Genomic DNA, 55719 nt, shown 5'->3' with positions numbered 1-55719 from the left:
CCGTCCCGGCATCGGCGCCGGTGCCGGCGTCCACGTCCGTGCCCGCGTCGTGGCCCGCGTCGGTGGTGGGGGTGCCGGAGTCAGGCGTGACTTCATCGGGGTCGTCGGAACACGCGGACAGACCCAGGGCGAGGACGGCGGCGAGGACGAAACGGGACATGGTGACTCGAAGGAGGGGAGGCGACGCCTCTGTTCAGGGCCAGTATATCGGGTATAGTTTTCCAGCCTTGAAAGGAAATTCTTTCATGACTGGACGCGTGAACCTGATGGCGCCGGAAGTCCGGGCCAATCCCTACCCCGTCTACGCGGAGCTGCGGCGCAACGCACCCGTGTGTCAGGTGGAACCCGGTGGGCTCTGGGCCATCACGCGCTTCGAGGACGTGGCCGCCGCCTTCAAGAACCCGCAGGTCTTCTCCTCCGCCGGGGTGCGCACCACCACCGCGCCGCCGTGGCTGGGCCACAACCCCTTCTCCGAGTCGATGATCGTCATGGACCCGCCGCGCCACATGCGGCTGCGCGCGCTGGTGAGCCGCGCGTGGACGCCCACGGCGGTGAACCGGCTGGAGCCGCGCATCCGCGGCTTCGCGCAGTCCCTGGCGGAGCGCCTGTCCCCGGAGCGCGAGGTGGACTTCGTGGACGCCTTCGCCATGCCGCTGCCCGCGAGCGTGATTGGCGAGCTGTTCGCCTTGGACCCCACGATGACGGCCCGCTACAAGCGCTGGTCGGTGGACCTGTCCAGCGTGTCCGGCACCACGGAGCAGGACACCCACCGGCACGCGTCCATCCGCGCCACGGTGCGCGAGATGGAGGACTACCTGTCCGACGTCGTCGCCGAGCGCCGCCGCCACCCCCAGGACGACATGGTGTCCGACCTGGTGAGGTCCCGCGTGGACGGCGAGGCGCTCACCGACGCGGAGGTGATGAGCTTCCTGTTCCTGCTGGTGGTGGCGGGGCTGGAGACCACCGTGCAGCTCGTCAGCCACTGCGTGCGCCTCTTGATGGAGCAGCCGCACCTGGTGGCCCGCCTGCGCGAGCAGCCGTCCCAGGTGGGCCGCTTCGTGGAGGAGGTGCTGCGCTACGAGCCCTCCGTGCATGGGCTCGTGCGCGTCACCACGAGGGAGACGGAGGTGGCGGGCGTGGTGATCCCGGAGGGCGCGCGCGTGGCGCTGATGATCGGCTCCGCGTGCCGCGACGGCGAGCGCTTCAAGGACCCGGACACCTTCGACATGGACCGTGAGGGCGTGAACAACATGCCCTTCGGCCACGGCATCCACTTCTGCCTGGGCGCGCCGCTGGCCCGCCTGGAGGCGCGCGTGGGGCTGGAGGTGCTCTTGTCCCGCTTCACGCGCTTCACGCCCACGGGCCCGGTGAAGTGGAACACCTCCCTCACCGTGCGCGGCCCGCTGAGCCTGCCCCTCATCCCGCACGCCTGAGACGCGCGCGTCACGCCTCGATGTCGAACGCGAGCGACACGCGCTCGTCCGGGGCCACGTGCAGCAGGCCCTCGCCGGTGGCCAGCGCCCCGGCGGCGGCCGTCCACGGCTCCACGCAGACGAAGTCCTTCCCCTGCAACGTCCACACGACGAGCAGGCGGAACTCCTCGCTCCACGACAGCTTCACGGGAGACAGCCCCGGCCCACGCTCCAGCACCGTGCCCGGCGCCGAGTGGTCGCGCAGGTGCATGTCCACCTCCTGCGCCGTGAGGTCCAGGCCGGTGAAGGGCACCTCGTGCTTCGCGAGGTTGTCCCACGCGTGCGTGGCGTCCGTCTCCACGCGCGCCTTCGCCTTGTTTCCTTGTGGCACGCGGAAGTACGGGTGGTAGCCCAGGTGCAGCGGCATGGGCCGCGTGTCCAGGTTCGCCACGTCGAAGTCCACCGTCAGCCGCCGGCCCGTGAGCGAGAACACCAACTGCGCGTCGAAGGCCCACGGGAACTGGCGCAGCGTCTCCTCCGACGAGGAGAGCCTCAGCACCAGCATCGATTCGTCCGCCTGGCGCACCGTCCACGGCAGCTTCCGGGCGAAGCCGTGCTGCGGCAGTGTGTACGCCTTGCGGTCCGCCGGATATGTGTCCCCGGGCAGGGGGCCGGCGATGGGGAAGAGCACGGGGATGCCGCCGCGCACGTTCTTCGTGAGGTCGGCGACGGTGCTCTCATCCAGATAGAGCACGTCCTCGCCGTCCACCACCATGCGCGTGACGAGCGCGCCGCGCGTGGGAATGATCTCCACGCGGCAGCCGCCGTCCTCCAACGCGTAGGTCTCCAGCCCCGCGATGCCCTGGAACGGTTCGCTCATGGGACTAGAGGGCCCCTTCCTTCGGGTCGCTGTCCATGAACGGGTAGGGGACCTTCACCGGCGGCGCGAAGTTCTCCTTGATGGTGCGCGGGCTGGACCAGCGGAACAGGTTGATCATCGACCCGGACTTGTCGTTGGTGCCGGACGCGCGGCTGCCGCCGAAGGGCTGCTGGCCCACCACCGCGCCCGTGGGCTTGTCGTTGATGTAGAAGTTGCCCGCCGCGTTGCGCAGGCCGCCCATCATCTGCTCGATGGCCTTGCGATCGCGCGCGAAGATGGCGCCGGTGAGCGCGTAGCTCGCGGACTGGTCGCACTCCTTCAGCGCCTCCTCCAACTTTGCGTCCGGGTAGACGTACACACCCACCAGCGGCGCGAAGATCTCCTCCGTCATGATGCGGTGGCGCGGGCTGTCGCACTGCACCAGCGTGGGCTGCACGAACCAGCCCTCGCGCTTGTCCGTGCCGCCGCCCGCGACGATGGTCGCGTCGCTGCCGGACTTCGCCAGCTCGATGTAGCCGGACACCTTCTTGAACGAGCGCTCGTCGATGACGGCGCCCATGAAGTTGCGGAAGTCCGCCACGTCGCCCATCTTGATCTCACCGATGAGCGCCTGGAGGCGCGACTTCAGCCTGGGCCACAGGGACTCCGGCACGTAGACGCGGCTGGCCGCGCTGCACTTCTGGCCCTGGTACTCGTAGCCGCCGCGCACGATGGCGACCGCGAGCGCCTCCAGGTCGTCCGCCGCGGACGGGTGCGCGAAGATGAAGTCCTTGCCGCCCGTCTCACCCACCAGCCGCGGGTACTGCTTGTAGCGGCCGATGTTCTCTCCCACCGTCTTCCACAGGTTGTTGAACGTGGGCGTGGAGCCGGTGAAGTGGATGCCGCCCAGGTGGGGGCTCGCCAGCACCGGGTTGCCCACCGTGGGGCCGTCGCCGGGCAGCATGTTGATGACGCCGTCGGGCAGGCCCGCCTCGCGCATCAGCTCCAGGCTGTACCACGCGCTCAGGGCCTGCGTAGAGGAAGGCTTCCACAGCACCACGTTGCCCATCAGCGCGGGCGACAGGCAGAGGTTCAGGGCGATGGAGGTGAAGTTGAACGGCGCGATGGCGAAGACGAACCCGTCCAGGGGCCGGTAGTCCGTCATGTTCCACGTCTGCGCGGAGTTCTCCGGCTGGATGGAGAGGATCTGCTGCGCGAAGTGGACGTTGTAGCGGAGGAAGTCGATGAGCTCGCACGACGCGTCGATCTCCGCCTGGTGCGCCGTCTTCGACTGGCCCAGCATGGAGGACGCGTTGAGCAGCGGGCGGTAGCGCGTGGCGAGCAGCTCCGCGGCGCGCAGGAAGATGGCCGCGCGCGCGTGGAAGGGCATCCGCGCCCAGTCCTCCTTCACGCTCATGGCGTTCTGGATGGCCTGCTCCACGTGGCCCGCGTCGGCCTCGTGCAGGGTGGCCAGCACGTGCTGGTGTCGGTGCGGCATGCGCACGGTGTCCGTCTTGGCGGACTTCACGTGCTTGCCCCCGATGACCACGGGGATGTCGATGCGCTCCCCGCTCATGCGCTTGAGCGTGGACTGGAGCTCCGCGCGCTCCGGGGTGCCGGGGGCGTAGGAGAGGACGGGCTCGTTCTTGGGAGCCGGGACGCGGGGGAAGGCGTTGAGCACGCGAGGACCTCGGGACGAGAGAAGGGGAAATTCGGGCAAGGTATAGCCCTCCCCGTGGCCCAGGTCAGTGACAGAAGCGCGCCGCGTCCTCGCCGTGACACCCGGCCCCGCGGGCACCCGGCCCGGCGCTCGCCCGCGGCCTAGGCGGTGGCGCCCCTCGCGCGCTGCAGCACGGCGTGCAGCTGCGCGATGAGGTACGGCGGCTTCACCGGCTTGACCAGGTACGCGTCCGGCTGCGGCTGCCCGGGCTCCTGCTCCGAGCGCGGCGGATAGCCGCTGACGAACACCACGGGCAGGTGCGCCAGGGAGGGCTCCGCGCGCACGCGGCGGCACAGCTCGTAGCCGTCGATGCCCTCCATGTTCACGTCCGACAGGAGCACGTCCGGCGGCTGCGCCAGCGCGTGCGCGAGCCCCGTCTCCCCATCCGCCGCCACCGTGCAGTCGAACTCACCCGACAAGAGCAGCCGCAGCGTCTCGCGCATGGTCCAGGAGTTCTCCACGATGAGGACCTTGGGCTTCACGGTGCATCGACTCCCGGGGAGGCAACCACGGACGGCTGAGGGGAACGGCGGGGCACAGCATCCCCCCGCCGTGCGCACCGGGCAAGAGGTCCCCCTGCACCCGTGAGAATCCACGAGAGCCTCCACCTCACGGGTTTGTCGCGAACGCGCCCTACCGCTCGGGTGGCGGGTTCACGAGCCCCCTCCGGGAAACCTCGGAGTCCGGCTCCTCGTCGCCTCGCGCCTCGCGCGCTGGCACCTCCGGGTCCAGCCACTCCGAGCCGCGCTCCACCTCCGCCTCCCAGCGCGTCTCCTCCAGCGGGCCGGGGTTCTCGTCCCCCCGCGCCGCGGCGCGGGAGCGCTCGCGGGCCCGCTCGGCGGCGCCCCGATCCAGCGCGTCCTCCACCTGTCCCCGGTCGCGCGGCTGGAAGTTCTTGGAGTCCTTGTCCGAAGCCATGGTGTCACCTCCGACGGGAAGGTGGGATGCACCTGCACGCCAGGGCAATGACGGCGCGCGCCAGGGCTGCCTGCCCGGCCGTGCGGGGACGTCGTGGGCGCGGGTTGGGAAGGCGGCCCAGCAGGCATCCGGGCCGGGGTGTGGCGCTTCTTCCAGCGGGGCGGTGAAACAGGGAACAGGAGTAGAGCGTGCACCTGCTCGGATGTCCCGGAGGCAGTGTCACTGAAACGTGCTATTCCTGGCGATGTCTGGATTCTGGAATCGGGATCCGGTCCTTCAAGCAGCCAGCCCCCTTGGCGTGTGAGCGACGACGAAAAAACAGCGGTGTTGGATGAGCGCACCCGCCCCCCGAGCACGTGGGGGGAGCGGATGCGTACGCCCATCACGTTGCCGGGCTCGGGCATCGGGGAGCGGCGCTCGCTGATCCCCGGCGTCATCGTCACCGGGCGCTACCGCGTGGAGTCGCTGCTGGGGGAAGGCGGCATGGGCCGCATCTGGCTGGCGGACGACCTGCAGGAGCGCCGGCGCGTGGCGCTCAAGGAGATGCACGTCCCCGCGGAGCTGTCCGCGGCGAAGGTGGAGGAGCTGGTGCTGCTGTTCCGGCACGAGTTCTTCGCCATGAAGAAGCTCCAGCACCCGTCCACGCTCAAGGTCTTCGACTGGGGCATGACGGAGGCCGGCAACCGCTTCATCACCATGGAGGTGGTGGGCGGCAAGGACCTGAGCACGCTGGTGCGGGACGCGCCGCTGGACACGCGCACGCTGTATCGCGTGCTGATCCAGATGGCGCAGGTGCTGGCGTTCATCCACTCGCGCCTGTACGTGCACTGCGACATCAAGGCCAGCAACGTGCGCATCACCGAGTCCGGCGCGGTGAAGCTGATGGACTTCGGCGTGATGCACCAGCTGGGCACGCCCAGCCCCGGCAAGCTGAAGGGCACGCTGGAGTACCTGGCGCCGGAGTGGCAGCGGGGCGCGAGCATCGACGGGCGCGCGGACCTGTACTCGCTGGGCGTGATGGCCTGGTACCTGGCCACCCGCAAGCTGCCCTTCAAGCGCAACAGCCCCGCGGTGCTGCTGGCGGACCACCTGACGCGCCCGCCGCCGCGCCCGTCCACGCTGTGCCCGGTGGATCCGCAGCTGGAGGAGATCATCCTCCTCTTGATGGCCAAGGACCCGCGCGAGCGCTTCCAGGACGCGGGCGAGCTGCTGGAGGCGCTCTGCCACGCCAGCGGCGAGCCCGTCCCCGAGGAGCCGCTGTCCGCGCGCGCCAGCTACCTGCACGTGCCGGAGGTGGTGGGGCGCGAGGCGGAGCTGGAAGGGCTGATGAACGGCCTGGCGGAGGCGGACTGGGGCCAGTCGCGCGCGGTGCTGGTGGGCGGCCCCGCGGGCGTGGGCAAGACGCGGCTGCTCCAGGAGTTCGAGCTCCAGGCGAAGCTCGCCGAGCTGCCCTTCGGCCGGGGCCAGTGCCGCGCGGAGGGGCTGGCCCCGCTGGCGCCCGTGGCGCAGGCCCTGCGCTGCCTGGTGCCGCACACGCCGTCGGAGCTGATGGAGCGGGTGAAGGCCCCGCTCGCGCGCCTGCTGTCGCCGGAGCCGCTCGACGGCGACCTGCACGAACAGCTTCCGGGCGAAGGCTCCGAGGAGAAGGCCGCCTTCTTCCAGGCGCTGTCGGAGTGGACGCACACGCTCGGCGGGCGGCAGTCCTTCGTGGTGTGCCTCGAGGACCTCCAATGGGCGGACAGCGCGTCGCTGGAGGCGCTCAACGTCGTCATCCGCGCGCTGCACGGCACGCGCGGCATGGTGGTGGGCACGTTCCGCTCGCAGGAGCTGTCGCGCCTGAGCCTCGCGTTCCAGACGGTGGACGAGAAGCTCACCTCGCGCGTGGACCTGGAGCCGCTGTCCGCCGAGCACGTGGCCACGCTGGTGGAGCTGGTGCTGCCGGGGCTGGACGTGCCGAAGGGCTTCGTGCGGCACCTGCACGAGACCACCGGCGGCAACGCCTTCTTCGCCACGGAGTGCCTGCGCATGCTGGTGGAGGCGGGCGCGCTCAAGCGCGTGGGCGGGCGCTGGGAGGCGGAGGCGGGGCTGGGCACGCGGCGGCTCCCGGCGAGCATCCAGGAAGCGGTGCTGATGCGCCTGTCCAACGCGCCGCCGGAGCAGGTGGCGCTCCTGCGCAAGCTGGCGCCCGCGGGCCGGCTGCTGGACCTGCCGCTGCTGCGCGCGCTGTCCGGCCTGCCGGAGGCGGAGCTGTTCGCCGTGCTGGACGGCATCGTGGAGCGGCAGTTCCTCCAGGACGTGGAGGGCCGCTACGTCTTCACGCACGACACCGTGCACCAGGCCGTCTACGACAGCACGCCGGAGGCGGAGCGCCGCCTGTACCACGGCCAGGTGGCGCGGGTGCTCCAGGCGCTGCCCTCGGGGCGCTCGGGCGTGGTGCGCGCGGTGGGCTGGCACTTCGCGCGCTCGGACGCGCCCGCGGAGGCCATCCAGCCGCTCCTGGAGGCGGGCCACGCGGCCATCGAGGCGGAGGCGCTGCTGGAGGCCACGCTGCTCCTGAAGGAGGCGGCGGCCCTCCTGGAGTCCGCGCCGGACTACCCGGGGCGCTCGGAGCAGCTCCTGCGCACGTGGGTGTCGCTGGTGGAGGTGGGCTACTCCAGCGACCCGCCGACGTCGGTGGCGTACGCGGAGCGGCTCTTCGCGCACTGGGCGGCCACGGTGGACGTGGAGGCCGGACGGCGCGAGGCGCTCTCCCGGCTCCAGTCCGCGCGCGTGGCCACGCCCGCGGAGCGCGAGGAGCTGCTCATCCCGCTCTTCCGCGAGGTGGCGGCGTGCGCGCGGATGACGCCGGTGGACGTCTTCTGGAAGCGCTCGGAGCTGCAGATCCTCCAGGGCATGGCGCTGGCCATCCTGGGGCGCACGGACGAGCTGGAGGCGCTCATCGCGCGCGTGGCCGCCGAGCACCCGGAGGACTCGCCGTACCGGGCGGGGCTGTCCGTGGCGCGCTCGACGCTGTGCGCGTACACCGGCCACTGGGCGGGCGGGGTGTCCGAGCAGCGCAAGCAGGTGCAGCGGCTGCGCGAGTTCCGCGACGCGGTGGGGCGCCCGCCCCGGCGGCTGGCGTGGGCGCTGGGCATGGGGGGCTACCTGCTCAACGCGAACCTGGCCCTGCGCGGCGAGCCGCTGGACGAGGCGCTGCTCCAGGACGGGCTCGCGCTGGCGGAGGCGCAGGGCTTCACCGACGTGCGCGCCTACCACCTCTTCGCGCAGGTGGCGCGCGCGGCCTTCACCGGCGACGGCGCCGCGTTCGCGTCCGCGCTCGCGCAGAAGCTGGAGCTGGTCCGGCGGCTGGGCAGCCCCCGGCTGATGGAGCGCAACCTGGCCCTCTTCACGCCGCCGTACTACCTGGAGCGCGGCGAGCACGAGCTCGTCGCCGCGGTGGTGTCGCGCGGCGAGGCCCTGTCGCGCGTGCTGCCCGAGGACCGCTGGCTGCGCGCGCACGTCCAGGTGTACCAGGCGTGCCGCGACGTGCTCTTCGAGGACGCGGCCGCCGCGCGCGAGTCGCTGCCCCGCGCCTTGGAGGCCGCGCGGCGGGGCGGCCTGCGCATGGAGACGCTGGTGCGCGTGTACCAGTCGCGCTTCGAGCGGGAGCAGGGCCGGCTGCCCGCCGCGCTCGCCGCCGCCGAGGCCGCGCTGGAGCGCGCGCTGGACCCGCGCTTCGCCAACCCCTGGGATGAAATCCTGGCCCGCCGCGCCCTGGCGCCGCTGGTGTCCCAGGAGGAGGGGGACGCGCACCTGCGCCACGCGCGCCTGCTGGCGGAGTCCACCGGCAACGTGCTCCAGATGGGCCTCGTCTACCTCCAGCACGCGGAGCGGCGCGGCGACCCGGAAGAGGCCCTGCGGGAGCTGGAGATCGCCGAGCGCGCCTTCGCCAACGCCCGGGCCACGCACCTCCAGCAGCTGGCCCAGTCGCTGCGCGGCCCGCTGGCGCGCCAGAGCGAGGACGTGAAGCAGAGCGCCTGACGGCCGGGTCGTGCATAGGATGGGGCCATGGCCTCCTCCCCCCTGCGCTTCTGCCTGGACTACCTGTCCCCGTACGCCTACCTCGCCTGGCTCCGCATGCCCGCCATCGCGCAGCGACACGGCCGTGTCGTGGAGCCCGTGCCGGTGCTGCTCGCGGGGCTGCTCAACGCCGTGGGCTCCGTGGGCCCGGCGGAGATCCCCGCCAAGCGCGTCTATCTCTTCAAGCAGACGTTCCGCATCGCGCACGAGCAGGGCGCGCCCTTCGCCCTGCCGCCCTCGCACCCCTTCAACCCGCTGTGGGCCCTGCGCGTGACGGCCGCCGTGGACGACGTGGCGGAGCGCACGCGGCTCACCACCGCGCTCTACTCGGCCGCGTGGGGCCAGGGCCGGGGCATCGAGACGCCGGAGCAGGTGGGCGCGGTGCTGACGGAGGCCGGCTTCGACGCGCGGGCGCTGCTGGAGCGCTCGCAGCTGCCGGAGGTGAAGGACCGCGTGCGCAGGAACACGGAGGACGCGCTGGCCCACGGCGCCTTCGGCGTGCCGTCCGTGCTGGTGGACGACGAGATGTTCTGGGGCGTGGACTCGCTGGGCCACCTGGAGCGCTACCTGGAGGGCCGCGACCCGCTCACCCCCGCGGACCTGGCGCGCTGGAGGGACCTGCCGGCCACCGCCACCCGGCGCCCGGATGGAAAGCCGCGCCCGTGAGCGTGCTCGGGCAACTGGGGGTGGCCGTCGCGGGGCTGGTGCTCGCGGGCGTGCTCCTGTTCCTCAACCTCTGGCGCGCGGTCCTCTACCTCTTCCCCCACACCGTCCGGGTGGAGCCGGAGGCCCCCGCGGACCAGATGGGCCTGCCGGACGGCTTGGGCCCCCTGGCGGGCCAGCTCCAGGCGCTGGGCTTCGCGCCGCTGGGCAGCCACGAGGAGAAGCCCCTCCTCCAGAAGGCCACCCGCTCCTACGACTGGGCGCACGCGGGCGAGCGCGTCTTCGCCACCCTCTACGAGGGGGCCGACCTGCTGCCCCGGCTCTACCTGCTCACCCCCCTGGCCTCCGGGGGCTTCGTCGTCACCGCCAGCTACCGGCGCCCCGCGCTGGACCTGCCCGGCTACCGCTCGGGCTCGCTGGAGGACGCCGCACCGGAGCGCCTGTTGCGCGCGCATGTGCGACGGCTCGAGGGGTTGGAGCGGGCGGGCCCGGAGGGCTTCACCTGGGAGGGGCGGGTCCAGGCGGCCAGGGCCTGGTACGAGGGGCTGGGGCGCAAGGAAATCCGCCGGCAGAACCTCCAGGGCCTGTTGTGGACGGCCATCGCGCTTGCCATGGTCGCCAGCGCCTTCCTGGGCCAGCGCGCGGGCTGACGGCCCCCTGGACGCTTTTTCCACGTCACGTCATGCGTGCACCGCGAGCCCTGGAAGAGTAGGGAGACGAGCACCATGAAGAGCGTGTCCAAGAACGAGGAAATCTACTTCCTGTCCGGCAAGCGCACCCCGTTCGGTACCTACGGCGGCAGCCTCAAGGACCTGAGCGCCACCGACCTGGCCGTGGAGTCCGCGAAGGCGGCCCTGGCCCAGGCGGGCGTCTCCCCGGAGCTCATCGAGCACGTGGTGTACGGCAACGTCGTCCAGACGAGCGCGGACGCCATCTACCTGCCGCGCCACGTGGGGCTGCGCACGGGCGTGCCGGTGCCGGTGCCCGCGCTGGGCGTCAACCGGCTGTGCGGCTCCGGCTTCCAGGCCTTCGTCACGGCCGCGGAGATGATGCTCACGGGCGGCGCGGAGGCGGTGCTGGCGGGCGGCACGGAGTCCATGAGCCAGGCGCCCCACGTCATCCGCGGCGCGCGCTGGGGCCTCCCGCTGGGCAAGGGGAGCCTGGAGGACATGCTCTGGACGGCCCTCACGGACAGCTACACGGGCAACGCCATGGCGCTCACCGCGGAGCAGCTGGCGGTGGACTACGGCCTCGGCCAGGACGACGTGGACCAGTACGCGGTGCTCACCCAGAAGCGCTTCGCCGCGGCGCAGGAGGCGGGCCGGCTGGCGGAGGAGATCGCGCCGGTGACGCTCAAGGGCAGGAAGGGCGACACGGTGGTGGCCCGGGACGAGCACAACCGCCCGGAGACCACGGTGGAGGGCCTGCGCAAGCTGCCCAAGGTGTTCAAGAAGGACGGCGTGGTGCACGCGGGCGCGGCCAGCGGCATCTGCGACGGCGCGGGCTCCATGGTGATGGCCACCCGCGGCTTCGTGGAGAAGCACGGCCTGAAGCCCATGGCGCGGCTCGTCAACTGGGGCGTCGCCGGCTGCGACCCGCGCATCATGGGCATCGGACCGGCGCCGGCCATCCGCAACCTGCTCAAGCGCGCGGACGCGAAGCTCACGGACGTGGACCTCTTCGAGGTCAACGAGGCCTTCGCGCCCCAGTACCTGGCGGTGGAGAAGGAGCTGGGCCTGCCACGCGACGCCACCAACGTCAACGGCGGCGCCATCGCCGTGGGCCACCCGCTGGGGGCCTCCGGGGCGCGCATCACCATGACGCTGGCGTACGAGCTGAAGCGCCGGGGCGCCCGCTATGGTATCGGGTCCGCCTGCATCGGCGGCGGCCAGGGCATCGCCGTGCTGATCGAGGCGCTCTAGGCGCGCGGGCGACGGGGCAGACGACTTCCGGACGGGACGTGAGATGAGCAACGAGGTGGACGCGAAGACGGCCCGCGAGCGGGCCAAGGCCATCGCCGAGCAGCGCCGCGCCGAGCGCCGCAACCGCAAGCGCCGCTGCGTGGTGTGCGGCGTGGAGGAGAGCGACAAGACGCCCCTGACGGCCCACCCGGAGGGCATTGGTCCCGCCTGCAAGGACGAGGTCAACTGCCAGACCCGGCGCGCCGCCGCCGGTCGCTGAGGCACCCGGCCGTGCGCCCACTCCGCCCGCCGCACTGTCGGCGGGTGGACGGTGGGCGGGGGCCCCTGCTGCTTCCCCGCGAAGGCCCGGCGGGGGCCGGACGCGCCTCCGGGGCCGGATTGTCGGGCCCGTTTCTTGATGGCGCTCCCGACTCGGGGTAAACATTTGTAATCTCTGGTGACACGAGGGTTGGAATGGGCGTTATCAGCTTCACGGGAGTCAAGGTGTTCTCCACCACGCTCGCGCGCGATCGCGAGAACATGGGTGAGAACATCACCAAGTGGCTGAAGGAGAACTCCTCCGTGGAGGTCGTGGACAAGATCGTCACGCAGTCCTCGGACAAGGAGTTTCACTGTCTGACCATCACGCTGTTCTACCGCCACAAGGCCTGACGGCCTCCCGGCCGGACTGAGGAAGGCGTGGGATGCGAGGGCGCTTCTCCCGGGTGACACCGGGTGGGGCGCCCTTCATCGTTTCTGGATTTGGGGTTGCGGACCGGGCGCTGTTCCACCACCTTTGGGCCTCTATGCGACCGATGCGGGGCTACAACCGAGGCGGCGGCGGTTTCGGCGACATGTTCCCGAGCCTGGATTCGATGGCCGCCAAGCTGGCGATCGCGTTCGTGGGCATCTCCGCCCTGTTCCTGGCGACGTCACGGGGGCAGGGCGCGCTGCTGCTGCTCAACCCGGCGGACGTCATCCTGCGCTTCCGCGTCTGGGAGCTGTTCACCTACGGCTTCGTGGCCACCGGGCCGCTGGGCATCCTCTTCGGCGGCCTCATCATCTGGTCCATCGGCGGCTTCCTGGAGTCCACCTGGGGCGGCAAGCGGCTGCTGCTGGTGGCGCTGGGCATCCCGGTGGTGGCGGGCCTCATCACCACGCTGCTGGCGCTGGTGATGCCCATGAGCGTCTACGCGGGCGGCACCGTGATGACGGCGGTGCTGTGGGTGGCCTACGGGCTCGTCATCGGCAAGGGGCAGACGAACTTCTGGGGCATCCCGCTGACGGGCAACTGGTTCGCGGCCATTGGCGCGGGCTTCACCGTGCTGAACATGCTGACCGCGGGCTCCTGGCGCGCGGTGGCGCCGGAGATCCTGGGCCTGCTGCTCGTCTTCGCCTACGTGCGCGGCGCGAGCCCCAGGCGGCTGATGCTCCAGTTGCAGCACTGGCGCCTGCAGCGGCAGCTGCGCGACCGCTCCAAGCACCTGCGCGTGGTGGACCGCAACCGCCCGTCGGATCGCGACCAGTACCTCAACTGAGCAGGAGGGCCCCGAGGCCGCCCGTCAGTGCGCGGCCTCCGGGTGGCCGTACTGCTTGAGCTTCCGGTAGAGCGTGGCCACCCCGATGTCCAGCTGCTCCGCGGTGCGCGAGCGGTTGCCGCCGTTCTGCGCCAGCACCGCGAGGATGTACTCCTTCTCCATGTCCTCCAGCCGGCGCGGGTTGCCGGTGGGCGTCAGGCTGGGCGGCGCGGCGCGCACCTCCTCGGGCAGGTCATCGCGCTCCACGCGCGGGCCGTCGCACAGCACCACCGCGCGCTCGATGGCGTTGCCCAGCTCGCGCACGTTGCCCGGCCAGGGGTAGCGCAGGAGCTGATCCGCCGCGTCCGGGGACAGGCCGCTCACGCGCGGGCCCAGCCGTTCGCCGGCCTCCGCCAGCAGCAGGCGCGCGAGGGGGAGGAGGTCCTCGCGGCGCTCACGCAGGGGCGGGATGCGCAGCTCGATGACGCGCAGCCGGTAGAAGAGGTCCTGGCGGAAGCGGCCCAGGCGGACCTCCTCGGACAGCTCGCGGTTGGTGGCGGCCACCACGCGCACGTCCACCTTGCGGCTGGTGTTCTCGCCCACGCGGCGCACCTCGCGCTCCTGGAGGACGCGCAGGAGCTTCGCCTGCATGGCGGGGGGCACCTCGCCCACTTCGTCCAGGAAGAGGGTGCCGCCGTGCGCCGCCTCGAAGAGGCCGGGCCGGTCGTGCGTGGCGCCGGTGAAGGCGCCCCGGGCGTGGCCGAACAGCTCGCTCTCCAGCAGGCTCTCCGTCACCGCGGCGCAGTTCACCGCGATGAAGGCCTTGGGCGCGCGGCCGGACTCCTCGTGGATGAGCCGGGCGACGCGCTCCTTGCCCACGCCGCTCTCGCCCGTGACGAGCACCGTGGTGTCCACCCTGGCCGAGCGCCGCGCCAGGTTGAGCACGCGCTGCATGGCCTCCGAGCGGGCCACCATGCCGGCCGGGTCCTCCGTCACGCCGGACACGCGCGCCAGCGACTGGCGCTTCGCGCGCAGCTTGCGCTCCGCCTGCCGCAGGGCCTCCGTCACCTGCCCGAGCACGCCCTCCATGCACTGCGTCTCATAGAAGCGCAGGAACTCCGTGCACTCGGTGCTCCACTCCTCTTCGGGGCGGCCCACGATGTGGCAGAGGGCGTCCCCCTTGCCCACGCACTTGAGCTCCGCGCAGTAGATGGGCTTGCCGTTGCAGTAGCTCAGGTACCCGGACGCGAAGCCGGTGAGGCTCCAGCAGACGGGCTCGTCCGCCCGCCCCAGGTGGAGCAGGTGCTGCTCGGCTTCATACGAGTCGCTCCACTGGGCCTCCGCGAAGGGCTCCGGGCCGTCCGTGTCCTTGCGCTCGATGCGCTCCACGCGCACCTGACCCATCAGCGTGTGCAGCCGGCCGCCCGAGCGGCGCCACTCCGCTTCATCCGTCCACGGCACCGCGGACTTCATCGCCTCCGCCGTCCGCCAGCCGTGCGCGTAGCCCAGCCGCGTGAAGATGCCGCGCGCGGCCGTCATCCCCAGCATCCCGATGAGCTCCTTGCGGAGGAGCCCCAGCGCCACCGGGTCCATCAACAGCGCCCGCTGCCCGGCGAAGCGGATGACCCCGCCCTTGGGCTCGAACGCCAGCAGCTCCCTCAAGTCCAACCCTTCCAGACCCGCCAAGGTGTCTCCTGGTGCCTTTCAGACTGATTCGCCTCTCTATCAATCTGAGAGGTGTTTCGCAGGGCTGTAACACGAAGCCTCGTCATTTCAGTGGGTTGTCATGTTGGCTGTGCTGGTCCCGGGGTTGCAGTACAAGGCGCCACGATGGCTTCCGGGGTGGACAGGCGCGTGGTGCTGCAAGGGGTGGCGGCCGCTGGGGTGGCGGGGGTGATGGGCGCCGGGGCCTCGGTGGCCCGGCAGGTGGCGCCGGCCCTGTTCGTCTCGCACGGCTCGCCCATGACGGCGCTGGACTCGGACGCGTATCCCCAGGCGCTCAAGCGCTTCGGTGACGGCGCGGGCGCGGCGAAGGCGCTGGTGGTGGTGTCGGCGCACTGGGAGACGGACTCGCGCGTGCACGTCACGGCGATGGCGGCTCCGCCGCTCGTCTACGACTTCTACGGCTTCCCGGAGGCGCTGTACCGGCTGCGGTACGCGCCGCCGGGCGCGCCCTCGCTGGCGCAGGACGTGGTGGCGCGGCTGTCCTCGGCGGGCGTGCCCGCGGTGGCGGACGGCGAGCGCGGGCTGGACCACGGCGTCTGGGTGCCGCTGCGGCACGCGTTTCCGGAGGCGCGCGTGCCGGTGTTGCAGGTGGCGCTGCCAGCGGACGCGACGCCCGCGCAGGTGGCGCGCATGGGCGAGGCGCTGCGTCCGCTGCGCGCGGACGGCGTGCTGCTCATGGGCAGCGGTGGGGTGGTGCACAACCTGCGCCGGGTGGACTTCCGGGCCAGGCTGGCGCCCGTGGAGCCCTGGGCCGCCGAGTTCGACGCGTGGGTCGCCGGAAAACTTGCCGCGCGTGACTTCCTTGGGCTTCAGTCATGGATGGATGCACCGAATGCCCGGGTCGCGCATCCCTCGCCCGAGCATTGGCTGCCCATCTACTTCGTCCTCGGAGCCGCCCTCCCCGAGGACCGCATCACCCCCGTGTTCGAGGGCTTCCATCACGGAACCTTGTCCATGCGCAGCTTCGCGCTGCGCGCATGAACCTCGCAGTCCGCAACCTCAAGGAGTCCACACCATGAAGATGTCGCTCAAGTCCGCCATCACGCTGCTCGCCGTCGCCGCCCCCTCGTTCGCCTTCGCGTCCACGTGGGAGCTCGACTCGTCGCACTCCAGCGCGCAGTTCGCCGTGAAGCACATGATGGTGTCCACCGTGCGTGGCGCCTTCAGCAACGTGAAGGGCACCATCCACCTGGATGACAAGGACATCACCAAGTCCACCATCGAGGCGACCATCGACGCGAAGACCATCAACACCAACGAGCCCAAGCGCGACGAGCACCTGCGCAGCCCGGACTTCTTCGACGTGGAGAAGTTCCCGACCATCACCTTCAAGTCGACGAAGATCGCGAAGGCCGGCAAGGACAAGCTGAACGTCACGGGCGACCTGACCCTGCACGGCGTGACCAAGCCGGTGGTGCTGGCCGTGGAGGGCCCGACGCCGGAGACGAAGGACGCGTGGGGCAACGTGCGCCGTGGCGCCACGGCGACCACGAAGATCAAGCGCAGCGACTTCGGCCTGACCTGGAACAAGGCCCTGGAGGCGGGCGGCGTGGCGGTGGGTGACGACATCACCATCACCCTGGACCTGGAGACCACGAAGAAGGACGAGGCGGCGGCTCCGGCGGCGGGTTCGACCACCAAGTAGTTTCCGCATTCCACGCCGACGCATGGAGATGAAGCGAGGGGCCTCGGGTGACCGGGGCCCCTCTTTTTTCGTGCGCGGTGGGGGCGGGTGGCGCCGCCCCGGTGGTGACGCTCAGCCCTCGGCGACGGCCTGCACGCTGGCGCGGTAGATGAAGATGCGCGCGGTGTTGGTGCGGGTGTCGGCGGGGACGACGAAGAAGCCCGGGGTGGGGCCCTTGAAGTCCTGGGAGAAGCCGGCGACCTGGCGGCCGTCGTTGAAGGTGACGCGGATCTTCGAGCCCTCCGCCTGCGGCTGACGCGCGCCCGCGGCGAGCATGAAGAAGATGGCCTTCACGCGCTTGCCGGGGATGCGCTCCGGAGCGAAGCCGCTCTGCTGCTCCAGGGAGATGGTGTCCTCCAGGAGGTCCGTGTCGCGGATGGTGCCGCGCTTCACCTGGCCTTCGACGGTGTGGATGATGACGCGGTGTTCGCCTTCCACGAAGGAGCTGGTGGCGGGCGCGAAGCCGCTCCCCTGCATGTCGAAGAGCGAGTCCTCCGCGGGACGCAGGTGGTTGGCGGCCACGGGCATCGCGGCCGTGACCGGCGCCGGGGAGGGCGCTGAGCCGCGGAAGGCCGGGGTCGCGGGAGGCGTGAGCCGGGCCACGGGCTGGGCGGGGGCGGCGGCGAATGCGTGGGCCGGCGGGGGCGTGGCCGCGACGGGCAGGGCGGGGACCTCCTCGACGAGCTCGATGTCGGCGACGGGCTCGGACTCGGGCGTCACCTCCTCGACGTCGAGCTCCTCCGCGCCCACGTCCACGGCGGGCTCTTCCCAGCCAGCGGCCGGGGTGGGCGCGGTGATGTCGGTGAGGGAGACCTCTTCCTCGGCGACGGGCTCGCTCCACCCGGCGGTGGGGGCCGGGGGCGCCTGCCAGGTGGAAGGGGCGGGCGCGGCGTCGGCCATCCACTCGGGCTGGGCCTCCTGGGGCGTGGCCCAGGCGGAGCGCGCGGCGGGGGCTGCCGGGGCGCCCCACTCCGGCGTGGCGGGGGCGGCCTCTGCGGCGGGGGCGTCCCACGGCTGCTGGGCGCCGGTGGGCGGCTGGGCCCATGCGGATCCGGCGGCAGCGTTCTCGGTGGTGGCCCACTCCGACTGCGCGGCGGTGTCCGCGCCGGACCACGGCTGAGCCGCGTCCGGGGGCACGGCCTCGGTCGTCGCCCACTCGGGCTGGGCTTCAATGGGGGCCTCTTCCGCGGCGGCCCACTCCTCCTGTGCGGCGATGGGCGCGGCTTCTTCGGTGGCCCACTCGGGCTGGGCTTCGATGGGGGCCTCTTCCTCAGTCGCCCACTCCGACGAGGCTGTGGCCGGCGCGGCTTCTTCGGTGGCCCACTCCGGCTGAGTGGCGACGGGGGCCTCTTCGGCCGAGGCCCACTCGGGCTGCGTGGCGATGGGCGCGGCTTCCTCGGTGGCCCACTCCGGCTGGGCTTCGATGGGGGCCTCTTCCGCAGTCGCCCACTCCGACGAGGCTGTGGCCGGCGCGGCGGCTTCCCCGGTCGCGTTCCATTCCGGCTGGGCTGCGACGGGCGCGGCTTCCTCGGTGGCCCACTCGGGCTGGGCCTCGATGGGAGCCTCTTCGGCGGCCCAGTCCGACTCTGCGACGGCGGGCGCGGCGGTTTCAGCCGTGGCCCACTCGGGCTGCGCGGCGACGGGGACGGCCTCTTCGGTGGCCCACTCCGGTTGAGCCTCGATGGGCGCGGCCTCCGCGGTCGCCCACTCGGGCTGTGTGGCGACGGGCGTGGTGCCGTCAGCCGTGGCCCACTCGGGCTGCGCCTCGATGGGCGCGGCTTCGGCCGTCGCCCAGTCCGCCTGCGTGGCGACAGGTGCGGTGGTTTCAGCTGTGGCCCACTCGGACTGCGCCGAAGCGGGCGCGGTCTCTTCCGTGGCCCACTCAGGCTGAGCCGCAACGGGCGCGGCCTCTTCCTGCGCGGCCCACTCAGACTGCTGCGCGGCGACGGGCGCGGCCTCTTCCGTGGCCCACTCCGGCTGAGTGGCGACGGGGGCGGCTTCCTGCGCGGCCCACTCGGGCTGCGCGGCAACGGGTGCTGCCTCTTCGGGCGTGGCCCACTCGGGCTGGGCTTCGATGGGGGCTTCTTCGGCGGTGGCCCACTCGGGCTGGGCCTCGATGGGCGCGGCTTCCGTGGTTTCCCACTGCGACTGTGTCGGACCGGCGGTTGCGCCTTCGGTGGTGGTGGCCCAACCGGACTGAGCTTCCGTGGGCGAGGCTGCCGCCGTGTTCCAGTCGGCCTGCGTCGCAACGGGCGCAGTGCCTTCCTCCGTGGCCCATTCCGGCTGCGCCTCGATGGGAGCTTCTTCCGCGGCCCACTCGGGCTGGGCCTCGATGGGCGCGGCTTCTTCCGTGGCGCTCCAGTCGGCGGCCTGGGCCGCCTGCGCGGCTTCAGGCGTGGCCCACTCGGACTCGAGCACCGGAGCCTCTTCGGCTGTGGGCGTCCATTCGCCCTGGGCTTCAGCGACGGACGCCGCCGTGGAGGCGGCCCATGCGGAGTCGGAGGCCGGGGCATCCCATGCGGACGTGGCGCTCGCGGCGGGCTGCTCGGGCGACGCGGCGGACCCCGCCTGCGCCGGACCGGTTCCCTCCGCCGAGTCGGCGGCGGCCCACTCGGGCTGGAGCTCGATGGGGGCGGCGTCCTCGGACGGCTGCGCCCACTCGGACGCGCCGGCGGTGGGCTCCATGGCATCGGCGGCCCACTCGGGCTGGAGCTCGATGGCGGCCGATGTGTCCTGCATGCCCACGGTGTTGGTGGCGTCAGAGGGCTCACCTTCGGCGGCCCACTGCTGCGCATCCTGACCCGACGTGTTCCACGCCGAAGCCTCGGTGGACTGCGCTTCGGCGAGTGACTCCGCCGCGGTGGCCAGTGGCACGACATCGTCGGCATGGCCGCTCAGCTCGCCCCACTGATTCGATGCAGGCGCCGCTTCGGCCACGGGCTCGACATCGTCCGCGCCGAGCTCCAGCGTGTCGGCTTCGATGTCCGGGCCGACAGGGATGCTGCGGATCCGCAGCGACGGGATGCCCGTCTCGTTCGCGAACGGGGAGGGCGGCGGAGTGAGCTGCTCCTCTTCGGCGCCGAGGTCAGCCACGTCGAAGGTCTGCGCCTCCACGCCGGCCGCGACCACCGGGGCCGCGCTTCCCTCCGCGGTGCCTTCGTGGGCGACGTCGTTCGCGTCGAGGGCGATCTCTTCGGCAGGGACTTCCTGCGAGGCAGCACCCGCCGCGTTCTCACCACCGGCCTGCCACTCCGTGGAGACGTCGCTCGCGTCGAGGGCGATCTCCTCCGCGGGCGTTTCCGCATGGGCCTGCCACGTCGCGGCGGTGGACGCGGACTCAGCGCCATCCGTGGCGCCACCCGTCTGCGCATTGTCGGAGGACTGCCACTCCGTCGCGACATCGCTCGAGTCGAGCGCGATCTCGTCGGCGGAAGCCTGCGCCGCGACATCGCTGCCGGCCTGCCACTCCGTGGCGACGTCATCGGTGCCGAGGGTGATCTCCTCGGCGGAAGCCTGCACCGGAGCCGCGCTGTCGGCCTGCCACTCCGTGGCGACATCGCTCACGCCGAGTGCAATCTCCTCGCTGGAGGACTGTGCCGCTGCGGCGCTGTCGGCCTGCCACTCCGTGGCGGCGTCGGCTGTGCCGAGAGCAACTTCGTTGGAGCCCTGCGCCGACGTGGCGTTGTCCGCCTGCCACTCCGTGGCGACGTCGGCTGTGCCGAGCTCGATTTCATCGGAGCCCTGCGCAGAGGTGGCGTTGTCGGCCTGCCAATCCGTGGCGACGTCGGCTGTGCCGAGCTCGATTTCGTCGGCGCCCTGCGCAGAGGCGACGTTGTCGGCCTGCCAATCCGTGGCGACGTCGGCTGTGCCGAGAGCAACTTCGTCGGCGCCCTGCGCAGAGGCGGCGTTGTCTGACTGCCAATCCGTCGCGGCGTCAGCCGTAGCAGGAGCGCTCGCGTTGGCGGAGGCGTCGGCCTGCCAGTCCGTGGCGACATCGCTCGAATCGAGCGCGATTTCCTCGGCGGCGACGGCGCTGTCCGCCGCCCAGTCCGTCGTGGCGTGGCTCGCGTTCTCGCTCGTGGAGGCCGTCGTATCGGCCTGCCAGTTCGTGGCGACATCGTTCGTGCCGAGTGCGATCTCCTCGGCAGGAACTTCCGAGGTGCCCGGAGCGCTGCTCTGCCAATCCGTAGCGACATCCTCGGTGCCGAGCGCGATCTCTCCTGCTCCTTCCGGTGATGCACTCGCAGGGGCCTGCCACTCGGTGGCGACGTCGTTCGTGCTCAGCGCGGCCGCGTCGGCCGCGGCTTCGGTCGATGTGCCGGCCTGCCAGTCCGTGGCGACGTCGTTCGTGCTCAGCGCGATCTCTTCCGCGGCCGCAGTGCCGCCGGTCTGCCAATCCGGGGTGACCGCGCCTGCCTCCGCCGGAGTCTCAGCACCGGCCTGCCAATCTGTTGTGGCGACGTCGTTCGTGCTCAGCGCGACCGCGTCGTCAGCCGGAGGCTCGGCGGTCGCCTGCCAGTCCGTGGCGACGTCGTTCGTGCTCAGCGCGACCGCGTCGGCCGCCGCAACTTCGCCAGCCTCGCTCCACTCCGTGGCGACATCGCTGGTAGCGAGCGCGACCGCGTCGGCCGCCGGAGTCTCGCCCGCTGCATTCCACTCGGTGGCGACATCGCTCGTGCTGAGCGGGAGCTCCTCCGCCTCCGGACTCGCCTGCCACGCAGCCACGGCCTCGGCCGTGCCAGTGGCCGCGTCACCGGACTGCCAGGTACCCGCGCTAGCCGTCTCCGGCTGCCAGTCCGTGGCGACGTCGCCCGCGTCCAGGGCGATCTCCTCCGCGGGCGCTTCCGTGGCCGCGGCACCGTCGGTCCACGCCTCCGCGATGTCACCCGTGCCGAGCGCGAGCTCCCCACCTGCCTCCGGCGCTCCGGCGACCGGGGCCGCATCCGTTTCCCACGCTCCGGCCGTCTCCGTGGCGACCGGCTGCGCCTCCACCGGCGCGGCAGGCTCTGCCGTCGCGACGTCGCTCCAGTCCCACTCCGTGGCGGTGCCATCGGCCGGCGCCGTCGGCTCCACCGCGAGCGGCGCGGTATCGAGCGCGCTGGCGCGGGACTCCTCGGACTCCACCGCCAGCGGGGCCGCGTCCCACGCCGCGTCCACCGGCGCGGGCGACAGGTCCTCGGCGAGCACCGCCTCGGGGAGGGGCTCGGCCTCCAGCAGCTCCGCGTCGTCGGCCGAGTGCTCCGTGGAGGCCAGCGCCTCCGCCATCGGATCCAGGCCGGACGTCGCTGGGGGCTGGGCCTCCGCCTCGACCTCCATCGACAGGTCCGCGAACGAGTCCTCCAGCGACGGCTCCGGCGCGGCGGCCACCGGGGGCGGCGTCTCCACGGACAACCCGGAGAAGTCCTCCTCCGCGCTCGCCGCCCACGTCTGCGCGGCCGGCGCGGATGCCGCCACGGGCGCCTGCGGCATCCACGGCGCGGGTTCACTCAGCGAGGGGATGTCGATGTCGTCCGTGCTGAGGTTCAGGCTGTCCGGCTCGGCGGGCGCCTGCGGGGCGTACCCTCCGGCCTGCGGATCCACCGGGGCCACGTAGCCCGCCGTGTTCGGGTCGTACCCCTGCTGCGCCCAGGCTGCCGCCGCGTTCGGATCATAGGCCGCCGCATTGGGGTCGTAGGCCGCAGCGTTCGGGTCGTAAGCGGCAGCGTTGGGGTCGTAGGCCGCAGCGTTGGGGTCGTAGGCCGCAGCGTTCGGGTCGTAGGCCGCAGCGTTGGGGTCGTAAGCGGCAGCGTTCGGGTCGTAGGCCGCAGCGTTGGGGTCATAGCCGGCGGGGTAGGCGTACCACTGGCCATCCTCGCCGTAGTACCCCTGGGCGTTGGGGTCATAGCCGGCGGGGTAGGCGTACCACTGGCCATCTTCGCCGTAGTACCCCTGGGCGTTGGGGTCGTAGCCGGCGGGGTAGGCGTACCACTGGCCATCTTCGCCGTAATGCCCCTGGGGCTGCGGCTCCGGCTGGGCCCACGCCTGGGCCGCCGCCGCGGTGTCCGCCGCGTCCTGGATGCCCAAGAGGCCGCGCAACTCGACCCAGCGAGCCTCCTCGACGGCGGACAGGCTTCCCAGCTTCCGCTTCTCATCCAGGAAGCGGAACTCTCTCATCGCGGCGCGCGTATCGGACATCCGTCACCTTGCTGCGCCAGCGTCCAACGGGGACCGTCGCAGCGAAATCTTTGGAGACCGCCGAGTGTAGGGGACTCCCGCCAGGGGGTAAACCAATCCGCCACGCCCGACCGGCTGCTACCTCCCCGAGAGGGCGGTGCGCACGGCCTGGTCCAGGCTGGCGAAGTCCTTTTCGTAGGTGGCCTTCAGGACCTCCTGGAAGGAGCCGGACTGGCCCACCTTCTGGACGAAGTCCAGGAGGCGCTCCTGGCCCCCCAGCCGCACCAGCTCCCGGACCGCCATGGCGGACGTGCCGTAGGCGATTTCCGGGTCGGCCATGGAGATGAGCGCCCGCGAGTCCATGTCCGACAGGCTCGGCAGGGAGCCCTGCTTCGCGTGGCCCCGCATCCGGTCGCGCAGGCCGCGCGGGGGGCCGTCCAGCCCCAGGTAGCGCCACTCGATGTACTCGGCCAGGCCCTCGTTGAACCAGCGGGGCAGGGCGTCGCCGCCGCGCGGGCAGATTTCGTCCAGCGCCGCGTGGACGTACTCGTGGACGAGCGTGGCCTTCGTGTTCTGGGTCAGCTCCGCCGCGTCGTTCATGCGGATGGCGTTGTCGTGGTACAGGCCCGCCACCCGGGCCGCGTAGGTCTCGCCGAGGTGCGTGGCGAACTCGTCGCGGGTGTAGAGCACCACGTTCAGCTGCCGCTCGCGGGCCCGCCCCAGGGTTCGCTGGGTGAAGTCATAGGCCTCGTCGAGCGCGGAGACGACCTTGCCCTCGTACTCCGCGCGCTGGCCGAAGTCCCGGTTGCTGTTGAAGTAGCGGATGGCGAAGCGCCGGTTCTGGCGCACGCGCATGCCGTCCTTGCCCTCGCTGGACTCGTAGCTGAGCCCCGCGGAGACCACGTCCCCGCCCGCGCTCCCCTTCGCCTGGCGCGTGTTCCCCGGGGCGGGCTCGCCGTTCATCCGCAGCTCCAGGCGCTCCGCCTCGCGCCGCGCGGCCCCCTCCTCCGACACCTGCGCGCGCGCCTGCTGCATCAGCTTCCGCGCCTCCGCGGCCTCCTTCGACTTCGGGGGCACCCGCTGCAGCGTGGCCAGCGCCCCCACCGAGTCCTTGTCCAGCAGCTGCAGCCGCCCCAGCTCCAGCGCGAAGGCGCCGTCCTTGGGGAACTGCTCCAGGCCCTTCTTCAGCGCCTCCTCCGCGGCCGCCCGCTGGTCCGTCTTCAGCGCGGAGCGCGCCAGGCACCGCAGGCCGCCCGCCGTCTCCTGGAAGGCCACGGCGCGCTCGCCCAGCGAGTACGCCATCACCGCGTCGTCCGCGAGCAGCGCCTCGCAGCCCTTGAGCAGCGGCCCCGCCACCTGCGGCCGCTGCGGCTCCGGGTAGGCCGCTGGATCCGCGGCGGCGAACGCGAGGTACAGCTCCTCCCACTCCTTGTGGGCGGCCAGCTCCTTCGCCTTCTGCGCGGGAGGGGCGGCGGCGAGCAGCAGCACGGCGATGAGGGGCGTATTCATGGGCTCGCGGAGTATCGCCGAAGCCCCGAGCGCCCGCGCAAGCCTCCCCGCCCTACGTCCGGGCGACCTGCCAGCCCTGGGCCTCCAGGGCCGCCATCAGCTCCTGGATGTGGGGGTGGCCGGTGGTCTCCAGCATCACCTCCACCGTGGCCTCGCCCAGGCCCGCCTTGGAGAAGGCGCGGTCGTGGTGGAGGTCCACCACGTTGGCGCGCAGCTCGGCGATCTGCGTGGTGAGCCGCGCGAGCATGCCGGGCCTGTCCGGCAGCCGCACCTCCAACTGCACCAGGCGGCCCGCCTTCACGAGGCCGCGCTCGATGATGCGGCTGATGACGTTCATGTCGATGTTGCCGCCGCCCACGATGATGGCGACGCGCTTGCCCTTCGCCTGCGGAATCCGGCCGTTGACGAGCGCCGCCAGCCCCGCCGCGCCCGCGCCCTCGGCCACCGACTTCTCCTGCTCCAGCATCATCAGGATGGCGGCGGCGATCTCCTCCTCGTCCACCGTCACCACCGTGTCCACGTACCTGCGCACGTGCTCGAAGGTGAGCTCCCCCGGCACCTTCACCGCGATGCCGTCCGCGATGGTGGTGCCCGCGCTCGTCAGCTCCGTGCGCCTCCCGGCATCCAGCGACGCCTTCATGCTGGCGATGGTGGAGGCCTGCACGCCCACCACCTGGATGCGCGGGTTCGTCTCCTTGAGGGCCACGGCCACGCCGGAGATGAGCCCGCCGCCGCCCACCGGCACCACCACCAGCTCCAGGTCCGGGCACTGCTCCAGCAGCTCCAGCGCGAGCGTGCCCTGGCCCGCGATGACGTGCGGGTCGTTGAAGGGGTGCACGAACACCAGGTGCTCCGCGGCCTGGATGCGCAGGGCCTCCGCGTAGGCCTCGTCGAAGTTGGCGCCCTTGAGCACCACGCGCGCGCCGTAGTCATCGCGCGTGCGCGTGACCTTGATGAGCGGCGTGCGCTCCGGCATCACGATGGTGGCGCGGATGCCCAGCCGGCGCGCGTGGTACGCCACGCCCTGCGCGTGGTTGCCGGCGGAGGCCGCGATGACGCCGCGGCGCTTCTCGTCGTCCGTCAGCGTCAGCAGCTTGTTGAGCGCGCCGCGCTCCTTGAAGGCGCCGGTGCGCTGGAGGTTCTCCAGCTTGAAGTACACCACCGCGCAGTCGGTCTTCTCCGTGAAGTAGTCCGACGCGGGGCACGGCGTGGGGCGCAGCGCGGCGCGGATGCGCTCGCGCGCCGCCTGGATGTCCTGCAGGGTCACCATCATGGGCGGCCGTGTAGCGGAAGCGCGGCCCGCACGGAAGCGGCCCGGTGCCCCGCGCCTGCCTGCCCGCGCGCGGCGGGGTGCGTCAGATGCCGCGCAGCACCGTGGCCTTGCCCACCCGGCCAATGGCCAGGATGTAGGCGGCCGTCCGCATGGAGACCTTCCGCGAGCGGGCGATCTGCGCCACCCGGTCGTAGGCCTCCTTCATGGTCTTCTCCAGCTCCGCGTTGACGCGGTCCTCCTCCCAGGAGACGTGCTGGAGGTTCTGCACCCACTCCAGGTAGCTCACCGTCACCCCGCCCGCGCTGGCCAGGATGTCCGGCACCACGAAGATGCCGCGCTTCTCCAGGATGTCGTCCGCCTCCGGCTGGGTGGGGCCGTTGGCGCCCTCCACCACCAGGCGCGCGCGCACGCTGCTGGCGTTGTCGCGGGTGAGCACGTGGCCCAGGGCGGCGGGGATGAGCACCTCACAGTCCGCCGCGAGCACGTCCTCGTTGGTGCACGGCGTGCCGCCGCTGAAGCCCGTCACGGTGCCGGTGCGCTTCACGTGCTCGAAGAGGGACGGCACGTCCAGGCCCATGGGGTTGTACATGCCGCCCAGCACGTCGGACGCGGCCACCACCACGCCGCCGTCGCCCCAGATGAGCTGCGCGATGTGGCTGCCCACGTTGCCGAAGCCCTGGATGGCGAAGCGCGTGCCCTTCACCGGCATGCCCAGGTCCCGCAGGATTTCGCGGCACACGTAGAGCAGGCCGCGGCCGGTGGCGGCCTCGCGGCCCTTGGAGCCGTACAGCTCCAGGGGCTTGCCCGTCACCACCGCGGGCGAGTGCCCGTGGTAGCGCGAGTACTGGTCCATCACCCAGGCCATCACCTGGGGGTTGGTGTTGACGTCCGGCGCGGGGATGTCCCGCGTGGGCCCGATGACGTCTTGAATCTGATCCACGAACTTGCGCGTGAGCCGCTCCACCTCCTTGAGGCTCATCTGCGCGGGGTCGCACGCCACGCCGCCCTTGGCGCCGCCGTAGGGCACGTTCACCACGGCCGTCTTCCACGTCATCAGCGACGCGAGCGACACGCACTCGTCCTGGTCCAGGGCGGGGTGGTAGCGCAGGCCGCCCTTCATGGGGCCGCGGCTGTTGTCGTGCTGGATGCGGTAGCCCAGGAACGTGCGGATCTCCCCGGAGTCCATCTCGATGGACACCTGCACCTTCACCTCGCGCAGGGGCGTGGCCAGGAGCGTCTCGATGGGCGTGCCCACGTCCATCACCCGCGCGGCCTTGCGGAAGTAGTAGTTGGTGCCGTCGACGGCGTTCATGGCGGGCTTCACTCCTGGGGACAGACGGAAAACCTTAACAGAAGCGGTGCGCTACGATGGGGGCGACCATGCGCCCCCACCCCCCGGACGGCAGCGAGGCCGGCTCGTCCCTGCAGGGGCTGGCGCGGCGGATCCGCGCGCTGCGCGAGCGCCGGGGCCTCACCCAGGAGGACTTCGCCGCCCGGTGCGACATCTCCGTGAGCTTCGTGTCCCTGCTGGAGCGCGGCGAGCGCAACCCCAGCTACGACACGCTCCTCCAGGTCGCGGCCGCGCTGGAGCTGCCGCTGTGGGAGCTGTTCCGGCTGGAGGACGCGGAGGACGCGGGGGCTCATCGGCTGGTGGAGTGGGTGCGGCTGAAGGGACTGGGCCGGGAGGACGTGGACCGCCTCCTGGCCGTGGCGGAGGCGATGTTCAGCGGCGGGCCGGGCGCCGGGCTGCCCCCGGCGGAGGCGGGTGGCGCGGCCTGCGCGTCACCGGAGTGCGGCCGGCCCGTGCTGGCCCGGGGGCTGTGCGTGGCGCACTACCACCGGGCCCGCAGGAAGAAGGCGGCGCCGGAGCCTTGAGGGGGCCTTGGGTACACCGGAAGGCGCCCCCTCGAGGCCGGAGCGCTACTTGCGCTTGGCGCGCTCGACCTTGAGCGTCTTGCCCTCGCCGTGGGGCTTGCCGTGGGTGGCCTCGAAGCCCGCCACGTCCTCCTCCGCGACGAAGACGTACGCGTAGGTGGGGCGCAGGTCGGTGCGCAGCACCTTGCCCGCCGGAGCGCCCGCGGCCTCCAGCGCGGCGGTGACGCCCGCCTCGTCCAGGCCCTCCTGGCGGCCCAGGCCCACCCACAGCCGCGCCTGGCCGGGGAGGTCCGGCAGGGCCTCGTGGCGGGGGCGGCGCTCCTCGCGCTGGCCGCGCGGACGGTGCCGCTCCAGCTTCAGCGGCTTGTCGTTGTGCGGCTTGCCGTTGAGCGACTCGAAGCCCGCGGCGTCCGCCTCCGGCACGTAGACGTAGCCGTAGGTGGGGCGGGTGAGGGCCTTGAGGACCTTGCCGGCCGGGGCGCCCAGGGCCTCCAGCGCGGCGGGCAGCTTCGCCTCGTCCATGCCGTCGTCCGCGCCCAGGTTCACCCAGAGCTTCACCTCGCCGGGGCCCGCGTCCGGGGACGGGGGTGGGCGGGTGCCGGAGGCGTCGCGCTCGCTGCGCGGCTTGCTCTTCTCCACGCGCAGCGTCTTGCCGCCGTGCTGCTTGCCGTTGAGGGCCTCGAAGCCCGCGGAGTCCTCCTCCGCCACGAAGACGTACGCGAACGTGGGGCGCAGCTCCGCGCGCACCAGCTTGCCCACCGGCGCGCCCGCTTCCTCCATGGCCGTGGCGATGCTGCCCGGCCCCAGGCCGTCCGCGGTGCCCAGGTTCACCCAGAGCTTCGTCTCACCCGGGCCCGCCTCCAGCGCGGCGGCGGCGCTGCCCCCCCGGCGCTCGCCCCGGTCCTCGCGGCGCTCGTCGCGGCGCGGCCGGCGCTCGCGGTCCGGGTGCTCGTCGCGGCGGGGGCGCTCGGCGCGCTCGCCCCGGTCCTCGCGGCGGGGACGCTCGCGGTCGCGGTCTCGGTCCTTGCCCCGGCGCTCGGGGGCCTTGCGCTCCGGCGCGGGCTCGCGCTTCTCCGCCTCGCCGGCCGCCTGGGCCTTCTCCATGCGCAGGTGGCTGAAGAAGTACTTGATGAGGAAGGCGATGAGGTCGTCCGAGTCCGGGCGCTGCTTGAGCTGCGCGGCCAGGGGCAGGAAGCCCTCGAAGATGCTGGAGCCCATGCCGTCGCGGATCTCCCGCACGTGGCGCTCGGTCCACAGGCGCATGGCCTCTTCCGGGGCGGGCATCTCACGCATCTCGAACTTGATGCCGAACTTCTTCTCCAGCGCGGTGAACGTCGCCAGCTCGCGCCCGGAGAAGAGGTTGATGGCGGTGCCCTTGTTGCCGATGCGGCCCGTGCGGCCCACGCGGTGCAGGTAGACGGCGGGGTCCTCCGGCAGCGAGTAGTTGATGACGTACTCCAGCCCGGAGATGTCGATGCCGCGCGCCGCGATGTCCGTGGCGACCATGAAGGCCACCTCGCCGCGCTTCACCTTGGCCATCACCCGCTCGCGCTCCTTCTGCGGCAGGTCTCCGTTGAGCAGCTCCGCGTCGAAGCCGTTGCGGTTGAGCACCGCCGTCACCAGCGCCGTGTCATCCCGCGTGTTGCAGAAGATGATGGCGTTGGAGGGCTCCTCCTTCTCCAGCACGTAGATGAGGTTGCGCGGCTTGGGGAACTGGTCCGACACGTCGTAGCGGATGTGGTGGATGTGCTCCACCGTGAAGACGTCGCCGGACAGCAGCAGCGTCTCCGCGTTCGTCGTGTAGCGCGCGATGAGGTTCTGGATGTCCGTGGGGACGGTGGCGCTGAAGAGCAGCACCTGGCGCGTCTTCGGGAGGCGGTCGAGGATGCGGGTCACCTCCTCGTAGAAGCCCTGGTTGAGCATCTCGTCGGCTTCGTCCAGCACCGCGTGGTCGCAGCCGTCCAGCTTGAGGTTGCCGCGGTTGATGTGGTCGAAGACGCGGCCCGGGGTGCCCACGATGATGGGCGTGCCCTCTTCCAGCGCGTCCTCCTGCTGCTTCATGGAGGCGCCGCCGTAGATGGCCGCCACCTTCACGCCCTTGTACTTGGCCAGCGTGGTGAGCTCCTCCGCCACCTGGAGCGCCAGCTCGCGCGTGGGGCAGAGGATGAGCGCGCGCACGCGCTTCTCGTCGGAGGGGATCTTCTCCAGCAGCGGCAGGCCGAAGGCGGCCGTCTTGCCCGTGCCCGTCTTGCTGCGGACGATGAGGTCCTTGCCGGCGATGGCGGGACCGAAGGCCTTGGCCTGGACGGGGGTGGGGCTCGTGTAGCCGCGCTCCGCCAGTGCGCGGCGGAGGGGCTCGGAGAGGTTCATTTCGTCGAAGCTGACGTCCGCGATGTATTCGGCGGGACGCGTCGAGGCTTCTTCAGGCGCCGGGGCTCCCGGCGTGGGCTCTTGGATGTCGCTCATCGGGCATGGGCATAGCCCCTGCATTACCCTCTGGCAACAATCGCGGCACTTTGCGGTATGGAGCGCGCATGGCGAATGGGAGGAAGAGAACCAATGGTCCGGCCGCCCCCCGGCCCCGCGCGAAGCGCTCCGCCGGTCCGGGGAAGGCCCGGGAGCGCGCGCCGGAGGCCCCCGAGGCCCCGGACGAAGAGGGGGAGGCCCACTCCCAGGACCCGGACGCCCTGGAGCCGGACCTCGCGGAGCTGAGCGAGGCCGAGGCGGAGATCGAGGAGGCGCCGTCCCCGGCCGCCCGGCCCGCCGCCCTGGCGCGCGCGGAGGGCGCGGCGCTCACCCACCGGGACCCGCTCCAGGCCTACATGGCCGAGGTGACGCGCCACCCCCTGCTCACCCGGGAGGAGGAGCACCAGCTGGCCAAGGAGTACCAGGCCACGGGGGACGTGCGGGCGGCCTACCGCCTGGTGGCCTCCAACCTGAGACTCGTGGTGAAGCTGGCGCACGAGTACCACCGCAACCCCCTGTCCCTGCTGGACCTGGTGCAGGAGGGCAACATCGGGCTGATGCAGGCCGTGAAGAAGTACGACCCGGACCGGGGCGTGAAGCTCAGCTCCTACGCCGCCTGGTGGATCCGCGCGTACATCCTCCGCTACATCATGGACAACTGGAAGATGGTGAAGCTGGGGACCACCGAGGCCCAGCGGAAGCTCTTCTTCAAGCTGCGCCAGGAGCAGGAGAAGCTCATCGCCCAGGGCTTCGAGGCCAGCCCGCGCCTGCTGGCGGAGCGCCTCAACGTCTCCGAGCAGGACGTGGTGGAGATGGACCAGCGGCTGGGGCACGACGAGGTGTCCCTCGACGCGCCGCTGGGGCACGACGAGGACTCGCGCGCCACCCGGGCGGACCGCTACCTGCCGTCCGGCGCGGTGCCCGCCGACGAGCGCCTGGGCTCCGAGCAGCTCAAGGCCCTCTTCCGGGAGAACCTGGCCGCCTTCGCCCAGACCCTGGAGGGCAAGGAGCGCTTCATCTTCGAGCACCGCCTCACCGCGGACGAGCCGCTCACGCTCCAGGACATCGGCGACAAGTACGGCGTCAGCCGCGAGCGCGCCCGGCAGATCGAGGCGGCCCTCATCAACCGGATGCGCGAGTTCATGCGCGAGCGCATCCCGGACTTCGACATGGTGGCGGAGCCCAAGGGCTGACGCCCCGGGGGGCGGCGCGGGCCCCCCGGTCCCCCGGCTACTTCCAGGGCCGGGAGATGACGCAGGCGTTGATGCCGCCCACGCCCATGGACAGCTTGCCCGAGCACCCCGCGGGCGCGGCCTCCTCCTGGTCGAAGACGAAGCGGCCGTGCACCTTGGCGATCTGCTTGTTGAGCTCCGGCGCGGCGAGCGGCGTGGGGAACACCTTGCCGGCCGCCGCGCCCAGGTACTGCGCGGTGAGCTCCCAGCCGCCGCCCGCGGACATGCCGTGGCCGAAGGTGCCCTTGCGCGCGGTGATGAGCACGGACTCCGGCAGCACGTCGCGCAGGTTCTGCACCTCCAGGAAGTCGCCCGGGGTGGCGGTGGCGTGCAGGTCCCAGGTGCCCACGTCCCGCGGCTGGCAGCCGGCGGCGCCCAGCGCCTCGCGGATGGCCAGCGTGGGGCCCTCCTTGGACGGGGTGATGATGTGGTCCGCGTCCGCGGTGACGCCCACGGCGACGGGCTCCAGGCCCAGCGGCTTGAAGCCCTTCTGGGTGAAGTGCTCGTAGTCGCCCACCACCCACACCACCGAGCCCCCGGCGATGTGCGTGCCGCGCAGCGCGGTGAGGGGCTTGGACACGGCGGCGTCCGCGGAGATGACGCGCGCGTTGTAGAAGCCGCCCACCACCAGCGGGTTGGGCGCCGCGTCCGTCATGCCCAGCACCACCGCCTTCGCCTCGCCCAGGCGGATGGCGTTCATGGCCAGCTTCAGGCCGTAGCCGAAGGACGAGCACGCGGCCACCGGCGCGAACGTCATGCCCGTGATCTGCCCCAGCATGGACACCTGGGACGCGGGCGTGTTGTGGATGTTCCACAGCACGTTGGAGGACACGGCGTTCCACGGCGGCTCGGGCGCGTTCCACTTCTTCTGGAGGCGCCCGTTGCGCGTGCGCTTCTCCTTGATGACGGCCAGCTTGGCGGACTCCACGTCGCCCTCGTCGGGCACGCCAATGGCTTCAATCTCGCGCAGCTCCTCCAGGTACTCGCGCAGCTCCGGCGAGCGGCCGGCCCAGTAGTGCCACCAGTCGTCCTCCGCCTTGTCGCGCTCGGCCTCCTCGATGGTGGAGGGCTCCGGGGGCAGGCCGGGCAGGGGCTCGCGCGTCTCGCGCCACTGGCGGAGCGCGCCGTTGCGCTCCGGAGAGGCCCAGAAGCGGTCCCACCGGCGCTGCGCGCGGTAGAGGTCCAGGGAGATGTGCTGGATGGTGGGCAGGTCGCCCAGGCCGGTGCCCACGTAGACGTGGGCCCTGGCGCCCAGCGCCTGGAGCTCCTGCTCGATGCCGGGGTTCTGCGACAGGGACTGGATGAAGGCGCCGATGGCGAACTGCGTGGGCTGCCCCATCTTCCGCTCCAGCTGGGAGAAGCGGTTGGCGGGGAAGCGCGCGTCGATCCACGGCTTGTACGCCGCCAGGTCGAACTCGGGCGTGCCGACGAGGAAGTTGTCCGGACCGAAGCCGTTGAAGGGGGTCAGCCAGGTCTCGGACGAGGCGAGGTTCCTGGCGAAGGCCTCGATGTTGGGGGAACGCGGGGCGACCACGCCCCAGCCGAAGATTCCGACTCTGCGCACGGGTGTTTCCTCCGCCGCCCGGGGGAAGGCTACAGCGGCTGGATCTTGAGGTTGTCGAAGTGGACGCGCGTCTGCCAGCCGGAGAAACCGAAGTACTGGTTCCGGGGGCCGTAGAGGGGGGACGCGTCCTGGAGGGTCAGGAAGGGCTTGCCGTCCACTTCCCACGACAGCAGGCCGTCCCGCCGCGTGATCTTGAAGTGGTAGCGCTGGCCGGGCACCACCGCGGCGCCGTCGCGCACGGCGCGGTCGTGGGTGTGCTCGTGCTGGCGGGCGATGATGGACTGGGTGTTGCGCCAGCCGCCGAAGACGAAGACGTAGCCGGTGGCGGTGTACTGCAGGCGAGGGTCGCCCGCGTAGAAGGAGCGGCCGTCGCCCCACGCCTCCACCTTCACGTCGCCTTCGGGGCTGTCACCCCAGGCGTCGAACTCGATGACGGCGTTCTCCGGGATGGGCTTCTTCAGCCACACCGGGCGGTTGCCCAGCCCCTGCACCACGAGCGCCCCGTCCTCCAGCTTCACCGCGCTGGGGTGGGTGACGTTCCACGCGTCGCCGAGCGTGTCGCGGTTGAAGTCGTCCTCGGAGGGGCCCGGGGGCAGGGTGGGCTCCTGCCTCGCCACCATGGTGGCGGGCATGGCGTCCGGCGTGCCCACGCGCAGGTTGTCGAAGAACAGCTGGGACTCCCAGCCGGACAGGCCCAGCCGGTCCTGGCCCTTGCCCTTCAGGGGGAACGGGTCGTCCAGCTCCGCCACGAGCTGGCCGTCGATGGCCCACTTGAGCACGTTGCCGCGCCGCTCGACGCGCCAGTGGTACGTGCGGCCGGACTGGATGGGGGCGCCCACGCGGGACTCCACGCGCACCCGGGTGTCCTTCTTGAAGACGCCGGTGGCGACGAGGTCCGCGCCCTGGCCGCCGCCCTTCTCCGCGACGCGCGCGGCCTTGCGCTGGAGCGCGTCCAGCGCGGGGGCGTTCAGGTCCTTGCGGGCGATGACGGACAGGCTGTTGTTCCACCCGCCCTGCACCAGCACGTAGCCCGAGGCCGGGTCGCGGCCGTTGCCGAACAGCTCCACCCGGATGTCGCCCTCCGGATACTCGGGGCGCACGTCGAACTCCACCGCCACGTCGTCCGGCAGCACGGCCTGGAGCCACAGCGGGTTGTTCTTGGGCGCGGGGCCCAGCAGCTCACCGTTCGTCACGCGCCAGTAGGCGCCGGTGGAGAAGAAGTCGCGCGCGACGACGGCCGGGTCGTTGAAGGACTGCTGGTAGGGCACCGTCGCGGTGACGTCCGCCTGCCCCCGGAAGAGCGCGTAGTGGATGAGCGGGAGCTGGATGAAGGCGACGGCGCCCGCGAGGAGGGCCCACCCCTTGCGCCCCATGCCGGCGGGCTTGCGCCACGCTTCATGGGGAACGGCCGGCTGGGAGGCCTCCGGGGAAGCCGGGACGGCGGCCGCCGGGGGCGACCCTTCCTGCTTCTGCGTGTCCTTGTCCTTGCGGCTGGCCTGGCCCATCGATGCTCGAGGAGGGGTGGGGGAAAAGCCGGCGGAATCTACGCCCCGGCCCCCCCGGCGTAAAGGATTGCCGGGTCAGGGGCTACTTGACCCCCCAGCGCTTCTCGAGCGCCTGCTGCTCCGCCAGCCGCTGCTTCAGCCGCTGCTTCTCCGCCTTCTGCTGCTCGGACTCCTCGGGCGAGGGGCGCACCGCGAGCTGGTAGATGCTGCCCGCCAGGGCGAAGAGGAGCGCGGCGATGATGACGCCCCAGGGGCGGCTGGCCACCGCCTCCACCACGCCGCCGAGCTGGTGCAGCGCCGCGAGCGCGCCAATCACCAGGAGCCACGCGCCCACCGCCGACGCGACGATGCCGCTCACCTGCCGGTGGAGGAAGGCGCCCACCAGGCCGCCCACGATGAAGCCCGGCCCGAAGCCGAGCAGGAAGTCGCCGGGGCCGGCGATCTGCCCCGCCAGCAGCCCCAGCGGCACGCCCACCCCGACGAAGGTGATGGCGGGCGGGAAGAGGAAGCCCAGCGCCATCAGCGCCGCGGCCACCAGCGTGGGCAGGCGCGGATCCAGCTCCCCCAGGCTCAGCCGCAGGGTGACGGCCGAGGTCCACACCAGCCCCAGCACCGCGCCCACCGGGCCCGCCACGACGCGGAAGAGCTTGCCGCCCCCCGCCAGCAGCAGCACCAGCCCCACGAGCGCCACCACCACGCCGACCCACATGGGCAGCATCCGGTAGATGCCCACCCAGCCGGAGGGGTTGTAGGACTGGTACGACTTGAGCGCCTGGAGGAAGCCTTCCATGGCACGCCATCCTAGCGGCTGTGGCCGTCAGGAATAGCGGGTCAGGGCGAGCCCCAGCAGCACCGCCAGGATGACCGCTCCCAGGAGCGCGTACCCGTAGAGCGCGCGGGGCGTGGCGGTGGTGCGCAGCAGGTCTTCCGCGCGTTCTCTGTCTTCCGGAGAGGGGCTGCCCGCGAGGATGCGCCGGGCGTCCTCGCGCGCGCCGGCCACGTCACCGGCCTCCTTGCGGGCCCAGGCGGCGCGCACGTCGTCGGAGCCGGGAGCCGCGCCGGGGGCTCCGGGGCCGCCGCCGGGCCCCGGGGGCGTCTGTCCGCCTTTCGCCATGGGGCGCGTCTATACCAGGGAATGCAGGCACCCGCCGACGGTATAAGCAGGTCCCCATGCCCGTGCGGCCCCTCTCCCGTCGAAACCTGCTGCTCGCCACGTCCGCGCTCGTCCCGCTGCTGTCCCGGCGCGCGGCCGCGTTCGGTGAGAAGAGCCGCTTCATCCCCGCAGTGGCCCGGCACGGGGGGCGCTGGGACGTCCGGCTGTCGGGCCTGCGCCGGCTCGCGTGGGAGCTGCAGCGGCGCACGTCCGTAGAGGTGGTGCCGGACGCGCGCCCGTTCGCGCTGAGCAGCCCGGACCTCTTCGAGTACCCGTTCCTCTACTTCGGAGGGGACGGGGCCTTCCCGGCGCTGGGTGACGCGGAGGTGTCCAACCTGCGCCGCTACCTCACGTATGGCGGCTTCGTGTTCGGGGACGCCAACGACGGCAGCGACGGGGACGGCTTCGACGCCAGCTTCCGCCGGGAGATGGCGCGCGTGCTGCCGCAGAGCCCGCTGAAGGAGGCGCCGGGGACGCACGTCGTCTTCAAGTCCTTCTTCCTCCTGGACGCGGCGCCGGGGCGGCTGCTGCACAAGCCGCTGCCGCTGGTGGCGAGCGTGGGCAAGCGCGCGGCGGTCATCTATTCGCAGAACGACGTGGCGGGCGCGTGGAGCCGCAGCGAGTCCGGCGACTACGAGTTCGACGTGTCCCCGGGCGGCGAGCCGCAGCGTGAGCTGGCCATCCGCCTGGGCATCAACCTGTGCATGTACGCGCTCTGCCTGGACTACAAGGACGACGCGGTGCACCTGCCCCTCATCCTCAACAAGCGGCGCTGACCGTGCGTCTCCTCGCGCGAACGAACGAATGAACTCCCCGTCCTTCAACGCGTGGAAGCTCGTCAGCCTGTCGCCCCTGCCCGTCTGGGCGCTGGGGCTGCTGGGCGTGGGGCTCGCGCTGGGCATCGCGTTGGCGGCGTGGGGCGTGCGCCGCGAGCCGTCCCGGGGCCGCAAGCTGCTGTTGTGGGGCCTGCGCCTGGGCGCGGGCCTGGCGGCGCTCTTCTTCCTGGTGGAGCCCGGCATCCGGCACCTGCAGGTGGCGCGGATGAAGAACCGGGTGGCGGTGCTGGTGGACCGCTCGGCGTCCATGAACTTCCCGTCGGAGCCGGGCGGGCCCACGCGCAGCGCGCAGGTGGCGGCGTTCCTGGAGAAGGCGGCGCCCACGTTCGCGTCCTGGCAGGACCGCTTCACGGTGGAGGTGTACGGGGTGGATCCGGAGCTGGCGCCGGTGACGCCCGCGCAGCTCGCCCAGGAGCCGGCGCGGGCGGGCTCGACGGACCTGCTCGCGGCGCTGCGGTCCGCGGCGTCCGGGGGGCAGGGGTCGCGCAAGCTGTCCGGCGTGCTGTTGTTCAGCGACGGCGCGGACAACGCGGAGCTGAAGGCCGGCGCGGTGGGGCGCGCGCGGGCCGCGCTCACGGACCTGGGCGTGCCGGTGTCCACGTTCCTGGTGGGCCAGGAGGCGCTGAAGGACCTGTCGGTGGAGGGGCTGAAGGTGGATGACTTCGCCTTCGTGCGCAACTCGCTGACGGTGGAGGTGGAGATCCACGGCCGCGGGTTCTCCGGGCAGGACATCCCCGTCGTCTTGAGCCAGGAGGGCAAGACGGTGGCGAGCAAGCTGGTGAAGATGACCACGGGCGATGACGTGAAGCCGGTGTCCTTCACCTTCACGCCGGACCAGACGGGGCGGTTCGTCTACACGGTGACGGTGCCCACCTTCCCGGACGAGGCGGTGAGCGACAACAACAGCCGCTCGTTCACGCTGAAGGTCATCCGCGACCGCGTGCGCGTGCTGCTGGTGGTGGGCCGGCCGTCGTGGGACGAGCGCTTCCTGCGCGGGCTGCTCAAGCAGGACGCGAACGTGGACCTGGTGTCGTTCTACATCCTGCGCACGCTGTCGGACGACCCGGGCGTGTCGAACGAGCGGGAGCTGTCGCTCATCCCGTTCCCCATGGAGGAGATCTTCGACACGAAGCTGCACACGTTCGACGTCGTCATCTTCCAGAACTTCGGCTACTCGGATCCGTCGCTGTCCATCGCGGAGTACGAGCGCAACCTGGAGCGCTATGTCCACGAGGGCGGCGCGTTCGTGCTGATCGGCGGCGACAGCGTGCTGGGCGAGGGCCGCGCGGCGATGCCCACGCTGATGGAGGCGTTGCCGGTGGAGGCCGCGGGCCCGGCGAGCGCGGAGCCGTTCAAGCCGCGCCTCACGCCGGAGGGCCTGCGGCATCCGGTGACGTCCATTGGCACGGGCGCGGCGAGCACGGAGGGCGCGTGGGGCGAGCTCGCGCCCATCCCGGGCGCGAACCTGACGCGGGCGCGGCCGGGCGCGACGGTGCTGATGGACCATCCGTTCATGACGGTGGACGGGAAGAACGCGCCGCTCGTGTCGGTGTGGGACTACGGGCGGGGGCGGGCGATGGTGGTGGCGACGGACGCGACGTGGTCGTGGGCGTTCACGGCGCACCGGGACGGTTCACCGAGCCGCGCGTATGACCGGTTCTGGGGCAACGCGCTCCGGTGGCTGGTGCGGGACCCGGACCTGACGACGCTGAAGGTGACGGCGGATCCGCCGTCGGTGGAGCCGGGGCGTCCGGTGGGCGTGGTGGTGCAGGCGCGGATGGCGGACTACCAGCCGGCGGAGGGCGCGCAGGTGCGGGTGGAGCTGTTCTCCGTGGCGACGCAGAAGCCGGTGGCGGTGCAGACGGGCGCGACGGGGGCGGACGGCGTGGTGCGGCTGGAGTTCGCGCCGCCGGCGCCGGGGCCGTACAAGCTGCTCGCGTCCGCGAAGAAGGGCGAGACGGACCTGGGCAAGGGCGAGGACGCGGTGGCGGTGCGCGCGGTGGGCCCGGAGCTGTCGGACGCGTCGGTGCGGCCGGAGCTGATGGCGCAGATCGCCAGCGTCACGGAGGGCAAGGCGTTCAAGCTGCCGCGGGACGGGATGCCGGACGTGCCGCTGCTGGATCCGCCGGTGGTGGAGGTGGGGCGCGCGAAGGACCAGCCGCTGTGGGACCGCTGGTACTACCTGGTGGCGCTCATCGCGCTGCTGGGCGCGGAGTGGTTCGCGAGGCGGCGGTTCGGCTACGTGTAGCCAGGGCGGGCCGCCGCGGGCCGATGCCTGCTGCGCAGGCATCGGCCGTGCCGCGGTGACTACTCCGCCTTCTCCACCACGCCGCAGGCGATGCGGCCGCCGGCGTCGCCGGTGGGGTCGGTGTGGTAGTCGTCCAGCTTGGCGTGGACCATGACGGCGGAGCCGTCCTTGTCGAGCAGCGACTTCACCTTGAGGTCCGCGACGAACACGTCGAACTGCACCTTGCCGTCCTGGCCGACGTAGAGGTTCGGCAGGTCACCCGCGTGCTGGCCCTTGGGCGACAGCGCGCCGTGCTGCTTCTTCGTCGGGTTGAAGTGGCCGCCCGCCGTCTTGAACTCCGGCGCCTCGCACTTGCCCGTCTCATGGATGTGGAAGGCGTGCTCGCCCGGGGGCAGGTTCGTCAGGGTGCCCTTCACCAGCACGCCCTTGGGCGCCTGCTCCATCGTCACCTCGCCCGCGTCCTTGCCCTCGGCGTCCTTCAGCGTCGCCTTCACCGTTTCGCCCTTCTTGGGGGCGGGCTTCGCCGCCGCGGGGGCCGGCGTCCCGGCGTCCTGGGCCAGGGCGGGCGTGGAGAGGAGGGCGGCGGCAACCAGCAGGGAACGGATGGTCATGTCTCGAAGACTCCAGGGATGGGGTTACCCAGCGCGGGTGACACTACCCGCCGCACCCGCGCCCCGCTGGAGAAAGTCCACCCCCACATGCGTCGGGTGATGGGGAGTCATCACTCCGGCAGCGGGCCCTCCAGCGGCACCGGCACCACCCGCGACGCCCCGAAGGCGGGCGCCCAGACCCGCTGCACCTGCGCCCCGTTCAGGAAGCGCATCACCTCGCGGAACGCCGCCGCCGGCCCGCCCAGGCCCCGCGCCCAGGCGAGGCCCCGCTGCGACAGGTTCGGCACCAGCGGGCCCAGGGACCCGCGGGACCTGGCGCCCCGGGTGATGCCCAGGCCCTCGTCCCGCACCCGCTGGGGCACGTACAGCGGCGCGAACCGCGCGTGGCGGTGGTCGTGCACGCAGCCGGGCTCCTCCAGCAGCGCCGCGGACAGGGGCAGCTCGCGCACGTTGAACAGGAGCTTCACCGCCTCCTCGTGCGGATCATACGGACCGCGCAGCCGGTGGTCCCCTCGCGGAATCAGCCGCCGGTCCAGGTAGCAGAACGCCTTCGCCTCCGCGGGCAGCGCGCCCCGGTGCCTCGCGCCGCCATAGCGGAAGAACGGCCGCACGTGGCTTGCGTCCACCTCCAGCGCCGGCCCCTGCTTCAGCGCGCGCAGCTTGGGCAGCAGCGCGGGCTCCAGGCCGTGCTCCCGCGCGAAGTCCTCCAGCGTGTCCTGCGTCGCGGCGCAGAAGGCCCGGAGGCGCGCGAGCAGCCGCTCCCGGTCCGCGTCCACCAGCAGCTCGTCGAAGCGCGTCTTCACCCCGGGCAGGCTCACCGGGATGAGCGTGGTGAGCGGCTCGCCGCGCGCCCGCCAGTCCGCGTCCAGCGCGGCGGCCTCCCGGGCGATGGGGGCCAGCCGCCACTCGGGAGGCTCGGGCGTGAAGGCCTGGCCCACGCCCTTGTGCTCGTAGCGGGGCGGGGCCGCGTCCGCGCCGGAGCGCGACGTCCACACCGTGATGCACGTGCGCACCTGCGTCCCCGTGAAGACGCCCGGGCCCAGGTCCACCACCTCCCGCAGGTGGAGCGCCTGCAGCAGCGCGTGGCGCAGCGGCGCGTAGATGAACGACTCCAGCAGGCTCGCGGGCGTGATGAAGGCCAGGACGCCCGGGCGGGCCGTCAGCCGCTTCATGGCGACGAGGAGGAAGAACGCGAAGTCGTCCCGGAGGCTCGTGCCCGGTGGCATCTCCAGGGGCACCAGGGCGCGCAGCCGCGCGTAGCAGGCCGCGTCCTTCAGCACCGCGGACGTGCCGTTGTAGGGCGGGTTGCCCACCCACAGCTCCGCGTGCCCCTCCGGCGTCCCGGCGAGCAGCGGCTCCAGCCCGTCCCGGAGCGCGTCCCCCACGCGCACGTCCGCGCCCGGCACGCGGGCCTGACACAGGCGCGCGACGCCGCCGTCCAGCTCCAGGCCGCGCAGCTGCGCGTCCGGGCGGTGCCTCGCGGCGGCGGCGAGGAAGGCCCCGGCGCCACAGGCCGGGTCCACCACCGTGAGCGGCCTGTCGCCCACGTGCGCCAGCGCGAGCGCGAGCGTGCGCTCCACGATGGGCGCGGGCGTGTAGAACGCGCCCACGGCCTTGCGGTCGAGGCCGGGGAACCGGTGGACCAGCAGCTCCTCGTCCAGCTCGGGCGTGTCGATGGCGCGGGCCATGCGCGGCCATCCTAGGCAGATTCACCCGGGCGGCCGCGAGGGGGCCCAGTCCAAAGCCGTGCCGCAGCGTTTGCAATAGCGCGCATCCAGGTCATGACCCTGTGCGCCACAGCCGGGGCACGCCTGGGTGTTCAGGGGCTGACGCGTGGCGGCGGCGAGCTCCACCGACACGATGCCCGTGGGCACCGCGATGATGCCGTAGCCCATCACCATCAGGATGGACGCGAAGAGCTGCCCCGTCACCGTCTTGGGCGTGATGTCCCCGAAGCCCACCGTCGTCATCGTCACGATGGCCCAGTACATGGACCGGGGGATGCTGTCGAAGCCGTGCGCCTCGCCCTCCACCATGTACATCACCGCGCCCATGATGACGTCGATGCTCAGCACCGTGCCCAGGAAGACGATGATCTTGGGCCGGCTCGCGCGCAGCGCCGTGAGCAGCACCTCCGCCTGACCCAGGAGGTGCCCCAGCTTGAGGATGCGGAAGACGCGCAGCAGGCGCAGCACGCGGATGACCAGCAGCGTCTGGGCGCCGGGGAGCAGCACGCTCAGGAACGACGGCAACAGCGCCATCAGGTCCACGACGCCGAAGAAGCTGCGCGCGTAGTGCAGCGGGTGGCGCACCGCGATGAGCCGCAGCACGTACTCCAGCGCGAAGAGGATGGTGAAGACCCACTCGGCGGTGTGCAGCCAGTGGCCGTAGCCCGCCCGCACCTGCGCGACGCTCTCCAGCATCACCGAGCCCACGCTGAACACGATGGCCCACAGGAGGGCCACGTCGAACGCCTTGCCCGCCGGGGTGTCCGCTTCGAAGATGACCGTGTGCAGGCGGGCGCGGAGGCCGCTCGGGGGGCTCTGTTCGGAGGGCCGGTTCACAGGCCGTGCAGCTTAGGCGCAATCCCTCCGCCGTCGAGGACGCGCGGGCGCCGCCCGGGAAATGGGCGCGGGGGTCGTTCGTTCAAGGGGCATGCGAACCCCGAAAGAACCCTCGAAGCGCGCCCGCCTGGCCCTCCTGGGGCTGTCGCTCACGGCCCTCCCGGCCGCCGCGGAGGAGGCGCCTCCCACGCCCCAGGCGGTGATGCGCGAGGCCCGCCGCAGCGTGCTCACCGACGGCATCGAGAAGGCGGAGGCCGTGCGCATCGGCGGCATCGACCAGTGGATCTCGGTGCGGGGGCGCCACAAGGACAGCCCGCTGCTGCTCTTCCTGCACGGCGGACCGGCCTACACCTCGCTGCCCACCGCGTACTTCTACCAGGGGGAGTGGGAGGAGTACTTCACCGTCGCCCACTGGGACCAGCGCGGCGCGGGGAAGACGTACGCGCTCACCCCGGCGGACAAGGTGAAGCCCACCCTGACCGTGGACCGCATGGTCGCGGACGCGGAGGAGGTCGCCGCGTACCTGCGCAAGACGTACGGCAAGAAGCGCATCGTGCTCGTGGGCCACAGCTGGGGCACGGTGCTGGGCGTGCGGCTCGTGCAGAAGCACCCGGACTGGTTCGACGCCTACGTGGGCATCGGCCAGGTGGTGGACCTGCCGCGGAACGAGGCCCTGGGCTACGAGGCCACGCTCCAGGCCGCGCGCGCGGAGGGCAACCAGAAGGCCATCGCGGACCTGGAGGCCATGGCCCCGTACCCGGACCCCAAGGACCCCGCGCGCACGCTGGCCCACCTGCCCACGGAGCGCCGCTGGCTCATGCACTATGAAAACCACGGCTGGCGCGCGCCGGACTGGCACGGCGCGGAGGTGTGGCGCTACAGCCCGGACGTCACCGACAAGGACATGCAGGCGCGCGCCGCGGGCCTGGACCTGAGCATCGCGGCGTTCTGGGAGCCCATCACCCGGCTGAGCCTCCTCAAGGCGAACCGCTTCGCCGTGCCCGTCGTCTTCTTCCACGGCCGGCACGACCGGACCACGTCCGCGCGGCTGCTGGCGTCCTGGTACGCCACCGTCCAGGCGCCGTCCAAGAAGCTCGTCTGGTTCGAGGACTCCGCGCACATGGTGCACGAGGAGGAGCCCGGCAAGGTGCTCGTCCACCTGGTGCAGGACGTGCTCCCGCTCACGCGCGGGAGGTAGCCAGGGGAAAAAGAAAGGCGGAACCCGAGCCCCTTTGGAAACTCCCGGGTTCCGCCCTGTCCTCCACGCCGAGGAAGAGACCGTGGAGGACGGCCGAGCAGCCTCAAACTTTTTGCGGCGCCTCCGGGATGCCGGGGGGCACCGCGCCCGCCACGCCCGTGGGGACCGTCACCGGGGGCGGCGCCACCGCCGCGCCCACGTGCATGCGGTGCTCCACCTCCGCGAACCGCGCCGCGGCCTCCGGCTCCGGCGCCAGCAGCGACACCCCCCAGCCCACCACGAAGGACAGGGGGATGGTGACGAGCCCCGGGTTCTTCAGCGGGAAGAGCGCGGACGCGTGGCCCAGCAGCTCCACCTGCACCGTGGGCGACAGGAAGATGAGCAGCACCGCGCTGATGGACCCGGTGAGCATGCTGGCCACCGCGCCCCGGGTGGTGAAGCCCCTCCACAGCATGGACAGGAGCAGCGCGGGGAAGTTCGCGCTCGCCGCGATGGCGAACGCCAGCCCCACCATGAAGGCCACGTTCTGGTTCTTGAAGATGACGCCCAGGATGATGGCCAGGATGCCCAGCGCCAGGCTGGCGATGCGGGCCACCTTGAGCTGCTCCGCCTCCGGCGCGTGGCCCTTGCGCACCACGCTGGACCACAGGTCGTGGGACAGCGCCGCCGCGCCCGACAGCGTCAGGCCCGCCACCACCGCGAGGATGGTGGCGAAGGACACCGCGGAGATGAAGCCCAGGAAGCCCGTGCCGCCCACGGCCTCCGCCAGCATGGGCGCCGCCATGTTGCCGCCCTTGTCCACGGCCACGATGGCCTGGCGGCCCACCAGCACGGACGCGCCGAAGCCCAGGATGAACGTCACCAGGTAGAAGAAGCCGATGAGGCCCGTGGCGTAGAACACGCTGGTGCGCGCCGCCTTCGCGTTGGGCACCGTGTAGAAGCGCATCAGGATGTGCGGCAGCCCCGCCGTCCCGAACATCAGCGCCAGGCCCAGGGAGAGGGTCTCCAGCGGGTTGGACACCAGCTTGCCCGGCGCCAGCGCCTCCGGGCCGTAGCGGTTCACCGCCTCGCTGAAGAGGGCGGAGGGGCTGAAGCCGAACCGCCACAGCACCGACACCGCCAGCGCCGTCGCGCCGCCCAGCAGCAGCACCGCCTTGACGATCTGCACCCACGTCGTGGCGATCATCCCTCCGAAGAGCACGTAGAGGATCATCACCGCGCCCACGATGACCACGGCCGTCTCATAGGAGAGGCCGAAGAGCAGGCGGATGAGGTTGCCCGCGCCCACCATCTGGGCGATCAGGTAGAAGACGACGACGGTGAGCGTGCCCACGGCGGCGGACAGCCGCACCGGGGTCTGCTTCAGGCGGTAGGCCACCACGTCCGCGAAGGTGTACCTGCCCAGGTTGCGCAGGGGCTCCGCGACCAGGAAGGTCACCACCGGCCAGCCCACCAGCCAGCCCACGGAGTAGATGAGCCCGTCGAAGCCGGACGTGGCCACCAGCCCCGCGATGCCCAGGAAGCTGGCGGCGCTCATGAAGTCGCCGGCCAGCGCGAAGCCGTTCTGCCCCGCGCTGATGCCGCCGCCCGCGGCGAAGAACTCGGACGTCGTCTTCGTCCTGCGCGCCGCCCAGTACGTGATGGCCAGCGTGATGCTGACGAAGAGGAGGAAGAAGACGATGGCCGTGGTGTTGGGCTGGCCAATCTGCGTGCCCGCGGTCGTGGGGTTCATGGGTGGCCTCTCAGCGGCGCAGCTCGTCGAGCGCGCTGTCGTACTTGCGGTTGGCCCAGCTCATGTAGATGCCCGTCAACACCCAGGCGAAGAGGATGGTCAGCGCCCCCAGCACGATGCCGATGGACAGCCCCGGCACGAGCTGGTGCCCCATCAGCGGCCGGTTGAAGGCCACCAGCAGGATGAAGCCCAGGTAGGCCACCAGCATCGCCACCGTCAGCGCGCCGGCCACCCGCCAGCGCCTCGCGGCCAGCGCCCTCAACGCCTCGTCCTTGGAATTGCCGTGCATCGGTGCTCCTCCTTGCGAAGTGCCTCAGCGGCGGGGGGCGGGCGGCAGGCCCTTGGTCAGCAGCTCCTCCAGCACGGCGGGGTCCGCGAGCGTGGTCGCGTCACCCAGGTTCTCCGTCTCGCCGCCGGCGATCTTGCGGAGCATGCGGCGCAGGATCTTCCCGGAGCGCGTCTTGGGCAGGCCCGACACCAGCACCACCCGGTCCGGCGTGGCGATGGGGCCAATCACGTGCCGCACCTGCTCGCGCAGCGTGCCCACCATCTTCTCGTCCGGGGTGCGCACGAAGTCCGGCTTCACCGTGACGAAGGCGCACACGCCCGTGCCCTTGAGGTCGTGCGGGAAGCCCACCACCGCGGCCTCGGCGACGGCCTCGTGCGCGACGAGCGCGCTCTCCACCTCCGCGGTGCCCAGGCGGTGGCCGGACACGTTGAGCACGTCGTCCACGCGGCCGGTGATCCAGTAGTAGCCGTCCTCGTCGCGGCGGCAGCCGTCGCCGGTGAAGTACAGCGGCGGGAAGCGCGCGTAGTACGTCTCCACGAAGCGCGAGTGGTGGCCGTACAGCGTGCGCGCCTGGCCCGGCCACGAGCGCGCGAGGCACAGGTTGCCGCTGACGCCGTTGCCCTCCAGCTTCCGTCCCTCCTCATCCACCAGCACCGGCTCCACGCCGAAGAAGGGCAGGGTGGCGCTGCCGGGCTTGCACGGCGTCGCGCCCGGCAGCGGGGCGATGAGGATGCCGCCCGTCTCCGTCTGCCACCAGGTGTCCACCACGGGACAGCGGCCCTCGCCCACCACGTCGTGGAACCAGCGCCAGACCTCCGGGTTGATGGGCTCGCCCACGCTGCCCAGCAGGCGCAGCGACCTGCGGGACGCCTTCGTGACGAAGCCGTCGCCCTCCTTGATCAGCGAGCGCAGCGCGGTGGGCGCGGTGTAGAGCGTGGTGGCCTTCAGGTCGTCCACCACCTGCCAGAGGCGGCTCGCGTCCGGCCACGTCGGGGTGGACTCGAAGAGGACGGTGGTGGTGCCGGTGCTGAGCGGGCCGTAGACGAGGTACGAGTGGCCCGTCACCCAGCCCACGTCCGCGGTGCAGAAGTGCACGTCGTCCGGCTGCGCGTCGAAGATGTAGCGGAAGGTCGTGTTCGCGTAGACGAGGTAGCCGCCCGTCGTGTGCAGCACGCCCTTGGGCTTCCCGGTGGAGCCGGAGGTGTAGAGGATGAAGAGCGGGTCCTCCGCGTCCATCCACTCGGCGGGGCAGACGCCCCGGTGCTTCCGGGCCTCCACGTCCAGCCAGTGGTCGCGCCCCTCGCGCATGGGCACGTCCCGGGGCGTGCGGCGCGCGACGAGCACGGACGTCACCTGGGACAGGCCCTCCAGGGCCTCGTCGGTGATGGCCTTGGTGGCCACGCTCTTGGGGCCGCGCGGGCCCTCGTTGGCGGTGATGACCACCTTCGCGCCGGAGTCCAGCACGCGCTCGCGCAGCGAGTCCGCGGAGAAGCCGGCGAACACCACCGAGTGCACCGCGCCGACGCGCGCGCACGCGAGCAGCGAGTACACCAGCTCTGGAATCATCGGCAGGTAGATGATGACGCGGTCGCCCTTCCGCACGCCGTGCGCCTTGAGCACGTTGGCCAGCCGGTTCACGTGGTGGGCGAGGTCGCGGAAGGTGATGGTCTCGTACTCGCCGGGCGTGTTCCTGGCCCAGAGGATGGCGGCCTTGTCCGGGCGCGCCTTCGCGTGGCGGTCCACGCAGTTGACGGCGACGTTGAGCTTGCCGCCCGCGAACCAGGCGAAGTCGGCGGCCTGCGCGTTCACCTCGCGGATGGACTCCGGCGGGTGGAACCAGGTGAGCTGCCGGGCCTGCTCACCCCAGAAGGCGTCCGGGGCCTCGAGGCTCAGGCGGTAGAGGCGCTGGTACTCCTCCAGGCTCCGCACGTGCGCGGTGCGGCGGAAGGCTTCCTTGGGCTGGACGAGCGAATCCGGGTCGGTGGCCATGGCGTGCGTCCTCAGTAGAAGAGCTGGAGCTGGGCGGTGCCGGTGATGCCCGTGGTCGCGTGGGCGATGTCTCCCGCACGCGACACGGCCAGCTCCGTCTTCAGGTTGAAGGTGTGCTTCTGGAACCAGAGGTTGAGGCCGGGCCGGAACGCGAGCAGGTCCGTCGCGGCCACGCGCCCGTTGAAGTACTCGGTGGTGAAGACGGGCTCGACGATGCCGACGCGGTAGCCCAGCTCCACGAAGAAGCCGGTGCCGCTGCGCGCGTTGTCGAAGCCCTGCTGCCAGGAGAAGACGTTGCCCTGGAAGACGAGCTCCTGGTCGTCGCCCATGGGCATGTCCAGGAACACGTCCGCCGACAGGGCCACCGCGTCGTGCACGCCGGAGGCGGTGGCGATGGCGCCGTACTGGTAGTCCCCGCCCACGCCGAAGGACAGCATCGGCTGGTCCGTGAAGTAGATGCCGCGCAGGAACTGGTCGGACTCGTGGCCCCAGACGTTGTAGCGCGCGTGGCCCACGAAGCGCGGCAGGTCGTCCGCGTTGACCACCTGGCCGTTCTCCAGCTTCGCGCCCTCCACGCCGTTGAGGATGGCGGCGCGGTACGTCCAGGGGCCCGCGAAGCCGCGCACCTGGAGGCCCGCGTCGCGCCACACCTTGCCCACGCCCAGGGGGTAGCGGATGAGGTCGGCGTGGTAGTCCACCGTGTTGAGCGCGATGGCGCCCTGCAGCGAGTGGTGCGACAGCGGCGCGAGGATGAAGCCCGCCTCCACCCACGTCTTGTCCGCGAACTCGTACGCGAGCGTGGCGTCCTGGACGTAGAAGGTGGGGCTCCAGTCGCCGTTCTTGCCGAAGTTCGGCTGGTCCGTGTCGATGAAGAACGACAGCTTCTTCGTGATGGAGCCGAAGACGAGCAGCCGCACGCGGCGCAGGAAGAAGTCCGTGCCCACGCCGCCCGTGGGCGCGCCGTCCTTGACGAGCTGCATCTGCGGCTGGAGCAGCACGTTGATGTTGAGGACCGTGTCCTCGCCGAGCTGGATCTTCCCCGCCGCCGCCGGCAGCGCGGTGAACAGGGCCGTGAGCGCCAACAACCGCGACAGGGGACGAAGGACGGGGGACATGGCTCCCCATCCCCTGAGCAACGCCCGTTCCACCCGGGCGCACTCCGGGTTTCAGGACCTTGGAGGTTGGCTCGCCGCGTCAGGATGTGGCGGAAGGTGACAAGGCGTTACCCCCCGTAACGATTCGTGCACCGCGTCGTAACACCGGGGTGACGTTTCGTTTCCTCCGGCGTGGCCGCGTGGGGGAGGTCCATGGGGCCGGTCCCTGGCACCGGGTGGCGGCGGGGCGGGTCGATGGTCCGCGAAGCGACGACGGGACCGAGCGCGCACGTTCGCCTGGCGTATCAGCCGCGCCACGCGGAGGCGTACCGCGCGTCGGCCTCGCGGCTTCAGCGCCACGTGTGCACGTTTTGAATAAAAGATGCTGATGTATCTGGATTGCAATAACTCGTATCCATGGCGTATGTCCTGACCCTGCGTAGCGACCTTCGTCAGCTCCGTTCCTCACCCAGTGCCGGGACACACCATGCACCTACGAACTCTCTCTCTGGCCTTCCTGGCCGCGACGGCCATCCTCCTGGGTGGCTGCGGCTCCTCTGACGACCCCCAGCCCACCGAGTGCGGTGGCTACGGACACCTGCACGACGACCACTGCCACTGCGACGACGGCTACACGGAGGAGGGCGGCACCTGCGTGCCCGCGGAGGAGCCCTCGCCCGACTGTGGCGAGCATGGCCATGCCCACGATGACCACTGCCACTGCGATGACGGCTACACCGAGGAGGGCGGCACCTGCGTGCCCGCGGTGGAGCCCTCGCCCGACTGTGGCGAGCATGGCCATGCCCACGATGAGCACTGCCACTGCGATGACGGCTACACCGAGGAGGGCGGCACCTGCGTGCCCGCGGTGGAGCCGTCGCCCGACTGCGGTGAGCATGGCCATTCCCATGGCGACCACTGCCACTGCGATGAGGGCTACACCGAGGAGGGTGGCACCTGCGTCGCCGAGCCACCTCCTGTCCCCCCAGAGCTGCCTGCCTATACGCTGGTTCCGATTGGCCATCCCGGCGGCACCGGCAGCTATGCCCAGGCGCTGAATGACGCGGGGGCGGTGGTCGGCAACGTCCGCTCGGCCGTGATGGCGGGGGACCCTCCGCCGCTCATCGCCTATCACTGGAGCGGTGACACCCTCACCGAGCTGGGCACTCTGCCCGGCAGCAACGCCTTCAGTCGTGCCTACGGCATCAACGCCAGTGGCGTGGTCGTGGGAGAGCGCGACAACGACACGCCGAGGGCCTTCCGCTGGGAGGCCAGCGTGATGACCGACCTGGGCACCCTGGGCGGCGCCTCCGCGACGGCCACCGACATCAACGACAGCGGCCTCATCGTGGGCAGCTCATCTACCGGCACCGTCAGTCGGGCCTTTCGCTGGGAGAACGGGACGATGACGGACCTGGGCTCACTGGATGGTCTGGACACCACGCTGGCCCGCGCGTGGGCCATCAATGGCCACGGCGATGTGGCGGGTTACAGCAAGAACACGCAGGGCGTGACGCGGGCCACGCTGTGGACTCGGGGAGGCACCCTCGTGAACCTGGGCGGACTGGATGTCACGCGTGCCAGCCAGGCATATGACGTGAACGACGCGGGCACCGTGGTGGGCTCCGCCGTCGTGGGCGCCACCTCCGGAGGCTCTCCGCTCTACAACGCGTTCATCTGGAGCGACGGTACCATCCGCGGCCTGGGCACCCTGCCCAGCCTCCCCGCCGCCATCCACAGCGAGGCCAAGGGCATCAACGCGGACGGATGGGTCGTGGGCTACGTGGGCCAGTTCTACGGCAATACCACCCTGGGGACCGCGGCCGCCGTCATCTGGCTCGGCGAGCAGATTCACGACCTCAACAGCGTGCTCCCGGCCAACAGCGGGTGGACGTTGCTGAGCGCCGAGGACATCAACGCCCGTGGAGACATCACGGGCCTGGGCCGCTTCAACGGCACGCTCACCGCGTTCAAGCTGGTACGCCAGTAGGCGCTCGACCGAAGCGCCGCGGTTGGCGGACACCCGGGCGACCAGGGAGGACCTGGTCGCCCTGAGGGAGGGGTTCCCGGTAGTTGGATGCTTCGGTAACTGTGTTGCTTATGCATCGAAATGGGGGAGCGGGAATCGCGCTGCCCATCCCCACGTTGCCCTTCCCGATGCCCCTCTCGCCCCTCGCTGATTCCGAAGCATCCTCTCCTCGCGTCCAGAAGGCGGTGTGTGACTGCGCGCATCACCGCCGCCACGAGACGGAGCGCTCCTGCCCGGAGGAGCTCCCGGGAAGTCGCTGGGCAGCCCTGGCGCCAGTCCTGGCGTGCGCGGTGTGCCCGGCCTGCCTGTCGACGTATGCGAAGGTGTTGTCCCTGCTGGGCGTAGGCGTAACGCTCACCGAGTCCACCCATCACATCCTGCTCGTCCTCGCGGTGTGCGTATCGTTGGGGGCGAGCTTCTGGAAAGCGCGGCGCCGGCACCAGTGGGGGCCGCTGTGGGTCGCGATCCTGGGGTGCGCGCTGCTGGCGATGGGGCACGCTCGGGACGAGGACCCGGTGCTCACCTGGAGCGGCGTCGTCGTGTTGCTTGTCGGGGGACTGTGGGAGCGCCAGGCGGGGCGCCGCGTCGCAGCCTCGCGCGGGGGCGCGCCGCGGCCCACCTCGGGCCCCACCGCGAGCCTTGGCGGAGGTGGATGTATTTGAAATTGAATTGCATTTGTTGGGGAGATGCGTGAACTGGAGGAATGCCGACTCCCTCCAGGTTGCTCCCGCATTCCATCGTCCTCGCCGTGTCCGTGGGGTGCGTGCTGCTGGGGGGAGGTCGCGAGGCCCGGGCCCAGGGCCCGGCGAGCCCGGAGGCCCGCAGCGACGGCGCGCTCGTGGCGCGCCAGCCGTGTCAGCTCCTGCACCGGACGTATGCGCAGTTCGTGTCCTTCATGCGGGAGGGCGAGCCCGCGCTCCAGCCAGAGGTGTTCCAGCGCGTCTTCACGCGGCAGGTGCATGACGCGCTGGTGGGTGGCACCGAGGTGGTGTGCGAGAAGGTGGAGTACCTGAGCGACGGGCTGCGCGTGAAGGGCGTGCTGGTGAGGCCCCGCGGCGGCCCAGCCAGGGTGAAGCACCCCGCCGTCATCTACCTGCGCGGCGGATTTGGCGAGGCGGGCCGCATCCTCTTCTGGAACCTGATGGAGTTCGCGGTGCTGGCCCGGAGGGGCTACGTCGTCGTCGCCACCGAGTATCGCGGGAATCACGGAGGGGAGGGGCACGACGAGGCCGGCGGCGCGGACGTGCGCGATGTGCTCAACCTCATCCCCCTGCTCGAAGGACAGCCGGACGTGGACGCGTCGCGCATCGGTTTGTATGGGTGGAGTCGGGGCGCGCTGATGGCCTACCTGACGCTCGCGCGCACGGAGCGCATCGCCGCCGCCGTCGTGGGGGCCGCGCCCACGGACGCCTTCCGCATGGTGGCCGCGCGCCCGGAGCTGGAGACCGAGGTGCTGGCGAAGCAGGTGCCGGGCTACGCCGCCAACCGCGCCTCCCTCCTCCAGGCCCGCTCTCCCTCCCGATGGGCGGAGTTGTTGCCCGCGCACACGCCCCTGTTGCTCCTCCAGGGCACGGCGGACTGGCGCGTGGCCCCGGACGAGGCGCTGACCATGGCCCAGCACCTGCTCGCCGCCCGGCGGCCCTTCCGCCTCGTGCTCTTCGAAGGCGGGGACCACCTGCTCAACGAACACGCCGCGGAGACGCAGCGCCTGGTGGGGGACTGGCTGGACCGCTACGTGCGCGACCGCGCTCCGTTCCCCCCGCTCGAACCCCACGGCCGGTAGGCCGCGCGCGGTGACGCGCGTCGAGGAGAGGCGGGTCAGAGCCTGACGCCCTGGGCCCGCAGCTCGCTCACGACGCGGTCGATGCCACGCCGGTTGATGATGCGCATCCCGTGCGCGCTCACACGCAGCCGCACGAAGCGGTCGAGGCTGGGCACCCAGAAGCGGTGCCACTGGAGATTCGGCAGGGAGCGCCGCTTCGTCCTGTTGTTGGAGTGAGACACGTTGTTGCCGACGAGCGGCCCCTTGCCGGTGACCTGACAGACCTTGGACATGCGTGTTTCCTCAAATCGCTTCGATGGAGAGAAGGAGGCGCCGCGTCCCGTCCTTCGCGATGGCGGGGGAGCGGTGGACGGCGCCGTTGCCGGTGTTTCCGGGCCACGCCTCGCCCTTGAGGAGCGCGACGTCGAAGCGCTCCAGGGACTGGATGGGCGCTCGCGGACGCGCCACCTCGCCTGTGACGCCCAGCGCGCTTCGGACGACATGGGCGTTCTCCAGCCACTCGGTGGCGGGGCCCGCATAGGTGCACAGCAGCCGCACCCCCACCCGGTCCACGTGGAAGCGCGGGCACATGTCCCGAGCCAGCGTGTGCAGCCGCACGCCGAGCGCGTCGGCGCCCAGCAGGTCGACGTAGAGCCGCAGGAGGAAGTTCAGGTCCTCCACCCACGCGTCGAACAGCGGGCCTCCGGGCAGCTCCGGCAGCCAGCCGCGCAGGTCCAGGGCGTCGCCGCGCACGCGCGCGACGATGTCCAGTGGCGGCCCCTCGGCCAGCCGCATGAGCCAGGCCGACAACTGGCTGTCGAGCCCCCGGCGCCAGACACAGAGGTTGACGCCGTCGCGGTAGATGTCGGTGAGATCCTCGGGCGACCACACGAAGCGGTGCGCGCCGGAAGGAGCCTCTTCCACGGAGGGCCGTGACAGGGCGGGGCGCATCACGCCACCGCTCTCCAGGGAGCGGCGTCCGCGGTCCGCGCCTGCCCCCGGCCCGTGGATGGCTCCGCGCGCCGCTCATGCACGCGGCCCGGCGCGGCGCCGCCGCCCGCGAGTCGGGCCCGAGCCTCCAGGGCCCTCATGGCTTGCCCTCCACGAAGAGCACGTGCTTGCGGACGCGCGGATCGTACTTCTTGAGCTGGAGCTTCTCCTGCGACTTCCGCTTGTTCTTCGTCGTTGTGTAGAAGTAGCCGGTGTTCGCCGTTGAGACGAGATGGATGATGGTGCGGTTGCCCTTGGGCATGGCGCGAGTCCTTCCTGGCGTGGTCAGGTTGCAACGCGAGAGCAGGCGCGCGGGGGCGCCAGCGCACCGCGCTGAGCGAAAGCACGACGGTGACTACGCGCGGGGAGGCGAGCCCTTCGGCGCGACGGCCAGCATCGTGACCTGGGGCGGCACCCATGACAGGCCCATGTCCCGCGACACCGCCACGGAGGCGCCCCCGTCCACGCAGGCCGGGCCTGGCCCTGGCAGCCCCTGACGCGCCCAGGCACCGAGCAGCGGGCACTCCTCGTGCCCCTCCGCGAAGTCCTCGCTCGCGGCGTTCAGGACGCGCGGTCCGGCGGTGTCCCCCACCGATAGCTCACGCTCGTCACCCGCGGCGGGTGCCGCCTCCTCGAACGTCCCGTGCGCGGCACAGAAGCGGTGGGCATGCGACCCGTGCAGCAGCGCCAGCAGGGGCACGAGCAGCCATGCGGCCGCTAGGAGCCCCGCTCCGAGACGCCGATGCCATGGGAGACGGGTCCTCATGAGTCGACGTAACTATAGCAATTGAGTTGCAATTAAGGCAAGCGCAAGTCTCCGGTGCCGCAACGGCGACTCGGCGGGGGACGGAGGGCGGTGCTCCGCAGCTCAATGCGGCGCGGCGAGCGTGCGCGCGGGCGGCGTGGGCTGGGGCGGGAGGGAGTCCGGGACGGTGACGGGGGACTGCTTCGCCAGCCGCCAGGGCGTCTGGGCTTCGCCCCGGCGCTGCGCGCGAACGCAGCGCCACAGCTCGTTGGCGTAGGGCAGCGCGAGCGTGGCCACGATGGCGCCGAGGATGCCCTTCAGGTAGCCGCCCGGCAGCCGCTCCTTCTTGAGCCGCAGGCGCCACTTCCCCCTGCGGCCGCCCGCGCCCCAGATGGCGAGGAACTGGTCCCAGTGCAGGCAGATCATCGACGACACGGCCATGAAGGGGAGCACCTCCAGGAAGCTGTGCGTGTGCTGCTCGCGCGGGAGCACCTGACGCTGGTGGTTCGTGGCGTAGGCCACGTCCCAGAAGGCGGTGGCCTCGTGCACCAGCGAGTGGCCCAGCATGAGGGAGAGCGTGAGCGGGTTGATCTCCAGCACCAGCCCCATCACCACGGGCACGCCGACCTCGGACATCATCAGGCAGTGGATGAGGGACTCGCCCGCGCCGCTGGTGTGCTCGATGTCCGTCTTCCTGTGCCACACCCAGTCCACCACGCCTGGGATGAGCCAGGCGGGCAGCATGAAGTAGAGCAGGAAGCGGCGCGTGGCCGTCTCCACGTCCGTGGCCTTCGGCGACAGGTTCATGCGCGGGCGGCGCAGGTAGCTGCGCGCGGCGCGCTCCAGCCGCAGCCTCCGGGCGCGCCGGCCCCACGGGGCGGTGACTTCGCGGAACAGGGAGATGCCGGCCATGCGCGCTCCTCTTCTGGGCCCCCCGGGGGGCGTGTCGCAGTGGAAGCTGCGCACGCGCCCCCGGCAGGACAGGGAGGAACAGGCCAGCGGCCGGGGCCCGGCCTCCCTGGCGTCCTACGACTCGTAGAGGGAGACGTTGCACTGGGTGCTGACGAACTGGCACTGCATCTCTTCCGCGGAGCCGTTGACGAAGAAGTAGAGCGTGTTGCCCGCGTCGGGGGTGGAGAGCGTGCAGTAGAAGTTCTGCTTGCACTGCCAGATCTTCCCGTTGGCGTCCTGGAACTGGATCCACCAGTAGTCGTGGCCGACGGCGCCGGTCCAGTAGATGACCTGGAACGAGGAGCTGGTCGCGTTCTCCGCCAGCGAGGACCAGTTGCCCTGCTGCTGGTACTCAGGGTTGTTGCTGTAGCGGTGGCGCAGCGTCACGTTGGTGAGGGTGGCGCCCCAGTGGTTGACGACCACGGCGTTGGCGGTCTGCTGCGTGGACTGCGGCGCGCCGACCTTCGCGGTGGTGCGCGCCGTGTCGGGGGAGAGGCGGGTGTCGAAGCCGGACAGCGGCTGACCATCGAGGCCGAGGCGGGTGGGGCTGCACATGGTGTTGTTCTCCTGGGCCACCGGGGGTTGGCTTTCGTGTGCCGGTGGATGCCAGGACCCATGAGCAACCGCCGTGCCTGGGGCCGCTCCCTCTGGAGTGCGGCGCGGGCCCGGGCCTTCGACGGAGCTCGACGCGTCGAAGCGCCTGTCGGGTCGACGCGTCGAAGCCTCAGGCGCGGGTGCGGGGGATGCCCAGCCGCTGGCGCTTCTCCCAGAGCGTCTTGCGGCTGATGCCCAGCCGGCGCGCCAGCTCCGTCTCTCCCATGCGGTCCTGGTGCTCCATCACGAAGCGGCGGAAGTACTCCTCCATGGAGTCCGGCGAGCGCGGGTCCTCGCTGGCCGGGACGGGCGGGAAGTCCGCCTCCTCCAGCGGGGGCGGGCCTCCGTCCACGCCCGGTCCGCCGGGCGGCTCCAGCGCCAGCAGGTCGGCGGTGATGAGCGGCCCGTCCGCGAGGATGACCGCGCGTTCGATGGCGTTCTCCAGCTCGCGCACGTTGCCCGGCCACGGGTGCTGCGCGATGGCCGCCAGCGCGTCTGGGGACAGCGACGCGGGCGGGCGCCCCAGCCGGCGGCAGGCCCGCTCCAGCAGGTGCTTCGCCAGCGCGGGCACGTCCTCGCCGCGCTCGCGCAAGGGCGGCAGGCGGATCTCCACGACGCGCAGGCGGAAGTAGAGGTCCTGGCGGAACAGCCCCTCCTGCACGCGGCGGGGCAGGTCGCGGTGCGTGGCCGCGAGGATGCGCACGTCCACCTTGCGCGAGCGCGTGGCGCCCACCCGCCGCACCTCGCCGTCCTGGAGCATGCGCAGCAGGCGCGCCTGCGCGGGCGCGGGCAGCTCTCCGATTTCGTCCAGGAAGAGGGTGCCGCCGTGCGCGGCCTCCACCAGGCCCGCGTGCGCGACCTGCGCGCCGGTGAACGCGCCCTTCTCGTGGCCGAACAGC

Annotated in this window: 48 protein-coding genes (2 of these 48 running past the window's edge); 19 read left to right on the top strand and 29 right to left on the bottom strand. The window is 71.7% G+C overall.

The features are described 5' to 3' along the window. Positions 1-160: the beginning of a hypothetical protein gene (locus U8525_RS06545; RefSeq protein WP_374262545.1), read on the bottom strand. It extends 821 nt beyond the left edge of the window; 160 of the gene's 981 nt are visible here — the first part of the coding sequence; it begins with the start codon at positions 158-160; its stop codon lies beyond the left edge, outside the window. Positions 161-245: 85 nt separating this feature from the next. On the opposite strand from U8525_RS06545, the gene U8525_RS06540 reads away from it, so the two are divergent. After that, on the top strand, positions 246-1433 hold the full coding sequence (locus tag U8525_RS06540) for a cytochrome P450 (protein ID WP_374262542.1): 1188 nt from the start codon (positions 246-248) through the stop codon (positions 1431-1433). 10 nt (positions 1434-1443) lie between these two features. Here the strand turns inward: U8525_RS06540 and U8525_RS06535 are convergent, their stop codons facing one another. The 4 genes from U8525_RS06535 to U8525_RS06520 all read right to left on the bottom strand — a co-directional run bounded on the left by U8525_RS06535 (position 1444) and on the right by U8525_RS06520 (position 4909). After that, positions 1444-2292, bottom strand: coding sequence for an aldose epimerase (locus tag U8525_RS06535; protein WP_374262539.1), 849 nt, complete (start codon positions 2290-2292; stop codon positions 1444-1446). Positions 2293-2296: 4 nt separating this feature from the next. Beyond that, positions 2297-3952, bottom strand: a complete 1656-nt coding sequence (gene pruA / locus U8525_RS06530; protein WP_374262536.1) for an L-glutamate gamma-semialdehyde dehydrogenase — start codon at positions 3950-3952, stop codon at positions 2297-2299. Between the two features lie 140 nt (positions 3953-4092). After that, positions 4093-4473, bottom strand: a complete 381-nt coding sequence (locus U8525_RS06525) for a response regulator (protein ID WP_374262533.1) — start codon at positions 4471-4473, stop codon at positions 4093-4095. 151 nt (positions 4474-4624) lie between these two features. Next, positions 4625-4909 carry a hypothetical protein gene (locus tag U8525_RS06520; RefSeq protein ID WP_374262528.1) on the bottom strand — a complete coding sequence of 95 codons (285 nt, stop codon included), beginning with the start codon at positions 4907-4909 and terminating at the stop codon, positions 4625-4627. A 369-nt stretch (positions 4910-5278) separates the two neighbouring features. On the opposite strand from U8525_RS06520, the gene U8525_RS06515 reads away from it, so the two are divergent. The 7 genes from U8525_RS06515 to U8525_RS06485 all read left to right on the top strand — a co-directional run bounded on the left by U8525_RS06515 (position 5279) and on the right by U8525_RS06485 (position 13070). Further along, entirely contained in the window at positions 5279-8929 is a 3651-nt protein-coding gene (locus U8525_RS06515; protein WP_374262526.1) for a protein kinase, read from the top strand. A gap of 27 nt (positions 8930-8956) precedes the next feature. Continuing rightward, positions 8957-9634 (top strand): 2-hydroxychromene-2-carboxylate isomerase, encoded by a 678-nt coding sequence (locus tag U8525_RS06510; RefSeq protein WP_374262523.1) that lies wholly within the window; start codon positions 8957-8959, stop codon positions 9632-9634. Continuing rightward, positions 9631-10281 (top strand): hypothetical protein, encoded by a 651-nt coding sequence (locus tag U8525_RS06505; protein ID WP_374262521.1) that lies wholly within the window; start codon positions 9631-9633, stop codon positions 10279-10281. Before U8525_RS06510 ends, U8525_RS06505 begins: the two co-directional genes overlap by 4 nt. Before the next feature lie 75 nt (positions 10282-10356). After that, the gene (locus U8525_RS06500; RefSeq protein ID WP_374262519.1) at positions 10357-11553 is read left to right on the top strand and encodes an acetyl-CoA C-acetyltransferase; all 1197 of its coding nucleotides are present in this window, start codon (positions 10357-10359) and stop codon (positions 11551-11553) included. 43 nt (positions 11554-11596) lie between these two features. Next, positions 11597-11812 (top strand): hypothetical protein, encoded by a 216-nt coding sequence (locus U8525_RS06495; protein WP_374262516.1) that lies wholly within the window; start codon positions 11597-11599, stop codon positions 11810-11812. 194 nt (positions 11813-12006) lie between these two features. Further along, positions 12007-12204: a hypothetical protein gene (locus tag U8525_RS06490; protein ID WP_207047995.1), complete on the top strand. Its 198-nt coding sequence runs from the start codon at positions 12007-12009 to the stop codon at positions 12202-12204. A gap of 134 nt (positions 12205-12338) precedes the next feature. After that, positions 12339-13070 (top strand): DUF1751 domain-containing protein, encoded by a 732-nt coding sequence (locus tag U8525_RS06485; protein WP_374262512.1) that lies wholly within the window; start codon positions 12339-12341, stop codon positions 13068-13070. A gap of 24 nt (positions 13071-13094) precedes the next feature. On the opposite strand, the gene U8525_RS06480 is transcribed toward U8525_RS06485, so the two are convergent. Then, on the bottom strand, positions 13095-14735 hold the full coding sequence (locus U8525_RS06480) for a sigma 54-interacting transcriptional regulator (RefSeq protein WP_374262509.1): 1641 nt from the start codon (positions 14733-14735) through the stop codon (positions 13095-13097). 144 nt (positions 14736-14879) lie between these two features. Here U8525_RS06480 and U8525_RS06475 point away from each other — a divergent pair, with 144 nt between their 5' ends. Both U8525_RS06475 and U8525_RS06470 read left to right on the top strand, forming a co-directional pair. Then, positions 14880-15755, top strand: a complete 876-nt coding sequence (locus tag U8525_RS06475) for a dioxygenase (protein WP_374262506.1) — start codon at positions 14880-14882, stop codon at positions 15753-15755. Between the two features lie 34 nt (positions 15756-15789). After that, on the top strand, positions 15790-16419 hold the full coding sequence (locus tag U8525_RS06470) for a YceI family protein (protein WP_374262503.1): 630 nt from the start codon (positions 15790-15792) through the stop codon (positions 16417-16419). A 111-nt stretch (positions 16420-16530) separates the two neighbouring features. Here the strand turns inward: U8525_RS06470 and U8525_RS06465 are convergent, their stop codons facing one another. From U8525_RS06465 to U8525_RS06450, 4 genes are all read right to left on the bottom strand, one after another. Beyond that, a complete protein-coding gene (locus U8525_RS06465; RefSeq protein ID WP_374262500.1) occupies positions 16531-22632 on the bottom strand; it encodes a DUF6982 domain-containing protein in 6102 nt (2033 codons plus the stop codon). 117 nt (positions 22633-22749) lie between these two features. Then, a complete protein-coding gene (locus tag U8525_RS06460) occupies positions 22750-24120 on the bottom strand; it encodes a peptidase MA family metallohydrolase (RefSeq protein WP_374262497.1) in 1371 nt (456 codons plus the stop codon). A gap of 52 nt (positions 24121-24172) precedes the next feature. Continuing rightward, entirely contained in the window at positions 24173-25390 is a 1218-nt protein-coding gene (locus tag U8525_RS06455; RefSeq protein ID WP_374263045.1) for a threonine ammonia-lyase, read from the bottom strand. An 85-nt stretch (positions 25391-25475) separates the two neighbouring features. Further along, positions 25476-26705, bottom strand: a complete 1230-nt coding sequence (locus U8525_RS06450) for a Glu/Leu/Phe/Val dehydrogenase (RefSeq protein WP_374262495.1) — start codon at positions 26703-26705, stop codon at positions 25476-25478. 68 nt (positions 26706-26773) lie between these two features. Here U8525_RS06450 and U8525_RS06445 point away from each other — a divergent pair, with 68 nt between their 5' ends. Then, complete coding sequence (locus U8525_RS06445; RefSeq protein ID WP_374262493.1) at positions 26774-27268, top strand: helix-turn-helix domain-containing protein; 495 nt, start codon at positions 26774-26776, stop codon at positions 27266-27268. Between the two features lie 45 nt (positions 27269-27313). Here the strand turns inward: U8525_RS06445 and U8525_RS06440 are convergent, their stop codons facing one another. After that, positions 27314-29734, bottom strand: coding sequence for a DEAD/DEAH box helicase (locus U8525_RS06440; protein ID WP_374262491.1), 2421 nt, complete (start codon positions 29732-29734; stop codon positions 27314-27316). Between the two features lie 68 nt (positions 29735-29802). On the opposite strand from U8525_RS06440, the gene U8525_RS06435 reads away from it, so the two are divergent. Next, positions 29803-30927 (top strand): RNA polymerase sigma factor RpoD/SigA, encoded by a 1125-nt coding sequence (locus U8525_RS06435; protein WP_374262488.1) that lies wholly within the window; start codon positions 29803-29805, stop codon positions 30925-30927. Between the two features lie 37 nt (positions 30928-30964). Here the strand turns inward: U8525_RS06435 and U8525_RS06430 are convergent, their stop codons facing one another. From U8525_RS06430 to U8525_RS06415, 4 genes are all read right to left on the bottom strand, one after another. Further along, the gene (locus U8525_RS06430; protein WP_374262486.1) at positions 30965-32530 is read right to left on the bottom strand and encodes a beta-ketoacyl synthase N-terminal-like domain-containing protein; all 1566 of its coding nucleotides are present in this window, start codon (positions 32528-32530) and stop codon (positions 30965-30967) included. A 29-nt stretch (positions 32531-32559) separates the two neighbouring features. Beyond that, on the bottom strand, positions 32560-34035 hold the full coding sequence (locus U8525_RS06425) for a hypothetical protein (protein WP_374262484.1): 1476 nt from the start codon (positions 34033-34035) through the stop codon (positions 32560-32562). 82 nt (positions 34036-34117) lie between these two features. Continuing rightward, positions 34118-34825: a hypothetical protein gene (locus tag U8525_RS06420; protein WP_374262482.1), complete on the bottom strand. Its 708-nt coding sequence runs from the start codon at positions 34823-34825 to the stop codon at positions 34118-34120. A gap of 27 nt (positions 34826-34852) precedes the next feature. After that, positions 34853-35149 (bottom strand): molecular chaperone DnaJ, encoded by a 297-nt coding sequence (locus tag U8525_RS06415; protein WP_374262479.1) that lies wholly within the window; start codon positions 35147-35149, stop codon positions 34853-34855. A gap of 56 nt (positions 35150-35205) precedes the next feature. Between U8525_RS06415 and U8525_RS06410 the strand changes: the two genes are divergently transcribed. Beyond that, a complete protein-coding gene (locus tag U8525_RS06410; protein ID WP_374262476.1) occupies positions 35206-35964 on the top strand; it encodes a DUF4159 domain-containing protein in 759 nt (252 codons plus the stop codon). Between the two features lie 28 nt (positions 35965-35992). Further along, the gene (locus U8525_RS06405) at positions 35993-38272 is read left to right on the top strand and encodes a glutamine amidotransferase (RefSeq protein ID WP_374262474.1); all 2280 of its coding nucleotides are present in this window, start codon (positions 35993-35995) and stop codon (positions 38270-38272) included. A gap of 59 nt (positions 38273-38331) precedes the next feature. On the opposite strand, the gene U8525_RS06400 is transcribed toward U8525_RS06405, so the two are convergent. The 3 genes from U8525_RS06400 to U8525_RS06390 all read right to left on the bottom strand — a co-directional run bounded on the left by U8525_RS06400 (position 38332) and on the right by U8525_RS06390 (position 41447). After that, a complete protein-coding gene (locus U8525_RS06400; protein ID WP_374262473.1) occupies positions 38332-38883 on the bottom strand; it encodes a superoxide dismutase family protein in 552 nt (183 codons plus the stop codon). Between the two features lie 110 nt (positions 38884-38993). Further along, positions 38994-40571 carry an N-6 DNA methylase gene (locus tag U8525_RS06395; RefSeq protein ID WP_374262471.1) on the bottom strand — a complete coding sequence of 526 codons (1578 nt, stop codon included), beginning with the start codon at positions 40569-40571 and terminating at the stop codon, positions 38994-38996. 21 nt (positions 40572-40592) lie between these two features. Further along, the gene (locus tag U8525_RS06390) at positions 40593-41447 is read right to left on the bottom strand and encodes an ion transporter (RefSeq protein ID WP_374262469.1); all 855 of its coding nucleotides are present in this window, start codon (positions 41445-41447) and stop codon (positions 40593-40595) included. Between the two features lie 91 nt (positions 41448-41538). On the opposite strand from U8525_RS06390, the gene U8525_RS06385 reads away from it, so the two are divergent. After that, positions 41539-42645 carry an alpha/beta fold hydrolase gene (locus U8525_RS06385; protein WP_374262467.1) on the top strand — a complete coding sequence of 369 codons (1107 nt, stop codon included), beginning with the start codon at positions 41539-41541 and terminating at the stop codon, positions 42643-42645. 103 nt (positions 42646-42748) lie between these two features. Here U8525_RS06385 and U8525_RS06380 read toward each other — a convergent pair whose 3' ends face one another. Genes U8525_RS06380 through U8525_RS06365 form a run of 4 tightly spaced genes read right to left on the bottom strand, consistent with a single transcriptional unit; the run spans position 42749 to position 47770 of the window. Then, positions 42749-44377, bottom strand: a complete 1629-nt coding sequence (locus U8525_RS06380) for a sodium/solute symporter (protein ID WP_374262465.1) — start codon at positions 44375-44377, stop codon at positions 42749-42751. Positions 44378-44387: 10 nt separating this feature from the next. Next, a complete protein-coding gene (locus U8525_RS06375) occupies positions 44388-44666 on the bottom strand; it encodes a DUF485 domain-containing protein (protein WP_374262462.1) in 279 nt (92 codons plus the stop codon). A gap of 24 nt (positions 44667-44690) precedes the next feature. Beyond that, the gene (acs, locus tag U8525_RS06370; protein WP_374262459.1) at positions 44691-46655 is read right to left on the bottom strand and encodes an acetate--CoA ligase; all 1965 of its coding nucleotides are present in this window, start codon (positions 46653-46655) and stop codon (positions 44691-44693) included. 11 nt (positions 46656-46666) lie between these two features. Beyond that, positions 46667-47770, bottom strand: a complete 1104-nt coding sequence (locus tag U8525_RS06365; RefSeq protein WP_374262456.1) for a hypothetical protein — start codon at positions 47768-47770, stop codon at positions 46667-46669. 466 nt (positions 47771-48236) lie between these two features. On the opposite strand from U8525_RS06365, the gene U8525_RS06360 reads away from it, so the two are divergent. The 3 genes from U8525_RS06360 to U8525_RS06350 all read left to right on the top strand — a co-directional run bounded on the left by U8525_RS06360 (position 48237) and on the right by U8525_RS06350 (position 51561). Continuing rightward, positions 48237-49739 (top strand): DUF3466 family protein, encoded by a 1503-nt coding sequence (locus tag U8525_RS06360; protein WP_374262454.1) that lies wholly within the window; start codon positions 48237-48239, stop codon positions 49737-49739. A gap of 110 nt (positions 49740-49849) precedes the next feature. After that, on the top strand, positions 49850-50440 hold the full coding sequence (locus U8525_RS06355) for a MerC family mercury resistance protein (protein WP_374263042.1): 591 nt from the start codon (positions 49850-49852) through the stop codon (positions 50438-50440). Between the two features lie 41 nt (positions 50441-50481). Then, entirely contained in the window at positions 50482-51561 is a 1080-nt protein-coding gene (locus tag U8525_RS06350; RefSeq protein WP_374262452.1) for an alpha/beta hydrolase family protein, read from the top strand. Between the two features lie 35 nt (positions 51562-51596). Here the strand turns inward: U8525_RS06350 and rpmB are convergent, their stop codons facing one another. The 5 genes from rpmB to U8525_RS06325 form a co-directional block, all read right to left on the bottom strand. Beyond that, positions 51597-51833 carry a 50S ribosomal protein L28 gene (gene rpmB / locus U8525_RS06345; RefSeq protein ID WP_374262450.1) on the bottom strand — a complete coding sequence of 79 codons (237 nt, stop codon included), beginning with the start codon at positions 51831-51833 and terminating at the stop codon, positions 51597-51599. 10 nt (positions 51834-51843) lie between these two features. Further along, complete coding sequence (locus U8525_RS06340) at positions 51844-52491, bottom strand: DUF1826 domain-containing protein (protein ID WP_374263040.1); 648 nt, start codon at positions 52489-52491, stop codon at positions 51844-51846. Positions 52492-52627: 136 nt separating this feature from the next. After that, entirely contained in the window at positions 52628-52792 is a 165-nt protein-coding gene (rpmG, locus tag U8525_RS06335) for a 50S ribosomal protein L33 (RefSeq protein WP_128795753.1), read from the bottom strand. A gap of 93 nt (positions 52793-52885) precedes the next feature. Further along, a complete protein-coding gene (locus U8525_RS06330) occupies positions 52886-53230 on the bottom strand; it encodes a hypothetical protein (protein ID WP_374262446.1) in 345 nt (114 codons plus the stop codon). Between the two features lie 168 nt (positions 53231-53398). After that, a complete protein-coding gene (locus U8525_RS06325) occupies positions 53399-54187 on the bottom strand; it encodes a hypothetical protein (protein ID WP_374262443.1) in 789 nt (262 codons plus the stop codon). On the opposite strand from U8525_RS06325, the gene U8525_RS06320 reads away from it, so the two are divergent. Beyond that, entirely contained in the window at positions 54186-54314 is a 129-nt protein-coding gene (locus tag U8525_RS06320; RefSeq protein ID WP_374262440.1) for a hypothetical protein, read from the top strand. The two genes, U8525_RS06325 and U8525_RS06320, sit on opposite strands and share 2 nt — an antisense overlap. On the opposite strand, the gene U8525_RS06315 is transcribed toward U8525_RS06320, so the two are convergent. Continuing rightward, the gene (locus U8525_RS06315) at positions 54302-54781 is read right to left on the bottom strand and encodes a hypothetical protein (protein WP_374262438.1); all 480 of its coding nucleotides are present in this window, start codon (positions 54779-54781) and stop codon (positions 54302-54304) included. The genes U8525_RS06320 and U8525_RS06315 overlap by 13 nt on opposite strands. Before the next feature lie 169 nt (positions 54782-54950). Then, positions 54951-55719, bottom strand: the 3' portion of a protein-coding gene (locus U8525_RS06310) for a sigma-54-dependent transcriptional regulator (RefSeq protein ID WP_374262435.1). Its footprint extends 617 nt past the window's final position; 769 of the gene's 1386 nt are visible here — the last part of the coding sequence; its start codon lies off the right edge, out of view — the gene reads right to left on this strand; its stop codon occupies positions 54951-54953.

It is taken from the genome of Corallococcus sp. RDP092CA (assembly GCF_041903675.1).
Taxonomy (GTDB): domain Bacteria; phylum Myxococcota; class Myxococcia; order Myxococcales; family Myxococcaceae; genus Corallococcus.
This window is presented reverse-complemented; position numbering and strand designations above follow the sequence as displayed.

What these genes read in the sequence shown, in the direction of transcription:
- U8525_RS06540 (WP_374262542.1), top strand. Translation starts at nt 246, where the DNA reads ATGACTGGACGCGTGAACCTGATGGCGCCGGAAGTCCGGGCCAATCCC.
- U8525_RS06535 (WP_374262539.1), bottom strand. Translation starts at nt 2,292, where the DNA reads ATGAGCGAACCGTTCCAGGGCATCGCGGGGCTGGAGACCTACGCGTTG.
- U8525_RS06520 (WP_374262528.1), bottom strand. Translation starts at nt 4,909, where the DNA reads ATGGCTTCGGACAAGGACTCCAAGAACTTCCAGCCGCGCGACCGGGGA.
- U8525_RS06515 (WP_374262526.1), top strand. Translation starts at nt 5,279, where the DNA reads ATGCGTACGCCCATCACGTTGCCGGGCTCGGGCATCGGGGAGCGGCGC.
- U8525_RS06510 (WP_374262523.1), top strand. Translation starts at nt 8,957, where the DNA reads ATGGCCTCCTCCCCCCTGCGCTTCTGCCTGGACTACCTGTCCCCGTAC.
- U8525_RS06500 (WP_374262519.1), top strand. Translation starts at nt 10,357, where the DNA reads ATGAAGAGCGTGTCCAAGAACGAGGAAATCTACTTCCTGTCCGGCAAG.
- U8525_RS06495 (WP_374262516.1), top strand. Translation starts at nt 11,597, where the DNA reads ATGAGCAACGAGGTGGACGCGAAGACGGCCCGCGAGCGGGCCAAGGCC.
- U8525_RS06490 (WP_207047995.1), top strand. Translation starts at nt 12,007, where the DNA reads ATGGGCGTTATCAGCTTCACGGGAGTCAAGGTGTTCTCCACCACGCTC.
- U8525_RS06485 (WP_374262512.1), top strand. Translation starts at nt 12,339, where the DNA reads ATGCGACCGATGCGGGGCTACAACCGAGGCGGCGGCGGTTTCGGCGAC.
- U8525_RS06475 (WP_374262506.1), top strand. Translation starts at nt 14,880, where the DNA reads ATGGCTTCCGGGGTGGACAGGCGCGTGGTGCTGCAAGGGGTGGCGGCC.
- U8525_RS06470 (WP_374262503.1), top strand. Translation starts at nt 15,790, where the DNA reads ATGAAGATGTCGCTCAAGTCCGCCATCACGCTGCTCGCCGTCGCCGCC.
- U8525_RS06465 (WP_374262500.1), bottom strand. Translation starts at nt 22,632, where the DNA reads ATGTCCGATACGCGCGCCGCGATGAGAGAGTTCCGCTTCCTGGATGAG.
- U8525_RS06460 (WP_374262497.1), bottom strand. Translation starts at nt 24,120, where the DNA reads ATGAATACGCCCCTCATCGCCGTGCTGCTGCTCGCCGCCGCCCCTCCC.
- U8525_RS06455 (WP_374263045.1), bottom strand. Translation starts at nt 25,390, where the DNA reads ATGGTGACCCTGCAGGACATCCAGGCGGCGCGCGAGCGCATCCGCGCC.
- U8525_RS06450 (WP_374262495.1), bottom strand. Translation starts at nt 26,705, where the DNA reads ATGAACGCCGTCGACGGCACCAACTACTACTTCCGCAAGGCCGCGCGG.
- U8525_RS06445 (WP_374262493.1), top strand. Translation starts at nt 26,774, where the DNA reads ATGCGCCCCCACCCCCCGGACGGCAGCGAGGCCGGCTCGTCCCTGCAG.
- U8525_RS06440 (WP_374262491.1), bottom strand. Translation starts at nt 29,734, where the DNA reads ATGAGCGACATCCAAGAGCCCACGCCGGGAGCCCCGGCGCCTGAAGAA.
- U8525_RS06435 (WP_374262488.1), top strand. Translation starts at nt 29,803, where the DNA reads ATGGCGAATGGGAGGAAGAGAACCAATGGTCCGGCCGCCCCCCGGCCC.
- U8525_RS06425 (WP_374262484.1), bottom strand. Translation starts at nt 34,035, where the DNA reads ATGGGCCAGGCCAGCCGCAAGGACAAGGACACGCAGAAGCAGGAAGGG.
- U8525_RS06420 (WP_374262482.1), bottom strand. Translation starts at nt 34,825, where the DNA reads ATGGAAGGCTTCCTCCAGGCGCTCAAGTCGTACCAGTCCTACAACCCC.
- U8525_RS06415 (WP_374262479.1), bottom strand. Translation starts at nt 35,149, where the DNA reads ATGGCGAAAGGCGGACAGACGCCCCCGGGGCCCGGCGGCGGCCCCGGA.
- U8525_RS06410 (WP_374262476.1), top strand. Translation starts at nt 35,206, where the DNA reads ATGCCCGTGCGGCCCCTCTCCCGTCGAAACCTGCTGCTCGCCACGTCC.
- U8525_RS06405 (WP_374262474.1), top strand. Translation starts at nt 35,993, where the DNA reads ATGAACTCCCCGTCCTTCAACGCGTGGAAGCTCGTCAGCCTGTCGCCC.
- U8525_RS06400 (WP_374262473.1), bottom strand. Translation starts at nt 38,883, where the DNA reads ATGACCATCCGTTCCCTGCTGGTTGCCGCCGCCCTCCTCTCCACGCCC.
- U8525_RS06395 (WP_374262471.1), bottom strand. Translation starts at nt 40,571, where the DNA reads ATGGCCCGCGCCATCGACACGCCCGAGCTGGACGAGGAGCTGCTGGTC.
- U8525_RS06385 (WP_374262467.1), top strand. Translation starts at nt 41,539, where the DNA reads ATGCGAACCCCGAAAGAACCCTCGAAGCGCGCCCGCCTGGCCCTCCTG.
- U8525_RS06380 (WP_374262465.1), bottom strand. Translation starts at nt 44,377, where the DNA reads ATGAACCCCACGACCGCGGGCACGCAGATTGGCCAGCCCAACACCACG.
- U8525_RS06375 (WP_374262462.1), bottom strand. Translation starts at nt 44,666, where the DNA reads ATGCACGGCAATTCCAAGGACGAGGCGTTGAGGGCGCTGGCCGCGAGG.
- acs (WP_374262459.1), bottom strand. Translation starts at nt 46,655, where the DNA reads ATGGCCACCGACCCGGATTCGCTCGTCCAGCCCAAGGAAGCCTTCCGC.
- U8525_RS06365 (WP_374262456.1), bottom strand. Translation starts at nt 47,770, where the DNA reads ATGTCCCCCGTCCTTCGTCCCCTGTCGCGGTTGTTGGCGCTCACGGCC.
- U8525_RS06360 (WP_374262454.1), top strand. Translation starts at nt 48,237, where the DNA reads ATGCACCTACGAACTCTCTCTCTGGCCTTCCTGGCCGCGACGGCCATC.
- U8525_RS06355 (WP_374263042.1), top strand. Translation starts at nt 49,850, where the DNA reads ATGCATCGAAATGGGGGAGCGGGAATCGCGCTGCCCATCCCCACGTTG.
- U8525_RS06350 (WP_374262452.1), top strand. Translation starts at nt 50,482, where the DNA reads ATGCCGACTCCCTCCAGGTTGCTCCCGCATTCCATCGTCCTCGCCGTG.
- rpmB (WP_374262450.1), bottom strand. Translation starts at nt 51,833, where the DNA reads ATGTCCAAGGTCTGTCAGGTCACCGGCAAGGGGCCGCTCGTCGGCAAC.
- U8525_RS06340 (WP_374263040.1), bottom strand. Translation starts at nt 52,491, where the DNA reads ATGCGCCCCGCCCTGTCACGGCCCTCCGTGGAAGAGGCTCCTTCCGGC.
- rpmG (WP_128795753.1), bottom strand. Translation starts at nt 52,792, where the DNA reads ATGCCCAAGGGCAACCGCACCATCATCCATCTCGTCTCAACGGCGAAC.
- U8525_RS06320 (WP_374262440.1), top strand. Translation starts at nt 54,186, where the DNA reads ATGCGCGCTCCTCTTCTGGGCCCCCCGGGGGGCGTGTCGCAGTGGAAG.
- U8525_RS06325 (WP_374262443.1), bottom strand. Translation starts at nt 54,187, where the DNA reads ATGGCCGGCATCTCCCTGTTCCGCGAAGTCACCGCCCCGTGGGGCCGG.
- U8525_RS06315 (WP_374262438.1), bottom strand. Translation starts at nt 54,781, where the DNA reads ATGTGCAGCCCCACCCGCCTCGGCCTCGATGGTCAGCCGCTGTCCGGC.